The sequence below is a fragment of the Asticcacaulis sp. P2_B1 genome, assembly GCF_056404915.1.
The window spans coordinates 1-57,671 of the sequence record NZ_JBFUDD010000015.1 but is presented as its reverse complement, the minus strand read 5'-3'; the positions used below and the strand labels follow the sequence as shown (position 1 = coordinate 57,671).

General features: G+C 61.4%; 44 protein-coding genes, 1 tRNA gene and 1 pseudogene (1 of these 46 running past the window's edge). 23 read left to right on the top strand and 23 right to left on the bottom strand.

The annotated features are described in order from the left end of the window. The 4 genes and pseudogenes from AC1DX3_RS21565 to AC1DX3_RS21550 all read left to right on the top strand — a co-directional run. Window positions 1-281, top strand: the 3' end of a protein-coding gene (locus AC1DX3_RS21565; RefSeq protein ID WP_476991410.1) for a type IV secretory system conjugative DNA transfer family protein. The gene continues 1,399 nt to the left of window position 1, outside the view; 281 of the gene's 1,680 nt are visible here — the last part of the coding sequence; its start codon lies beyond the left edge, outside the window; the stop codon is at window positions 279-281. 1 nt (window position 282) lies between these two features. Further along, window positions 283-564 carry a hypothetical protein gene (locus AC1DX3_RS21560; RefSeq protein ID WP_476991409.1) on the top strand — a complete coding sequence of 94 codons (282 nt, stop codon included), beginning with the start codon at window positions 283-285 and terminating at the stop codon, window positions 562-564. Window positions 565-1,164: 600 nt separating this feature from the next. Then, complete coding sequence (locus tag AC1DX3_RS21555) at window positions 1,165-1,428, top strand: hypothetical protein (protein WP_476991408.1); 264 nt, start codon at window positions 1,165-1,167, stop codon at window positions 1,426-1,428. Window positions 1,429-1,434: 6 nt separating this feature from the next. Further along, window positions 1,435-2,448, top strand: a pseudogene (locus AC1DX3_RS21550) (recombinase family protein); the annotation flags it as partial. Between the two features lie 493 nt (window positions 2,449-2,941). Here AC1DX3_RS21550 and AC1DX3_RS21545 read toward each other — a convergent pair. The 13 genes from AC1DX3_RS21545 to AC1DX3_RS21485 all read right to left on the bottom strand — a co-directional run bounded on the left by AC1DX3_RS21545 (window position 2,942) and on the right by AC1DX3_RS21485 (window position 23,568). Next, window positions 2,942-3,018 (bottom strand) — tRNA-Arg (locus tag AC1DX3_RS21545). A gap of 230 nt (window positions 3,019-3,248) precedes the next feature. Beyond that, window positions 3,249-5,084: a family 43 glycosylhydrolase gene (locus tag AC1DX3_RS21540; RefSeq protein WP_476991407.1), complete on the bottom strand. Its 1,836-nt coding sequence runs from the start codon at window positions 5,082-5,084 to the stop codon at window positions 3,249-3,251. Between the two features lie 16 nt (window positions 5,085-5,100). Continuing rightward, a complete protein-coding gene (gene bglX / locus AC1DX3_RS21535) occupies window positions 5,101-7,374 on the bottom strand; it encodes a beta-glucosidase BglX (protein WP_476991406.1) in 2,274 nt (757 codons plus the stop codon). Between the two features lie 80 nt (window positions 7,375-7,454). Then, complete coding sequence (locus tag AC1DX3_RS21530; RefSeq protein ID WP_476991405.1) at window positions 7,455-10,439, bottom strand: TonB-dependent receptor; 2,985 nt, start codon at window positions 10,437-10,439, stop codon at window positions 7,455-7,457. A 93-nt stretch (window positions 10,440-10,532) separates the two neighbouring features. Beyond that, window positions 10,533-11,552: a LacI family DNA-binding transcriptional regulator gene (locus AC1DX3_RS21525; RefSeq protein ID WP_476991404.1), complete on the bottom strand. Its 1,020-nt coding sequence runs from the start codon at window positions 11,550-11,552 to the stop codon at window positions 10,533-10,535. A gap of 274 nt (window positions 11,553-11,826) precedes the next feature. Continuing rightward, window positions 11,827-13,338: a tryptophan halogenase family protein gene (locus tag AC1DX3_RS21520; RefSeq protein WP_476991403.1), complete on the bottom strand. Its 1,512-nt coding sequence runs from the start codon at window positions 13,336-13,338 to the stop codon at window positions 11,827-11,829. Between the two features lie 154 nt (window positions 13,339-13,492). Then, on the bottom strand, window positions 13,493-15,931 hold the full coding sequence (locus AC1DX3_RS21515; protein ID WP_476991402.1) for a glycoside hydrolase family 31 protein: 2,439 nt from the start codon (window positions 15,929-15,931) through the stop codon (window positions 13,493-13,495). An 8-nt stretch (window positions 15,932-15,939) separates the two neighbouring features. Next, entirely contained in the window at window positions 15,940-18,216 is a 2,277-nt protein-coding gene (locus tag AC1DX3_RS21510; RefSeq protein ID WP_476991401.1) for a glycoside hydrolase family 3 N-terminal domain-containing protein, read from the bottom strand. A 17-nt stretch (window positions 18,217-18,233) separates the two neighbouring features. After that, a complete protein-coding gene (locus AC1DX3_RS21505; protein ID WP_476991400.1) occupies window positions 18,234-19,046 on the bottom strand; it encodes a carboxylesterase family protein in 813 nt (270 codons plus the stop codon). Window positions 19,047-19,071: 25 nt separating this feature from the next. Further along, window positions 19,072-19,899 (bottom strand): carbohydrate ABC transporter permease, encoded by an 828-nt coding sequence (locus tag AC1DX3_RS21500; RefSeq protein ID WP_476991399.1) that lies wholly within the window; start codon window positions 19,897-19,899, stop codon window positions 19,072-19,074. Next, entirely contained in the window at window positions 19,896-20,789 is an 894-nt protein-coding gene (locus AC1DX3_RS21495; protein WP_476991398.1) for a carbohydrate ABC transporter permease, read from the bottom strand. Before AC1DX3_RS21495 ends, AC1DX3_RS21500 begins: the two co-directional genes overlap by 4 nt. Next, entirely contained in the window at window positions 20,786-22,069 is a 1,284-nt protein-coding gene (locus AC1DX3_RS21490) for a sugar ABC transporter substrate-binding protein (protein ID WP_476991397.1), read from the bottom strand. Before AC1DX3_RS21490 ends, AC1DX3_RS21495 begins: the two co-directional genes overlap by 4 nt. Then, window positions 22,069-23,568, bottom strand: a complete 1,500-nt coding sequence (locus AC1DX3_RS21485; protein WP_476991396.1) for a glucoamylase family protein — start codon at window positions 23,566-23,568, stop codon at window positions 22,069-22,071. The genes AC1DX3_RS21490 and AC1DX3_RS21485 overlap by 1 nt, the downstream gene beginning before the upstream one ends. A gap of 293 nt (window positions 23,569-23,861) precedes the next feature. On the opposite strand from AC1DX3_RS21485, the gene AC1DX3_RS21480 reads away from it, so the two are divergent. Further along, window positions 23,862-25,214, top strand: a complete 1,353-nt coding sequence (locus tag AC1DX3_RS21480) for a GH1 family beta-glucosidase (protein WP_476991395.1) — start codon at window positions 23,862-23,864, stop codon at window positions 25,212-25,214. Between the two features lie 80 nt (window positions 25,215-25,294). On the opposite strand, the gene AC1DX3_RS21475 is transcribed toward AC1DX3_RS21480, so the two are convergent. Together AC1DX3_RS21475 and AC1DX3_RS21470 are read right to left on the bottom strand one after the other, a co-directional pair. Beyond that, complete coding sequence (locus AC1DX3_RS21475; protein ID WP_476991394.1) at window positions 25,295-26,404, bottom strand: ABC transporter ATP-binding protein; 1,110 nt, start codon at window positions 26,402-26,404, stop codon at window positions 25,295-25,297. Window positions 26,405-26,487: 83 nt separating this feature from the next. Next, entirely contained in the window at window positions 26,488-27,897 is a 1,410-nt protein-coding gene (locus tag AC1DX3_RS21470; protein ID WP_476991393.1) for a helix-turn-helix domain-containing protein, read from the bottom strand. Window positions 27,898-28,198: 301 nt separating this feature from the next. Between AC1DX3_RS21470 and aceA the strand changes: the two genes are divergently transcribed. Together aceA and AC1DX3_RS21460 are read left to right on the top strand one after the other, a co-directional pair. Beyond that, window positions 28,199-29,485: an isocitrate lyase gene (aceA, locus tag AC1DX3_RS21465; RefSeq protein ID WP_476991392.1), complete on the top strand. Its 1,287-nt coding sequence runs from the start codon at window positions 28,199-28,201 to the stop codon at window positions 29,483-29,485. Window positions 29,486-29,496: 11 nt separating this feature from the next. After that, a complete protein-coding gene (locus AC1DX3_RS21460; RefSeq protein WP_476991391.1) occupies window positions 29,497-29,706 on the top strand; it encodes a hypothetical protein in 210 nt (69 codons plus the stop codon). Between the two features lie 195 nt (window positions 29,707-29,901). Here the strand turns inward: AC1DX3_RS21460 and AC1DX3_RS21455 are convergent, their stop codons facing one another. Next, window positions 29,902-31,176 (bottom strand): MFS transporter, encoded by a 1,275-nt coding sequence (locus AC1DX3_RS21455; RefSeq protein WP_476991390.1) that lies wholly within the window; start codon window positions 31,174-31,176, stop codon window positions 29,902-29,904. A 90-nt stretch (window positions 31,177-31,266) separates the two neighbouring features. Here AC1DX3_RS21455 and AC1DX3_RS21450 point away from each other — a divergent pair, with 90 nt between their 5' ends. From AC1DX3_RS21450 to AC1DX3_RS21425, 6 genes are all read left to right on the top strand, one after another. Next, entirely contained in the window at window positions 31,267-31,482 is a 216-nt protein-coding gene (locus tag AC1DX3_RS21450) for a zinc-finger domain-containing protein (protein WP_476991389.1), read from the top strand. A 91-nt stretch (window positions 31,483-31,573) separates the two neighbouring features. Further along, entirely contained in the window at window positions 31,574-32,014 is a 441-nt protein-coding gene (locus AC1DX3_RS21445; RefSeq protein ID WP_476991388.1) for a VOC family protein, read from the top strand. 95 nt (window positions 32,015-32,109) lie between these two features. Continuing rightward, on the top strand, window positions 32,110-34,977 hold the full coding sequence (gene polA, locus AC1DX3_RS21440) for a DNA polymerase I (protein ID WP_476991387.1): 2,868 nt from the start codon (window positions 32,110-32,112) through the stop codon (window positions 34,975-34,977). Window positions 34,978-35,139: 162 nt separating this feature from the next. Further along, entirely contained in the window at window positions 35,140-36,822 is a 1,683-nt protein-coding gene (locus AC1DX3_RS21435) for a methyl-accepting chemotaxis protein (protein WP_476991386.1), read from the top strand. Window positions 36,823-36,894: 72 nt separating this feature from the next. Next, on the top strand, window positions 36,895-37,290 hold the full coding sequence (locus AC1DX3_RS21430) for a VOC family protein (protein WP_476991385.1): 396 nt from the start codon (window positions 36,895-36,897) through the stop codon (window positions 37,288-37,290). Window positions 37,291-37,344: 54 nt separating this feature from the next. Further along, entirely contained in the window at window positions 37,345-39,297 is a 1,953-nt protein-coding gene (locus AC1DX3_RS21425; protein WP_476991384.1) for a M1 family metallopeptidase, read from the top strand. A 53-nt stretch (window positions 39,298-39,350) separates the two neighbouring features. Here the strand turns inward: AC1DX3_RS21425 and AC1DX3_RS21420 are convergent, their stop codons facing one another. Continuing rightward, complete coding sequence (locus tag AC1DX3_RS21420) at window positions 39,351-41,072, bottom strand: hypothetical protein (RefSeq protein ID WP_476991383.1); 1,722 nt, start codon at window positions 41,070-41,072, stop codon at window positions 39,351-39,353. A gap of 251 nt (window positions 41,073-41,323) precedes the next feature. Between AC1DX3_RS21420 and AC1DX3_RS21415 the strand changes: the two genes are divergently transcribed. Together AC1DX3_RS21415 and AC1DX3_RS21410 are read left to right on the top strand one after the other, a co-directional pair. After that, window positions 41,324-42,034, top strand: coding sequence for a response regulator transcription factor (locus AC1DX3_RS21415; protein WP_476991382.1), 711 nt, complete (start codon window positions 41,324-41,326; stop codon window positions 42,032-42,034). A 90-nt stretch (window positions 42,035-42,124) separates the two neighbouring features. After that, window positions 42,125-43,708: an ATP-binding protein gene (locus tag AC1DX3_RS21410; protein ID WP_476991381.1), complete on the top strand. Its 1,584-nt coding sequence runs from the start codon at window positions 42,125-42,127 to the stop codon at window positions 43,706-43,708. Between the two features lie 7 nt (window positions 43,709-43,715). On the opposite strand, the gene AC1DX3_RS21405 is transcribed toward AC1DX3_RS21410, so the two are convergent. From AC1DX3_RS21405 to acnA, 3 genes are all read right to left on the bottom strand, one after another. Continuing rightward, complete coding sequence (locus AC1DX3_RS21405; RefSeq protein WP_476991380.1) at window positions 43,716-44,075, bottom strand: VOC family protein; 360 nt, start codon at window positions 44,073-44,075, stop codon at window positions 43,716-43,718. A gap of 8 nt (window positions 44,076-44,083) precedes the next feature. Continuing rightward, window positions 44,084-44,353, bottom strand: coding sequence for a hypothetical protein (locus AC1DX3_RS21400; protein ID WP_476991379.1), 270 nt, complete (start codon window positions 44,351-44,353; stop codon window positions 44,084-44,086). A gap of 250 nt (window positions 44,354-44,603) precedes the next feature. Further along, the gene (gene acnA / locus AC1DX3_RS21395; RefSeq protein ID WP_476991378.1) at window positions 44,604-47,303 is read right to left on the bottom strand and encodes an aconitate hydratase AcnA; all 2,700 of its coding nucleotides are present in this window, start codon (window positions 47,301-47,303) and stop codon (window positions 44,604-44,606) included. A 186-nt stretch (window positions 47,304-47,489) separates the two neighbouring features. Between acnA and ccmA the strand changes: the two genes are divergently transcribed. The 5 genes from ccmA (at window position 47,490) to AC1DX3_RS21370 (ending at window position 50,406) form a co-directional block, all read left to right on the top strand. Continuing rightward, window positions 47,490-48,125, top strand: a complete 636-nt coding sequence (gene ccmA / locus AC1DX3_RS21390) for a heme ABC exporter ATP-binding protein CcmA (RefSeq protein WP_476991377.1) — start codon at window positions 47,490-47,492, stop codon at window positions 48,123-48,125. Window positions 48,126-48,317: 192 nt separating this feature from the next. Next, entirely contained in the window at window positions 48,318-48,995 is a 678-nt protein-coding gene (ccmB, locus tag AC1DX3_RS21385; RefSeq protein WP_476991376.1) for a heme exporter protein CcmB, read from the top strand. A 26-nt stretch (window positions 48,996-49,021) separates the two neighbouring features. Further along, a complete protein-coding gene (gene ccmC / locus AC1DX3_RS21380) occupies window positions 49,022-49,723 on the top strand; it encodes a heme ABC transporter permease CcmC (protein ID WP_476991375.1) in 702 nt (233 codons plus the stop codon). 9 nt (window positions 49,724-49,732) lie between these two features. Beyond that, on the top strand, window positions 49,733-49,888 hold the full coding sequence (gene ccmD, locus AC1DX3_RS21375) for a heme exporter protein CcmD (RefSeq protein ID WP_476991374.1): 156 nt from the start codon (window positions 49,733-49,735) through the stop codon (window positions 49,886-49,888). Then, the gene (locus AC1DX3_RS21370; RefSeq protein WP_476991373.1) at window positions 49,885-50,406 is read left to right on the top strand and encodes a redoxin family protein; all 522 of its coding nucleotides are present in this window, start codon (window positions 49,885-49,887) and stop codon (window positions 50,404-50,406) included. Before ccmD ends, AC1DX3_RS21370 begins: the two co-directional genes overlap by 4 nt. A gap of 284 nt (window positions 50,407-50,690) precedes the next feature. Here the strand turns inward: AC1DX3_RS21370 and AC1DX3_RS21365 are convergent, their stop codons facing one another. Continuing rightward, window positions 50,691-51,554 (bottom strand): prephenate dehydratase, encoded by an 864-nt coding sequence (locus tag AC1DX3_RS21365; protein ID WP_476991372.1) that lies wholly within the window; start codon window positions 51,552-51,554, stop codon window positions 50,691-50,693. A gap of 209 nt (window positions 51,555-51,763) precedes the next feature. Here AC1DX3_RS21365 and AC1DX3_RS21360 point away from each other — a divergent pair, with 209 nt between their 5' ends. Further along, window positions 51,764-52,489 (top strand): c-type cytochrome, encoded by a 726-nt coding sequence (locus AC1DX3_RS21360; RefSeq protein ID WP_476991371.1) that lies wholly within the window; start codon window positions 51,764-51,766, stop codon window positions 52,487-52,489. A 312-nt stretch (window positions 52,490-52,801) separates the two neighbouring features. Here the strand turns inward: AC1DX3_RS21360 and AC1DX3_RS21355 are convergent, their stop codons facing one another. Both AC1DX3_RS21355 and AC1DX3_RS21350 read right to left on the bottom strand, forming a co-directional pair. Continuing rightward, on the bottom strand, window positions 52,802-53,656 hold the full coding sequence (locus AC1DX3_RS21355; RefSeq protein ID WP_476991370.1) for a C40 family peptidase: 855 nt from the start codon (window positions 53,654-53,656) through the stop codon (window positions 52,802-52,804). Between the two features lie 231 nt (window positions 53,657-53,887). After that, window positions 53,888-55,282, bottom strand: coding sequence for a leucyl aminopeptidase family protein (locus AC1DX3_RS21350; protein WP_476991369.1), 1,395 nt, complete (start codon window positions 55,280-55,282; stop codon window positions 53,888-53,890). A 100-nt stretch (window positions 55,283-55,382) separates the two neighbouring features. Between AC1DX3_RS21350 and AC1DX3_RS21345 the strand changes: the two genes are divergently transcribed. Beyond that, window positions 55,383-56,261 (top strand): tetratricopeptide repeat protein, encoded by an 879-nt coding sequence (locus AC1DX3_RS21345; RefSeq protein ID WP_476991368.1) that lies wholly within the window; start codon window positions 55,383-55,385, stop codon window positions 56,259-56,261. A gap of 253 nt (window positions 56,262-56,514) precedes the next feature. Further along, window positions 56,515-57,573 carry a ribonucleotide-diphosphate reductase subunit beta gene (locus AC1DX3_RS21340; RefSeq protein WP_476991367.1) on the top strand — a complete coding sequence of 353 codons (1,059 nt, stop codon included), beginning with the start codon at window positions 56,515-56,517 and terminating at the stop codon, window positions 57,571-57,573. The last annotated feature ends 98 nt before the right edge of the window (window positions 57,574-57,671 follow it).

Here is a 57,671-nt window from a genome sequence, read left to right as displayed (position 1 = left end):
ATGATCAGATGATTGCCTTTATCACTGGCCTGCGGCCCATTCTCCTTCACACGCCGCCGTACTTCACGCGTTCTGAAATGGCCGGCCGGTACGTTTCAACAACGCTGTATCCGCCCCTTGACCGCGTGATGATTACGACCCGCTGGCGCGGGCAACATTGGGCGCGCGTTATCGAAGAGCCGGTTCCGGCCGAATTTTCCCACCTGCCGCAATACCAGACGCCATCAGGGCTGTGGCGTTATGCCGATGGTTTCAGACCCAGGATCGAAAGGAAAAGATGAGATGCAACAATCGAATGACGAAGGTCGCACTGACCCTAAAGAACAAGGCCGTGACACCCCCAATGTCGGTGCGTATCAGGTACGCGAGACCCGTGGCGGCGACCGCTACCTCACGCGCGTTGGTAGCGTATTCCCCAGCCGAGACGGTATTGGATCGGAACTCGTTCTGCACTCGCTCCCGGTTGATGGGCGCGTCAAATTGCTGACAGGCGAAGAGCGGGAAGCCGAAAAGCAGCGTGGAGCTACCCAGAAGAAGGAACGTCCACAGGAGCGCGACAGGTGAAAGAATGCGCTCTCGCGATCAAACCGCAATCTCGCACCCCAATGCTCGTGAGTTCCCACTTCAGGAGGGAACTTGTGTGCGGCCTAATCGATATCTTGGAAGATAAACCTGATTCAGATGACATCGCTGGGGAGGACGACGGATGAGCCGGTGGGAAATGCCTCGCCCGCCAGGGCCCGAGATCGTCACTCAGGAATATCTCGATCAGCTCTTGGATCAGCGCTACCGGCCTCAACCGTCCGCCGTGCCCCGTTGCGGACCGGGCCTTAATGCAGCGCGCGACAACAGTTCAAGTCAGCTTGAACGTGAGATTCTGCGTGTGTCGCGGAAACTCGATAAGGCCGATGCGCTCCTTCAGAAAGATCAGAAGCTGGCACAGGTGCGAGGACGAGCCCGACACGCGTTTGGTCGCGACCGCTAGTCGCCCGAGCAGGCCACTAAATTTGCACAACCCCAATCATGAGTGGTATTATGGTAAGGTATACACGTAATCGACCAAAGGCAGCGGAAGGGGATTTATCCGCGCGGGTAGGCGACGAAGCGGGCCTTTTGAACGAAGGGCTTGCAGAGGTGACGGGGCGTGGGGGCGCTATGTCAAGTATGGAACTGGATGATATTGCTCGGTATCGGCATCGTGCCTTGTCTTTGGGATTGCCGGAAGATCGCGCTGATGAAGCCATCCGCGTTTGCATCAGATTGCTCAAGCCTTTTGTTGACGCTGCGCATCATGACGGCCCTGTGGAACACGCCCTGAATTCAGCAAAAAATCGTACCGGAACGCAAGCAGAACATGCTATCCTTCCGACCGATATGATAGGCACCATGAGTGCCGCTTTACCGGAGCCAAAGGGCGATAAGGAATAGGCGACGATGACCATAGCAGGCAAGGCCGTAATCTACTGTCGAGTATCGGGTGTGAAGCAGACCACGCGCGGCGACGGCCTTTCGAGCCAGGAGACGCGATGCCGAGAATTCGCGGCGTATCGCGGCTATGACGTTGTCAAGGTCTTCAAGGATGACCTTTCCGGCAGCCTAATCAATCGGCCGGGCATGAAGGCAATGCTCACCTTCCTCAGAAATAGCCGTAAACAACAGCATGTAGTCATCATCGACGACATTTCTCGCTTGGCTCGCGGCCTTGAGGCCCATTTGCAATTGCGCGCCGCGATTGGCAGCGCGGGCGGCGTACTAGAATCCCCGTCTATTGAATTCGGCGAAGATAGCGATTCCCAACTGGTAGAGAATTTGCTGGCGTCGGTGTCACAACATCAGCGCCAGAAGAATGGTGAGCAAACCAAAAACCGGATGCGGGCACGCGCCATGAACGGCTACTCGGTTTTCCCGGCCGTCATTGGATATCGCTTCGAGCGTGTCTCGGGTCGCGGCCGCATGCTGGTGCGTGACGAACCTTATGCAAGCATCATTAAGGAAGCTCTGGAAGGCTATGCGAGTGGGCGTCTAGGCAGCCAGGCTGAAGTCAAGCGCTACCTTGAGGCACAACCGGAGTTTCCCAAGTGCCGCCATGGCTATGTGGTGCCGCAAAGGATCGTGAATATTCTGACTCAGCCCTTGTACGCAGGATATCTGGAAGTCCCGCGCTGGGGCGTGTCGCTGCGCCCGGCACAACATGAGGGGTTGATCAGCTACGAGACCTTCTTGGCCATCCAGGAGCGTCTGGCGGGCAAGGTCAGGCTTCCGGTGCGTGCTGACATCAACATAGACTTCCCTCTGCGTGGTTTCGTTCTTTGCAAAGACTGCCAGCGCCCTCTGACCGCCAATTGGTCGAAAGGGAGCCACGGTCGCTATCCCTACTACATATGCCGCTTCAAGGGGTGCTGTAGCGACGGCAAGTCCATCGGGCGCGATAAGGTCGAGAAAGCCTTTGAAACGCTCCTGAGGTCGCTGGTGCCGACGCAAGAACTACACGAACTGGCCAGTCACATATTCCGCGACTTGTGGGAGCAGAAAGAGGCTGCAAGTCAAACGCGGTCCAAGTCCATGAGGGCGGAACTTTCGCAAATTGATCGCAAGATTGAACAACTCATGGATCACATTGTCGAGTCGGACAGCCGGACGCTGATCAAAGCCTATGAAAAGCGCATAGAAGAATGCGATCAACGCAAGCATGTCCTCAACGAGAAGATCGCAAATTGCGGTCGCCCTCAACGAAGCTATGATGAAACTTTTCGAACGGCCATGGACTTCCTCGGAAGCCCTTGGAAACTTTGGGAATCTAGTCGATTGGAGGACAAGCGAGCAGTGCTCAAACTTGCATTTGAAGACAACCTAGTGTTCGACCGTTTTCACGGCTTTCGAACGCCTGATTTATCTATTCCTTTCAAAGCCCTAAGGGACTTTTCGGGCTGTAACATGGCGATGGCGCACCCAAGAGGATTCGAACCTCTGACCTTTGCCTTCGGAGGGCAACGCTCTATCCAGCTGAGCTATGGGTGCCTGGGCCAAGTCGGGCCGAACGGCGCGGAAACTAAGCGAAAGCCGCGCCGCACTCAACTGATAAAATGCGCAAGGCCGATATTAGGCGATAGGCTTGCGGCCACTGAGGTTTGGAAACCCGGCTAAGGAAGGAGATTGTTGGTGTTGTAATGGCTCCCTCCGTCGGCGACTTCGCGCCGACACCTCCCCCGTTTCGCCCTGCGGGCTCACAAGGGAGGAGAAAGACGTCGTTATTTCACCTTGACCGTTTTGCCGAGTTTCGAGACGCCGTTTTCGTTGAAGGCTTCGACGGCGACATAGTAGGCGACGTCGGCATTGAGCGAGCGCAGGTCGAGCGCACCCGCGCGCGGGTCGTCGGCGAAGACCTGATAGGTCAGGGTCAGGCGGTCCGGGCGGATGCCGAAACGGACATTGTAGCCGATGGCGCCCCTGACCGGTTGCCACGAGACGCGGGCATTGCGCGGATCGGAGTCGCGCACGGCGGCTATGTGTTTCGGTGTCGCCGGCATGGCGCCGCCGGCCGAGCCGAAGACGCGCAGGTCGCTGATGGCCAGATTGGCGGCGCCGACATGGCCGTGGACATAACGGACGTAACGCGCCTGGACCGGGGCCGGCAGCTCGAAATAGGCATTGGGGCGGTCGCGGCGCGGGTCGTCCTCGGTTTTGGCGAGCGGCGACCAGGTTTGGCCGTCGAGCGAGGATTGGAGGGTGAATTCGGTATAGACATCGGGGCCGTCGGCGAAGAGGCCGGATTTATAGTCGGCGAAATTGACCTGGACGGCGCGCAAGGTATCGACCTGGCCGAGATCCATGGTCAGGGTCTCGCCAGGCTTGTTTTCCGCAGCTACCCAGAAGGTGCGCGGGTTTTCGTCGTTGAGATTGTTGGCGTCGAAGGTCTGGTCCGGGTGTTTCGGGTCAGGCGTCACCGCCATGGTCGAGGACGCTACGACAGGTTTGCGGTAGGACAGCAGCATCCAGCCGGTGAACAGGCTGTCGAGGTCGTCGATTTTCGTTGTCGGGATGCGTTGCGGGAAATCGCCGAAGCGAGACGACACGGCCATCTGGCCGTCGGGATAGAACTTCGCCGGCAGCAGATCGATGCGGCGCTCGAAGGTCCAGTTATAGCCGATCCACGGCGTGCCGGTATTCCAGAAATTGCCGTGGACGTCCGCGAAGGTCGAGCCGTGGCCGGCGCCCTGGACGAAGCCGCCGGGCTTATAGGCGATCGGGTTATAGTCGGCATAGATGAACGGCCCGAGCGGCTTGTCGCCGACATAGGTGCCGTTGGCATAGGCGTTATATTCGGTGCCCGGCGCGCCGTATTGCAGATAGTATTTGCCGTCGTGCTTGGTCATCCACGCCCCTTCGATAAAGGGGGTGATAGGCGTGCCGTTGGGCAGGGTGCCGCTGTGGTCCTGGCCGAAGCGTTCCCAGCCGTGGCTTTCCGGGTGAAGTTTGAACAAGGTGGTCGGATGGCCGATGTAGTTCAGGCCCTTGTCGGGATCGAGTTCGATGCCGTAGATCGGATAGACGTTGGACGAATCCCAATAGAGGTACCATTTACCGTCGTCGTCCTTGAGCAGGCCGGGATCCCAGGGGCCCGAGGGAATCTGACCGTACTTGGGTTCCTGGCCTTCGAAGGCCGAGTCGGGCAGTTCGGGTGTGCGGCGGGAGAGGAAGGCGAGCTTGCCTGACGCAGGATCGCTGCTTTCGAGCAGGGCCTGCGGGCGCATGGCCGAGGGCATGATGATGATCTTCTTGCCGTCAGAAATCACGGCCGGGGCGACGATGCTCTGCATCGGCCAGCGCGAGGGCGTGATGAAGGTCCAGGTCATCAGGTCGGTCGAGCGCCAGTAACCGTCGGCCAGGGTCTCGAACAGGTAATAGGCGCCGTCGTGCTGCACCACCGCCGGGTCAGCGCCGGTGCGGTAGGAGATACCGTCTTGCATCTGCTCAAAATTGTAGCGGTAGTCGATGTCGATCGGATTGGCGTAGGTGTGCTGTTCGGCATGGGCGCCGGTAGCGATCAGCAGGGCCGCGACGGAGGTGAGGAACAGGTTTTTCATGGCGTGTTCCATGATCTTAAGAAGTCAAGGTGAAGCGCGCCGAAGTGCCGACGCCCGAGGACGGGGCGATCCAGACGTCGAAATCACCCGGCTCGGCCTCGAACTTCAGTGTTTCCTGAATGAAGGCCAAGTCGGCGCGGGTCAGTTCGAAACTGACCGTTTTGGTCTCGCCGGGGGCCAGGTCGAGGTGCATGATGCCCTTCAGCGACTGGATCGGCTGGGTGATGGTGGCGACCCGGTCGCGGACATAGATCTGCGCAACTTCATGCACCGGGCGGGCGCCGGAATTGGTGACGGTCGCCGTGACGGTGATCTTGCCCTTCCACGGCAGAGTCGCGGAGCTGACCGTCGGATCGCTATAGGCGACGGCGCTATAGCCGATGCCGTGGCCGAAGGGATAGAGGGACTCTGTCGTAACGTCGCGATAGCGCGCCTTGTAGGCGGCATCGTCGGGCGAAAGCTGGGGGCGACCGGTCGTGCGGTGATTGTAGTAGAAGGGTTCCTGGCCGGATTTCTGCGGAAAGCTGACCGGCAGGCGGCCGGACGGGCTGTAATCGCCGAAGAGAAGATCGGCAATGCCGTTCCCGGCTTCGGAGCCGAGGAACCAGGTGGCCATGATGGCGTGGGCGTCGCGGACGGCGCCGTCGAGCGCCAGGGCACGACCGCTGCTGAGCAGGATGACCATCGGCTTGCCGGTGGCGGCGACGGCCTCGGCGACGGCCTGCTGGGCAGCGGGGATGGTGATTTCGCTGCGCGACTGGGCCTCACCGGACATGCTCTCGGACTCGCCGATGCACATCACGACGATGTCGGCGGCTTTTGCGGCGGCGACGGCGGCGTCGATGCCGCCCGGGACAGCCGCGTCGATATCGGAGCCTGGCGCCAGGATCAGGCTGTCGGGATCGGCCAACACGGCGCGCATGCCGGCTTCGACGGTGACTGCGTTATTGGTGTCGGGGAAGACAACCCAGGAGCCACTGAGGTTCTTCTTGTCGGAGGCCAGGGGGCCGATCAGGGCGATCTTCTGCCCGGACTTCTTTAGGGGCAAGGCGCCGTCGTTCTTGATCAGCACACAGGAGCGGCGGGCCGCTTCGCGCGCCAGGGCGACGGTCGCCGGCAGGCGCATCTGGGTCTGTTCGCGGACGAGGTCGAGCGAGCGGTAGGGATTGTCGAACAGGCCGAGTTGCTTCTTGACCCACAGGACGCGGCGGACGGCCTGGTCGAGGACGGCCAGCGGCACTTCCTTCGAGCGGACGAGGTCGGGCAGATATTTCATATAGATGCCGGATTCCATCGACATGTCGCAGCCGGCCATGAGGGCCTTCTTGGCGGCGTCGCGGCCGTCGGCGGCGAAACCGTGCAGGATGAGCTCGTTTTCCGAGGTGTAGTCGGAGACGACGAAGCCGCGGAAGCCCCATTCGCCGCGCAGGATATCGGTCAGCAGATGGTGATTGCCGGTCGAAGGGACGCCCGCGATATCATTGAACGACGACATGACGGTGATGGCGCCGGCGTCGATCGCGGCTCTGAACGGCGGCAAATGGACCTGACGCAAGGTCGTTTCTGGGATGTCGGCGGTGTTGTATTCCATGCCGCCCTGGACGGCGCCATAGGCGGCGAAGTGTTTGAGGCAGGCCAGCATCGAGTCGTTGGCCTTAAGGTCCGGGCCCTGGAAGCCCTGGACGCGGGCGCGGGCGAACTGGCAACCCAGCCAGGTGTCTTCGCCAGCCCCTTCGGCGACACGGCCCCAGCGTTCGTCGCGGGCGATGTCGACCATGGGCGAGAAGGTCCAGTGGATGCCGCGGGCCGTGGCTTCTACGGCGGCGGCGCGGGTGGTGCGCTTCGACAGTTCGGGATCGAAGCTGGCGGCCTCGCCCATCGGCACCGGGAAGATGGTCTTCAGGCCGTGAATGACGTCGGCGCCGAAAATGAGCGGGATGCCGTGGGGCGATTGTTCGACGGCGACCTTTTGCAGGTCGCGACCGCCGGCGACACCCATGCCGTTGAACAGGCCGGTGATGCGGCCCTTGCGGATGTCGGCCAGGACGTCGTCCTTGGTCTTTTGCGTGCCGGCCGGATTGACGTCGGCGCCGTCGACGCGGGTGTGATCGTAATAGAGGCTGAGCTGACCTGCCTTTTCCTCGATCGTCATTTTCGCGATCAGGGCTTCGATGAAGGCATCTTTCGCGGCCGCATAGGCCGGGGCGAAAGACGAGGCAGCGCCGATGACAGCGGCCGTGGAGACGGCGCCCTTGAAAAAATTGCGTCGGGAAAGCGGGAAACGAGTCATGAGACAACCAGGAAATGAGGACAAAAAAAGGGGGAAAACCAGAAGCTTTCCCCCCTCGGTCGTTCAAGCGATATGGAAGTTTAGAACTTGTACTTCAGGCCGACCTGGAAGGTACGCGCCACGCCTTGGGTGGAGTTTTCCTTCATGGCCGGGCCGCCGCCCCAGTTCGAGCCCGCGCCCCAGGCCGAGTAGGCGCGGTTGACGTGGTCGAACAGGTTGTAGACCTGGCCGTCGATGGTGATCACATTGCCGTTCGGCAGGGTGAAGTCCTTGGCCACGCGCATGTCGAGCTGCTGGAAGGCGAGCTTGTCTTCCGGGAAGTAGACGCCGCCGAGGTTGGCGATACAGCAGGCGTTGGGCGGGTTCGGACCGCGGCCGTCGATCGTGCCGAAAGGTTGGCCGGACGCCAGGGTCAGGGTCGCGGAGATCGTGGTATCCCACGGACCGTCGACGATGCCGGTACCGACGAAGCGCATCTTGTCGACACCCAGGGAGTGAGTGTAGCCGAAGACGTTCTGGTTAGCGCCGGCGAAGAATTCGTCCGCGCCCAGTTCCGAACCGTTGGAAACGGAATCAGCCAGTGTCAGTGTGCCGGTATAGCCGTAGTGCGAGGCCTTGCTGTAGGGCTTGTCGACCGTGACGAAGATCGCGTTATAGCGCGACTTGCCGTCATTGGCGCCGATGTTCAGCTTGCCATGATAGCCAGGCAGTTGGCCGGCATCCGGGAAGTTGTCGATGACGTAGCCGTCGCCGAGCGGCGAGAAGCTGCCGTCCGGCATACGGTTGCCGCGGACGTATTGGAAGACGTTGTACGACATGTTGTGCTGGAACGAAACCGACAGGTTGAGGGCGCCGAAACGCTTGCGCACGCCGATGTCGAAATTGTCCGAGAACGGCACCTTGGTGTCGTTGTTGAGCAACCAGACATCGCCGCCGGTGCCGGCCAGGGCCGCACGCAGGGCGTTCGGATCCTTGTAAGAGTCCTGCCACTGGATCATCGAGCCGCTACAGGCCGGGAGGCCGGAAGCGCCACAGAAGAGTCGCGTGGTGATGGCGGAGGCGACGTCCTTGACCGATTCGATCTGGCCCGACAGGAAGGTATCGCGGTCGTAGTAACGGCCAAGGCCGGCGAAGAAGACCAGGTCGCGATCGCCGTTGACATCGTAGGAGATACCGAGACGCGGGGCGAAGGCGCCGGTGAAGGCCTTGCGGTTGCTGCCGGTGGAGACGTAGTCGTGATAGTCGATGCCGGCGGCAACCCAGTTGGTGTAGTGCGACAAGGCGTCGACAATGGGCGCCGGCGTGACGAACTTGTTGTTCATCATGTTCGACTCGTAGTCCCAGCGGATGCCGGCATTGATCGTCAGGTGGTCGTCGACGCTCCAATCGTCCTGAATGAACAGGCCGATCTGATTGTTGTCGGCTTCGAAGGTGGTCGGCGGCAGCAAGTTGAGGACGACCTTCCACGGAATGCTGGACGACGGGTCGGTCGAGGTGCCGGTATAGGTCTGGCCAGCATAGTAGTAACTGCCGTTCATCTGGTTGGATTCGAGGCGCGACAGGGTCGTCTTGGCGTATTTGAAGCCCGCCTTGACGACGTGCGAACCGTGCCAGTCGAACGAGGTAAAGGTGATGTTGTCCTTGAAGGTCCAGATCTTCTGGCCGCTGTCCTGCTCGAACTCCTGAGCCCCCATCAGGGCCTGGTCGCCGCCGTCATAGGTGGCGCAATTCGTATCCTCGTCGGGGACGCAGTTCGGATCGACCTGTTGGCCGCTGACACCGTTGGTGAGGACCAGGCGCGGCCCTTCGGTCAGGTCGGGCGTACCGATCGAGGCGTCCTGATAGGCCAGGCTGGCTTCGTTCAGCCAGCCGTCGCCGCGGTGATTCCACTCGACGAGAGCTTCCTTGGTATCAGCACGGACGTTACGGGCTTCCGACTTGGTCTTGTTACCGCCGAAGTCGATATTGTTGTCTTCCTTGCGGTCGAAGGCGCTGAAATTGACCGTGTCGGCGTCGTTGACGTACCAGGTCAGCTTGCCGAACAGCATGGTTTCCTTGAACGGCGTCGCGAAGCTGCCATTTTCAGCCGCAGCGATGGCCGCAGGAATGGCCGGACCGGACAGGTTGACGGCGGTCGACGGACGGGTGGTGTCGTTGAATTCGCCGGCGACGTAGAAGTGCAGCTTGTTCTTGATGATCGGGCCACCGAGATCGAAGCCGTACTGATAACGCTTGTAGTCAGGCTTCGGATTGGTGCCGTTCGGATTATTGGCCTTGCCCGGACGGTCGAAATAGGGGCGGCCGTACATGTCCTTGTTGGTCAGTTCGGCAAAGAGGTCGCCGTGGAACTCGGAGCCGCCGGTCTTGGTGACGGCGGTGATGATGGCGGCGCCGGACTGTTCGAATTCAGCCTTGAAGTTTTGCGACGAGACCTTGAATTCCTGAACGGCCAACTGCGGGAACGGGTTGCCGGGCGTGAAGGATTGACCGGCGACGCCGCCGTGGCTGGACTGGTTCTTGTAGCTTTGACCATCGATGAAGACGTTGACCTGGTCGGGGCCGATACCGCCGGCCTGGAAGGTCTTGTTGCCGGTGGAGACGCTGACGCCGGGCGCGAGGGCGGCGAAGTTGAGGAAGTTGCGGTCGTTCTGCGGCAGGTTTTCCATCTGCTTTTGCGAAACGCTGGTGGCGATTTCCGAAGTACGGACTTCCTTGTTGCGCCGGCCGATAACCGTGACGGTCGTCGTCGTGGCAGAAGCGTCGAGGTCGAGAGTCGAGGTTTCACCGACCGCCAGATTGATGTCTTCGGCGACCGAACCGGAAGTGACATGGTAGTTGGACGGACGCAGCCCGATGATGATGTAGCTGCCCGAAGCGTCGGCAGTCACGGTCACGGCCTGGCCGGTGACGGTGTCGGTTGCGACAACGGTGCTGCCGGGCGCGGCATGGCCTTGCAAGGTGGCGGTATCGCCGGCCGCCATGGCCGGGGCGGCCATGATAAGGGCGCCGGTCAGGGCAAAGAAGGATGCCCCCAAGGCTAAGCGTAATTTCGACGAACTTTTCATTCTATGTGTTCCTCCCACAATTTGTGTGTAGTGCGCGTTTCAGTTGGCCCGCCCGCCCCGTCTTTGACTTGAGGAGGGTGACTTTGTTCTTGGTCAGGTTTTTCTGCGACTGCTTTCCCGAATGACCAATTCCGGTGAAATAACAATACCTTCGGCGCGATCGCCATCCGGGTCCGCCAGCGCATTGGCCAGCAGTTCCAGGCCCTGGCGACCCAGCTCAAAGACCCCGACACGCAGGGTGCTGAGGGCCGGCGAGGCGAAACGGGCGATCGGCACGTCGTCGAAGCCGACGACCGCGACCTCGTCCGGCGCCTTGATGCCGCATTCCTTGAGGGCGAACAGGGCGCCGACAGCCATCATGTCATTGGCGACGAAAATGCCGTCGGGCATGGGGGCGCCAGCCTTGGATGCTTCGACGATCGCCTTCATGGCGCGGAAGCCGGATTCTTCGACGAAATCGCCTTCGAGGGTGGTAACGTGGCTGACCGAAGCGCCCAGTTCGGCGACGGCGGCGTCGAAGCCGCGCTGACGTTCCTGGGCTTCGAAATTGCTGGCCGGGCCGCTGATATGAGCCAGGCGCGTGCAGCCTTGCTCGACCAGATGCTGGACGGCCAGGCGGCCGCCGCCAAAATTATCGACGCTGATGGCGCCGCGATCGACCTGGCCGATACGGCTGGCGATGGTGACCAGAGGCAGGCTGAGCGGCAGGACGGCGCCCAAATCCTGGGAATCGACGAAGGGCGACATGACGAGCAGGCCGTCGACGCGGCCGGACATTGCCATGATGGCGGCAACGGCTTCGCGAACGTCGCCGTGCGAGCCCGAAACCAGCAGGTGCAGGCCGCGATTGCGCGCCGCCACATCGACGCCGCGGATGATTTCGGAGAAGAATTCGCCGTAGATGTCAGGGAGCAGGAGGCCGATGGTATTGGTGCGGCTCATGGCCAGGGAGCGGGCGCCGCCGTGGGGCACATAGCGTAGTTTCGATGCCGCATCGAGGACGCGGGCACGCACCCCTTCGGCGACATTATCGAGACCATTAATGGCGCGCGACGCCGAGGCGATGGAGACCTCGGCAGCTTTCGCAACGTCTTTTAATGTCGCACCACGCATATTGGCTCCCGTAATATTGGCGCCGGCAAACCGTCACAATCACGCCCGCCAAGGCCGGCAGGGATGACGCAAAAGAGACAGAATCCAGTAGATGTTGCGGCGATACGTAAACGCTTACAGTCACCTTGTCAACACAATTGCAAGCGTTTACAGGCGTGACAGCGTTGTCACTTAAGGACTGTGACAGAGCCAAAATATTTCATAATATCAACGGGTTGAAGAAGCCTTGCCGTGAGGTCAGGCTTTTTCCAGCGTGACCATTTTACATCACCGCCTAGATCACCGGCGCGCGACAAAAACGGGTGATGTAATCCGCGTGTGTCGGCAGCGAATTGGCGATGTCTTCGATGACCTCTTCTATGTCGTGCAGGTAGCTGGCAATTTCACTTTCAGGGATCATATCGACATTGGGATCGTAGCTTTCCACCTTCAGCCCCTGGCCGATCAAAACCTGAACCCAGCTCTCCTCGGCGAACAGTTCCGAGGCGCTGCGCTTGAAGAAGCGGGCCGACGAGCGGAACAGATCGAGCTTGCGATCGAGCGATTCGGGCACCGGCATGTATTTGAGATATTTCCAGAACGGCGTGTCTTCGCGGTTGGTCACCTTGTAGTGGGCGATGATGAAGTCGCGAATATCGCGGTATTCGTCGTCGGTATGACGGTTATATTCGTTGATATCGGTCGCCTTGAAACCTCGCCCCGGAAACAGGCCCAACAGACGCAGGATGCCGGTCTGGATCAGGTGGATACTGGTCGATTCCAGCGGTTCGAGGAAACCACCGGACAGGCCGATAGCGACACAGTTCTTCTCCCAGGCCTTGATGCGTTTGCCCGGGCGGAACTTAACCTGGCGCGGTTCGGCCAAAGCCTTGCCGTCAAGATTGGCGAGCAGGGTCGCCGCGGCTTCGTCGTCGCTGATATAGCCGCTGGAATAGACATGGCCGTTGCCGATGCGGTGTTGCAGCGGAATGCGCCATTGCCAGCCGGCGGTGCGCGCCGTCGAACGCGTGTAGGGCGTCAGGGTCGGCGCGCTTTCGCACGGCACGGCATAGGCGCGGTCGCATAACAGCCACTGATTCCAGTCCTCATAACCGATACCGAGTGCATCGCCGATCAGCAGGCCGCGCATGCCGGAGCAATCGATGAACAGATCGCCGCCGATCTCCTGGCCGTTCTGGAGAACGATCTTGTCGATATAGCCGTTGTCGGGTTTGAGATCGACGCGGGTGATACGGCCTTCGATCCTTTTAACGCCGGCCTGTTCGGCCTTCATGCGCAGGAATTTGGCGTAGAGCGAGGCGTCGAATTGAAAAGCATAGTCGAGGTCACTCGACGGCGGACCTTCATTGGGATTGGGCGGCGAGAAGCGGTTCTTGCGCGCGGCCAGGCAGTTGATGGCGTAGTGGTCGAAATCCTTGAAGCCGCCCTTCGGGAACATCTTCAGCCAGAACTGGTGGGTATGCAGCCACAGGCGGTCGACACCGATCTTGCCGAAGCCGTGGATATAGGTGTGGCCAGGCTCCCGCCAGTCGACGAATTCGATGCCGAGCTTGTAGGTGCCCTGGGTCGCCTTCATGAACTCGGCTTCTTCGAGGCCAAGCATCTGGTTGAAGATCTTGATGGCGGGGATGGTCGCCTCGCCGACGCCGATCGTGCCGATCTCCTCGGATTCGACCAGGGTGATGGCGTATTTGCCCATCAGCAGTTTCGACAACAGGGCGGCCGTCATCCAGCCGGCCGTGCCGCCGCCGACGATGGTGATGGAAGTAATGGGCGGATTGGTCATGGGCGGTCCTGGAAGCGATGAAGTGGTTCAGAAGAGGCTTTCAGACTGTGCGGCCGGCCGCGGGGGGCAAGCTATTGACAGCAAGAACCCCTCACCCGGCAGGCCAAAGCCTGCCACCCTCTCCCCTTGAAAAGGGAGAGGGGGTTGTATGACGTTACAAAGCCCTATCGATACGGATCGAGGTGGCCTTGGCCTGGTCGGGCAGGGTAACCGTCAAGGTGCCCGCCGCGGCGTCGACGACACCGTTCACGACCTTGCCCTTGAGTTTGAGTTTGAGTGTGCCGCCGCCGGTCCAGCCGTGGATGACAACCGAATAGCCCGTCCACCAGGGTTTATAGCTGCCCTGGCGGGCGTCGAAGTTGAGGGTAAGACCGTTGGCGTCGCTTTGGCAGGTGACGTTTTGGCGCAGGAAGACGCCGCGCTTATAGGCGAAGCTGTTGCCGTCGTCGAAATAGAGCGCTCCGCGGCAATCGGCGCCGGGATAGACGGCGAGTTCCAGGGCGCCTACCGGAGTTTCCATCGTGCTTTGCACCAAGGGCTGTTTCGGGATGATGGCGCCCGGCCGCACGAAGACCGGGAGGCGGTCGAGTTGCGGCGTTTCGCTCATCACGTCGCTGTCCAGTGTTTTGCCGGTCCAGTAGTCGTACCAGCCCTTACCCGGCAGGTTGATGCTGTAGGCCGCGGAGGATTCGCCGGTGATCGGGGGCGCCACCAGAAGATCGCCGCCCAACATGAACTGATCCTGGGTGTCGCCGGAACGTTCGCCGTTGCTGCGCGCCAGGGAAGCCGGATATTCAAGAAATACCGGGCGCATGATCGGCAAGCCGTTGCGGCTGTTCTCTTCGGCCAGGCCATAGATATAGGGCATCAGGCGATAGCGTTCCTCGATGTAGCGACGACGGATGGCTTCCTGGTCGGGACCGTGGACCCAAACCTCCTGCGGCGCCTTGTCTTTTTGATAGTGGTCGCGGAAGATGGGATTGAAGGCGCCGACCTCGATCCAGCGCGTCAGAAGCTCGGGTGACGGGGCGTCGCCGGCGAAGCCGCCGATATCGTCGCCGGAATAGGAGAAGCCCGACAGGCCGAGATTGACCAGTTGCGGCACCGACAGCTTGAGGTGGTTCCAGCTCGACGAATTGTCGCCGGTCCAGGTGGCGGCGTAGCGCTGGCCGCCGGCGTAGGAGGCGCGCGTCAGGACGAACGGGCGGGCATCGGGATTGAGTTTCAGCACGCCTTCATAGGTGGCGCGCGAATTCAGCATGCCGTAGACATTGTGCATCTCGGCATGGGTGGCGTCGCGCGGGGTAAAGCCCGGTTCTTCGATGCGGTGGATATTGTCGAGCGGCATGGTCTTGGAGCGGACATTGAAAATGGCCGGCTCATTCATGTCGTTCCAGAAGCCGCCGACGCCCATCTTGACGAAGTCGACATATTGCGTGCCCCACCAGTCGCGCGCCTTGGGGCGGCTGAAATCGGGGAAAACGGCAGGGCCCGGCCATACCGTGCCGACGTAGTCGGTGCCGTTAGCCTGTTTCAGGAAGATGCCCGCCGCCTTGCCCGTGGTATAGGGCGCGTAGCTGCCGTCCTCGATATCGGCGATATGGAGGTCGGTGATCAGCACCAGGTGCATGTTCTCGGCCTTCAGATCCTTGACCAGGCCGGGGAGATCCGGGAAAGCCTCCGTATTGACCGTGAAGGGGCGGTTCTTGATCTGGTAATCGATGTCGAGATAGACGACGTCGGCCGGCACCTTGTCGGTGCGCAGGCGGTCGGCGATACCCTTGGCCTCCGTCTGGGTCATATAGCTCCAGTGCGATTGCTGAAAGCCCAGAGCCCACAGGGGTGTCAGGGGCGCCGTACCGGTCAGATAGGCATAGTCCTCGACCACCGACTTGGGATCCGTGCCGGCCATGACGTAATAGTCGACCGCACCGCCTTCGGCGCCGAAGGAGAAGGCGTCGCGCTCGCTTTTGCCGAAGTCGAAAAAGCTGCGGTAGGTGTTGTCCATGAACAGGCCGAAGCTGTGGCCGGTCTCATCGACGCCCATGATGAAGGGGACCGATTTGTAGATGGGATCGCTGGTCGCGGCGAAGCCGAAGGCGTCGGTGTTCCACAGGCTGAAGGCTTCGCCGCGGCGGTCGAGCGGACCGGTCTTGTCGCCGAGGCCGAAGAAGTGTTCGTCCTCGGGCATGGCCTTGCGCAGGCGAAAGCCGTTATTGTCGAAGTCGGCGGCACGGCCGGGGGCGTCGGCCAGGACGACGTGTCCGTTCTTGTCGGTCACGGTGACGGCCAGGGTCTGTTTATCGACGTGGACAACGACGGCCGAGGTCGACAGGTCGGCGCCGGTGGCGCCGTCGCTGACGTCCAGAGGCACCAGATGGCTGCGCACGTCGGATGATACGGCCCACGAGGCGTTTTCCGGCAAGGCACCCTTGCCCATGCGGACGCGGATGATGTCGGCGCGTGGGGCGCTGACTTCCAGCGTGACGCCGTTCTGGGTGGCGGTATAGGTCGGCTGCGTGGCGGCAAAGGCAGCCGGTGCCAGCAGGCCGAGCGCGGCGGCCAGAACCGCGAAGGAGGTTGCGTGTTTCATCGGTTTCCTCAGGCTTTCAATGCGAAGGTCGCGGGCGTACCGCCGGTGGAGGATGGCGCGATCCAGACGTCGAACTGGCCGGCCTCGGCAGACGGTTTAAGATTGGAGTGGATAAAGGTCAAATCCGCAACGCTGATGGTGAAGCTGACCTCGGTGCTTTGACCGGGATCTAGGTCGAGATGCTTGAAGCCTTTCAGGCGGCGGACCGGCTGGGTCAGGCTGGCGACCTTGTCGTGGATGTAGAGCTGGGCGATTTCGTGCAGCTTGCGCGCGCCGGTATTGGTCACCGTCGTTGTCACGGTGATGGTGCCGGTCCAGCCGAGCGTCGCTGAACTAACCGCCGTATCGCCATAGGAGACGGTGGAATAGGTCAGGCCATGGCCGAAGGGATAAAGCGCGTCATTGGTGACTTCGCGGTAGCGCGCCTTGAAGTTCTTGTCGTCGCTGATCTGCGGCCGGCCGGTATTGCGGTGATTGTAGAAGAAGGGTTCCTGGCCCGAGGCCTGCGGGAAGCTGACCGGCAGGCGGCCCTGGGGCGCATAGTCGCCGAAGACCAGATCGGCGACGGCATGGCCGGTTTCGGAGCCGAGGAACCAGGTGGCGAGGATGGCCGGAGCGTCCTTCACAGCGCCCGTCAGAGCCATGGCGCGGCCGTGCTTGAGCAGGACGACGACGGGTTTGCCGGTGGCGGCGATAGCGGCGGCCAGGTCGAGTTGCGGCTGCGGCACGGAGATGTCGACGCGAGACTGGGCTTCGCCGGACATGTTGGCGGCTTCCCCGATGGCGAGGACGACGATGTCGGCGGCTTTGGCTGCGGTGACTGCGGCGGCGATGCCACCGTCGATCGCGGTCTCGACTTCGGAGCCCTTGACGACGGTGAGATTGTCACCGATCACGGCGCGGAAACCTTCTTCCAGGGTGACGCCCGAGGCGACGTCGGGGAAGACCGACCAGGGCCCGGGCAGGTTATCGCGATCGGCGCCGAACGGGCCGATCAGGGCGATCTTCTTCCCGGTCTTCGGCAAGGGCAGCAAGCCGTTGTCGTTCTTGAGCAGGACACAGGACTTGCGGCCGGCTTCGCGCGCCAGGGCGACGGTTTCGGGGCGGCGGATATCGCTTTGTTCGCGGCTGAGGCTGAGCGAGCGATAGGGATTGTCGAACAGGCCCAGTGCCTTCTTGACCGAGAGGACGCGGCGGACGGCGGTGTCGACCACCGCCATCGAGACCTTGCCGCTTTTAACGAGTTCGGGCAGGTATTTCATATACAGGCCCGACTGCATCGAGATATCGCAGCCGGCCGTGACCGATTTGGCGGTGGCGTCGGCGCCATCGGCGGCAAAGCCGTGCAGGATCAACTCTTCTTCGGAGGTGTAGTCGGAGACGACGAGGCCCTTGAAGCCCCACTCCCCGCGCAGGATGTCGGTGAGGAGATAATGGTTGCCGGTGGAGGGCACGCCGGCGATGTCGTTGAAGCTCGACATGGTCGACAGGGCGCCGGCGTCGAAAGCGGCCTTAAACGGCGGCAGGTGGGTTTCGCGCAGGGTGGTTTCCGGGATGTCGGCGGTGTTGTATTCCATGCCGCCGCCGACCGCGCCATAGGCGGCGAAGTGTTTGGGGCAAGCCAGCATCGAGGTATCGTCCTTCAGGCTTGAGCCCTGAAAGCCCTGGACGCGAGCGACGGCCAGTTGGCAACCGAGATAGGTGTCCTCCCCGGCGCCTTCGGAGACACGGCCCCAGCGTTCGTCGCGGGCGATGTCGACCATGGGGGCGAAGGTCCAGTGAATGCCTTTCGCCGTCGCCTCAAAAGCGGCGGCGCGGGCGGTGCGCATGGCGAGATCCGTGTCGAAGCTCGAGGCTTCACCCAGCGGGATCGGGAAGACCGTCTTCAGGCCGTGGATGATGTCGCCGGCGAAGATCAGCGGGATCTTATGCGGTGATTGTTCGATGGCGACCTTTTGCATTTCGCGGCCGCCGGCGACGCCGATGCCGTTGAACAGGCCGGTCAGCTTGCCCTTGGCGATGTCGGCCAGGACCTGTTCCTTGTTTTGGGCGTCGGCGGGCGTCGGGTTGATCTTGGGGCCGTCGAAGCGCGTCGAGTCGCCGTAGATGCTGAGCTGACCGGCCTTTTCCTCGATCGACATCTTCGCGATCAGGTTTTCGATAAACGGATCGCCGGCCAGCGCACGGTGTTTGGTCTTGGCCAGGGTTGGCGACGCCACCGCGACCATGGCCGCGGCCGATGCGCTCTTGAGCAGGAAGCGGCGGGAAGGATTGAAAACGGTCATATCATCACCTGTAAGGACTAGTTTTTGTGAGAGAGGAGCCACGCATAGAGCTCCGGATTGGCATAGGTGGCGTCCCACGCATTGTGGTTACCACCGGGATAAATCGTATATTTGACATCGACGCCGCAGGTCTTGGCAGCGTCGACAATGGCCTGTTCGTCCTTGATCGGCACGACGTCGTCGATCTCGCCGTGGAAGGCCCAGACATGGTCGCCCTTCATCGTGCAGGGCGTCTTGAGGTTCGAGTAGCCTGAGACAGGGGCGATGGCGGCGAAACGTTTCGGCTCGGTCATGGCCCAGTCCCACGAGCCGCCGCCGCCCAGTGACAGGCCGGTGAGATAGACGCGATGTTTATCGACAGGCAGGCGGGTCTCCAGCACGTCGAGCCAGGCTTTCAAGCGTTGGGGATCCCATTCCTCATCGCGCGGTTGTTGCGGCGCTACGATGATGAAAGGAAAGTCTGGGTGGTCCTTGGCATATTGCCACGGCCCGGGCCCCATGACGGCTGCGACATCGCTGCCGGCCTCGCCGGAGCCATGGAGGAAGATCAGCAGGGGCGCCTTGCCGCCGTGGTAGTCTGCGGGGACGTAAGTCTCGTACTGGATGGAGGTGCCGTCGGCCATGGCGACCGTGCCGGGTGTGGCGCCGGGTGTGAGGTTGGCTTGCGGGAGGGAGGCGCAGGCGGAAAGGGCAAGGGCGGCGAATGTTACGGCGCAGGCGGAAACCGACGGCAGGCCCCCACCGTCATCGACTAGCCCTTCGGGCGTCGCGATGCCACCTCCCCCGTTTCGGCGTGAAGAACGCCTCACAAGGGAGGAGAATATTTTCATGGCCGATGTCATTGCTTTCATCATTCTAGCCTTTCACGCTTCCAGCTAACAGCCCGCGTACGTAGTGTCTTTGCAACGCCACGAAGAGGAGGATCACCGGCGCAATGGTGACCGTGGCGCCGGCCATGACCATGCCCTGGTCCTGGATATGTTCCTGGGACAAGGACGCAATCGCCAGTGGCAGGGTGTAATAATTGTCGTCGGACAGCACGATCAACGGCCACAGGAAGTCGTTCCAGGCCGACAGGAAGGTGAAAACGCCTAGCGTCACGACGATCGGTGTCAGGTTGGGCAGCACGATGCGACGGAAGACCTGCCATTCATTGGCGCCGTCGACGCGCGCCGCCTGCAGCATCTCGTCGGGCAGGCTCAAGGCATATTGGCGAACCAGGAAGATGCCGAACAGCGAGGCCATGAACGGCACGACGACGCCAAGATAGGAGTTCAGCAGGTGCAGGTTCTTCAGTAGGAAAAACAGCGGCAACATGGTCAGCTGGCTGGGGATGACCAGGGCCGCCAGCAGGGTTTGGAACAGCTTTTCGCGGCCTTTGAAGCGCAGCTTGGCGAAGGCATAGCCGGCGGTGACGTTGAAGACCAGCGACAGGGCCGTGGCGAGCGCCGAGACCAGCAGGCTGTTCAGCACGATGCGGCCCATGTGCTGATAGGCGAACAACTCGGCGAAATTGGCCAGGGTCGGGTGTTGCGGGAACAGGCGCGCCGGAAAGGCGTTGGCCTCGGCCTCCGGCATGAAGGACATCGACACCATCCACAGGAGCGGAAAGATGGCGAGGCCGGACGCCACGATCAGGAGAGCGCTGATGACGATCCGTTCGGTGCTGAGGCGCGTTCTCATGCAAACGCCTCGTCGGAACGGGGCCGCAGGAAGCTGATGCCGATCAAGACGGCGAACAGAACGAAAGCGGTGGCCGAGGCGTGGCCGAGATTCCAGTATTTGAAGCCGTCCTGATACATGAAATAGAGCAGGGAGACGGTCGATTGCGCCGGCCCACCCTGGGTCATGACATAGGGTTCGGCGAACAGCTGGAAATAGCCGGCGACGGTCAGCAGGGCGACCATCCACAGGCTCGGCGCGACGCCCGGCAGGGTGACATGGACGAAGCGCGACCACGGACCGGCGCCATCGACGCGGGCGGATTCGTAGAGATCCTCGGGGATTTTCTGCAGGGCAGCCAGCAGGATCAGCATGTTGTAGCCGAAGTTCTTCCACACCGAGAACAGGATGATGGCCGGCATGGAAAAATGCGGATCGCCCAGCCAGTCGATCGGCTTGAGGCCTGCCAGCATGAGGGCCTGATTGGCCCAACCATACTGGAAGTCGAGCATGTAGCGGAAGATGACCGCGGCGGCGACCAGGGTGGCGACATAGGGGGCGAACAGGGCCGTGCGGTACAGCGCCTTCAGGCCGATGCCGGGGACGTTGAGGGCCATGGCCATGGCGAGCGAAACCGCAATCGACAGGGGCGCGCCGACCAGGGCAAAATAGCAGGTATTGCCGAAGGCCTTCCAGAACAAGGGGGTGGTGACCAGGTTGATATAGTTGTCGATGCCGATGAAACGAAGGTTCTTGAGGTCGGCCAGGGCATAGATGTCGAAGTCGGTAAAGCTCATCAGCAGGGCGCCGAGCACGGGCGCGAAAAAGAAAACGCCCAGGATCAGCACGGCCGGAGCGGCGAAGACATGGCCGGGCGAGAGATGGCTGATGACGGTGCGAAAGGACCTCATGCGTGCCCTCTCGCCTGCAGCATGGCGCGGCGCTTGGCCAGGGTCGACCAGGCGAATTCGTCAAGTCCCTTCAGCGCGGCGTCGAGACTGGTCAGGTTGCGGACGACGCGTTCCAGGGCCGCCACCATCTCATTGGCGATGCGCTCCCATTCCGGGACCTGGGGTACGGGACGGGTCAGGTTCAGTTGCTCGAAAAAGGCGTGCAGACGGCTGTCCTGCAGCAGACCGGCCATCGGCCAGGCGCTTTGGTCGGACGGCAGGTCTCCGGTAACCGAATAGAAGGCAGCCTGTTGGCGCGACGTCGCCATATATTCGAGGAATTTGAAGGCGCGATCCTTGGCCTTCGACGTCCTGGCCAGGCACATGGAGACGCCGCCGGCAGAGGATACGCCGCGGCCGTTCGGGCCCGGCAATGGCGCCGTCGTCCACTGGTCGTGAAGGTCGGCGGGCAAACGGCGGGCGAACTCGGCCAGGTTCCAGGGGCCGGTGATGTAGAAGCCGTAGTCGCCGCGGGCGAAGGCGGAATAGAGATCGGTGACCTCGCCATGCGTAATTTTCGCGGCGTAACCGCGTTGGTAGAGGGAAGCGGCATAGGCGAAGGAGGCGCGCATGCCTTTTTGCTGGAAGCCACCGCGCGTGCCGTTGTCGAGCAGGATCGGGGTGTCGGCCTGGAGGCAGAGAGCGACCAGCGGCTCGTATTCGTTGATCGGCATCAGCAGCGCGTAGCGGCCCTGGCGCGGGCCCGACGACAAGGCCGCCAATTGCCGGTCCCAATCGCTCCAGGTCGTCGCAACGGCGTCGAAGCCGGCGTCGGCAAGGAGGTCCTTGCGGTAGAAGAGCAGACGCGTGTCGACATACCACGGCACGCCCAGGACTTCGTTGTGACCAGCGGCACCCGGCATGGTCACGGTCTGGCGGGCGCCGGAAAAGAACTGATCGAACTTGACCTGGCTGCCGAGCAGGCGGCTGTCAAGCGGTTCGAGGGCACCGAGTGCCGCGAATTCGGCGACCCAGGTATTGCCGAGCGCGATGATGTCGGGCAGGTCGTCGGCAGCGAAGGCGGTCAGCAGTTTCTCATGCGCCGCGCCCCATGGCAGGGCCTGGACGCGGACGGCATTGCCGGGATTCTTGACTTCGAACTCGCGGGCAAAGGCGCCCAGCGCCTCGCCTTCGATCCCCATGGCCCAGACGCGCAGGGGCTGGTCCGGGCGGGTACAGGCAGCCGGCAGGGCGGCGGCAAGCGACGCGAGGGCCAGACCAAACCTGCGCCGGTCGCTCATCATGTCTTCAGCCAGTTCCCGGACGCGGCGATGGGTGTAAAACCGGCGGCGGTGAAGGCGCGGCGGACGATGGCGCCGGTGGCCGGGCTGCGGTTGAAAGTGTCCCAGACGAGGCTAGACCGGTGGTTTTCCAGCATGGTGAGGATCGGGCCCTGGTCGATGGCGAGATATTCGTAGGCAACCCAGCCGGCCTTTTTCGTAGCATGGCCGGTTCGTGTACCGATGGTGGCCGGGAAACTGGGGTTGAAGGAATCGAAGAAGCCGTACTCGCCATAGACGTCGGAACCGTATTTGGCGACCATGGCCTTGGCCGCCGCCGTGCAGATATCGGGGGCGAACGGCATGGAGCCGATGGCCGCGGTCGGGGCGATCGTGCCGTCGTCGAAGGATTCGCCGTCGCCGGTGGCCGGGCCGCGGGCGCCGTATTCATGGAACTGTATCTGGCGACCGTCGACCGAGACCTGGACATCCTTCGGACCCCGGCAGGCGGTCAGGCCCCAGATATCGGCGCCATAATCGCGGAAGTGGCCGGGATTTTCGATGGCATACTGGCGTTGCGCGCGCGTCGCCTTGGTCGAGTTGGTGAAATAGTCGCTGCTCTTGCCGCGCATATAGGCGTCGGCAATGCCGCGGAAATCGAACCAGATATGGCTGTACTGGTGGCCGAACATGGGGGAGAAGCCGAGATAGGTCTCCCCGTAATTGGTGCCCCACGTGCCGTCTAGCGTCGCCGCCCACGACGTCCAGGCCTTGGCGGGAATGGCATGGGTGGGTGAACCAAGCGCCAGCAGATAGACCATCATGCCTTCGTTATAGCGGTCCCAGCTACGCTCGATCAGGCCTCGGGCATCGTGGTCGGGCAAGCCGCTTTCCGGATGCCAGCCCATGCTGATCAGGCCGTTGTCGCGCGCCATGATGGTCCAATCGACGCGTTCATAGATGTTGATGGCCAGCTGGCGGATCTCGTTCTCGATCGCCGTATTGCCGTCGAAGTAGCCGGCGGCGGTCAGGGCGCCGTTGAGAAACAGGGAGGTGTCGATGCTCGACAATTCGACATTCTTGAAGCGCAGGCCGGTCTTCATGTCGAGGAAGTGGTAGAAGAAGCCCTTGTAACCCATCATGCCGGTCTTGGCGTCGCCCTGGGGACCGTTCCAGAAGGTGCGAAGGGTCGTCACCGTGCGCTGGGCCGCCTGGTCGCGGGTGACGTAGCCGCTCTTGACGCCGATACAGTAGGCGGTCAGGGCGAAGCCGACGGCGGCCACCGAGCAGAAGTCGGGATTGGGCCAGTTGTCGGGCGCCAGACCGCTGGCGGCATCGCTGGTTTCCCAGAAATAATTGAAAGTACGACGGTGCAGGTCGTTCAGCGCGGCATCGAAACCTGCGGCGGCCTGGCCGGCCGGTGCATTGGCTTTCGCGCAAGCCGCCAGGGACGATACCAAGGCCAGCGTGCCGCCCAGGCCAAGCAAAAGGTTCCGCCGTGTGGCAGGCAATCCCGACATGTCGTTTCCTCTTTTTGAGCGGCAGATTAACACCAAACTCAGCCGCCGCATCCTGTCATTTCACGTTGAACAGGTGAGCCCTGAGCCCACCCAAGCTTCATGTTTCCAGGCCTGCCATCCACTATATTTTGGGCACTTTTTAACGCCTCAGATAGCGGCTGTAAACGCTTACAATTTTCTTGTCAACGACCATATAACCGTTTACACAGGATTTGCGCCGACACGGAAAACCTGTCGCGCCGGGGCGTTTCGTCACATCTTCTACATGGCCGGCCTCGGAGGGCGCAGCATCGATGTCAACACAGTTTCCACATGGGTTTTTATGGGGATGTGCGACGTCGGCCTATCAGATCGAAGGCGGCAAGGATGCCGACGGTAAGGGCCCCAGCATCTGGGATCGTTTTGCCCATACACCGGGTCAAATGCGCGATGGCGCCCATGGCGATGTCGCCTGCGATCACTATCATCGTTTCCGCGATGACGTCGCCCTGATGAAGTCATTGGGCATGCAGGCCTACCGTTTCAGCCTGTCGTGGGCGCGGCTGCTGCCCGAAGGCACGGGCCGTGTGAATCCGGGCGGGATCAAGTTTTATTCCGACCTTATCGACGAACTTTTGGCCAACGATATCGAGCCGATCGTGACGCTCTATCACTGGGATCTGCCGGCAGCGCTGGACGACCGCGGCGGATGGCTCAACCGGGACTCGGCGGACTGGTTCGCCGAATATGCCCGGGTGGCATTCGCCGCCTATGACGGGCGGGTCAAGAAATGGACGACCTTGAACGAGCCGTGGGTGGTATCCGACCAGGGCTACCTGCACGGCACGATCGCGCCGGGCCACCGCAATCTCTATGAGGCGCCCATCGCCTCGCACAATATGATGCGGGCCCACGGGGCCGCCGTGAAGGCCTATCGCGAGGTCGGCCGCCATGAGATCGGCATCGCCGTCAATATCGAGCCGAAATACGCCGCCTCGGGCTCCAATGAGGATGCGGCGGCGACGCGGCGGGCTTGCGCTTATATGAATGAGCAATATCTCGATCCGGCGATCCTGGGTGCCTATCCGGTCGAGCTTCGCGAGGTGTTCAATGGTGCCTGGCCGGAATGGCCGCGCGGCGATTTCGAGCTGATCAAGCAACCGATCGATTTCATCGGCGTCAACTACTATACCCGCAGCGTCACGCGGCACGACGAGGCCGATTGGCCGGTCAAGGCGTCGCCGGTCAAACAGAGCCAGGCGACCTATACCGAGACCAATTGGGAGGTCTTCCCGCAGGGCCTGACCGACACTCTGACCTGGGTCAAGTCACGCTATGGCGATGTGCCGCTCTATATCACCGAAAACGGTGCTGCGTTTTTCGATCCGCCCACGGCCGAGGGCGGCCGGGTGCGCGATCCGTTGCGTACCGATTACCTGCAAAAGCATCTTCTGGCGGTCCGCGAAGCCATTGCGCAGGGCGTCAATATCAAGGGCTACATGGTTTGGTCGTTCATGGACAATCTCGAATGGTCGCTGGGCTTTTCCAAGCGCTTCGGCATTGTTCATGTCAATTTCGAGACCCTGGAGCGGACACCCAAGGACAGCGCGCGCTATTACAGCCGGGTCATCGCCTCGCACGGTGGAGTTCTCGCTGAAGCCTTGTAGTTTCAGGTTCGCGCCGGTCTCCCTAACGGCGTCGACCTGTCAAATGAGCCCCGCCTGCCCGAGAAGCCGGCGGGGCTTTTTTATAATGCTTTCTTCACCGCCGTCAGGCGCGGGAAAGCCTGGCCTTCGGCGTTGAAGAGATAGGCGTCGGAGGCGGCAAAAGAAAGCCGTATGACATCGTCGTGGCGAACCGGATCGGCGCCGCCAAGGACGGCGCAAACCGGATGTTCGGCGCCCTTGACCAGACCGTAGATCGAGCGTGCGGCGCCCAGGGTTTCGACGACGTCGACCGTGACCGTCAAGGTGTTGTCATCGGGTTGACGATGCAGGGATTCCGGCCGCACCCCAACCTGAACGGCATCGCCTGGCTTGGCGCCGGCACCGTTGGTGGATACGATAATTTCTTCGCCAGAGATCAGTTGCACCTTGGTCCCGCTTTTGAGCACACGGACGACCTCGCCGGGCAGGAGATTCATGCGCGGCGAGCCGAGAAATGAGGCGACGAACAGGTTGCGCGGGGCGTGATAGATCTCCGTCGGTGTGCCGATCTGTTCGATGCGGCCGGCATTGAGCACGACGATGCGGTCGGCCAGGGTCATAGCCTCGACCTGGTCGTGGGTAACATAGATCATGGTCGTCGCCAGTTCGCGGTGCAGGCGGGCGAATTCGTGGCGCATATGGACGCGCAGCCCGGCATCGAGGTTTGACAGGGGTTCATCGAGCAGGAACAGCTTCGGTTGCCGGACGATGGCCCGGCCGATGGCCACGCGCTGGCGCTGCCCCCCGGACAGGGCCTTGGGGCGGCGTTCGAGCAGGGCTTCGATGCCAAGCAGTCGCGCCGCCTTATGCACAGCAACCTTGATGTCGGCCTCCGACGCCTTGGCCATGCGCAGGCCGAACGCCATATTGTCGTAGACATTGAGGTGCGGATAGAGGGCGTAGGATTGAAACACCATGGCGACGCCGCGTTGCGCCGGCGTGGCCTCGAGGGCGTCGTGGCCTTCGATCAACAGTTCGCCCGACGTCGGTTGCTCCAGGCCGGCGATAATGCGCAGCAGGGTCGACTTGCCGCAGCCGGACGGGCCGACGATCACGACGAATTCGCCATCACGGATGTCGAGGTCGATATCCTTCAGGACGGTTTGCGTCCCGAAAGCTTTTTCGAGCCCCCTGAGTTCGACCTTGGCCATTCTTGCCCTTTGCGTGAGTGGTCAGAATAGCCACGAAAAGAGACTCTCACAAGGGCTTAAGCCGCTGTAACTCCTGTAAATAATTAGAACGGAAACGCAGTGACGCCCTTGATCCATTCGTCGATCTGCAAGGCCTTGACAGCCGGCGGGGCGGCGCGTTCGCGGCAGTTCGGCCGCTCGCACAGCCGGCACATCGGGCCGGTTTCGACCGCATTAGGCTGGATCAGGTCGAGGCCGCGGGCATAGACCAGTTTTTCGGCATATTTCAGCTCGCAACCCAGACCGACCGCCTGCTCGGCATAGGCGCCGCCGTCATAGGCGCGCAGGCCACGATCGAGTGTCCGTGCCAGGGTGAAATAACGCACCTTGTCCGGTGTCTCGATGACTTGGGTAACGATCCTTCCAGGAGTCTGGAAGGCCTGATGGATGTTCCAGCGCGGGCAGGCGCCGCCGTATCGCGAAAACGGGAAATGTCCAGCGGCGAAACGTTTCGAGACATTGCCGGCGGAATCGATGCGCATCAGGAAGAAGGGCACGCCGCGGCTGCCCGGGCGTGACAGGGTGGTCAAGCGCTGTGCCGCCTGCTCGAACGAGACCTCGAACGGCGCCCGCATCAGCTCGATATCGTAGCCATTGGCTTCGGCCGCTTCGAGGAAGCGCGCGTAAGGCAACAGGGTCGCGGCGGCGAGATTGTTGAGCAGGGCGATCTTGTACAGGCGCGCAGTCGCCAGATCCGGAGCATTGGCCTTGTCGACCATGGCATTAATGGCGGCGCCGTGTTCCGACAGGGCCAATTGGTAGATGATGGCGAAACGACGCGATGAGGCACCGAGCGTTTCCGAAATCATCAGCCGGCGGCGATGGGGATCGAAGCGGCGCTGATAGATCATCATGACGCTGGCCGGCATCAGGCGGATATCGATGCCGTATTGGCTTTTCAGGCGTTGTGTCGCGGCGTCTTCAAGCGTGTGGGGATCGCCGCCCAGAACGGCGAACAGAGCTTCACCCAATTCGTCGAGCTCGGGAAAGAAGTTGTGCTGGGTCTGAATCTGGTCGCGCACCCAATCGGTCGGTGATTGATCCAGCATGTCTTCGGTGGCGGCGATCAGGGTGTCGCGTTTCTTGCGCTCGGTATAGGCGCGGTAGAGCCGCGTCACTGCCTCGGCCGCCATCGGCGAGGCGGCGACCAGTTCGGAGATTTCCCGCCGCGGCAGGTGCAGGTCCTTGAACAGGGGATCGGCGAAGATTTCGACCAGGTCGGCCTCGCCCGCCGGTTCGCTGTCGTCGGTAAAGCTGCGCAGGTCGAGATCGTAGGTGGCGGCCAGTTTGAGCAGGACCTGGGCCGTCACCGGCCTTTGGTTGCGTTCGAGGTGGTTAAGATAGGAGGCCGAGACACCGAGGTCCGCCGCCATCTGGGTTTGGGTCCGGCTCAGGTCGTAGCGCAGGCGCTTGAGCCGGCCACCTAGGAAGAGTTTGCGATCGAGATCGGCCATGACTTATTTTGTCACAAATTTACAAACCTTACAATGTCACAATTTGCCAAATGACCGGATTGTGCCGGCCTCGTCTCTATATTTCCCAACCATAAAAGCGTTTCATGGTCTCAACACCAATGCGGACGCCTAGCTAGATACGGAGACATAATATGACACCATTGCCAGACTTTACACCGATCATCCCCCTGGATGTGGCCGCGCTATATGTCCCTGCCTTCGGCCTGTTCACCGCGGGCGCCCTGATGGCCCGCCGGCGCGCCGCGGAGCAACCCATCCCTTCTCCCCAAGGAAAATAAACATGACCAGCTTCCACGACCTCGTTCCGTCCGCCCCCAAGGGCCGCTTCGACGGCATAACCCGCCCCTATTCGCCGCAGGACGTGCTGCGTCTGCGCGGCTCGTTTCCGATCCAGCATACCCTGGCCGAACGCGGCGCCAACAAGCTGTGGGACCTGCTGCACACGGAGCCTTTTATCAATAGCCTTGGCGCCATGACCGGCAACCAGGCCATGCAGATGGTGCGTGCCGGCCTGAAGGCCATCTATCTCTCCGGTTGGCAGGTCGCCGCCGACTCGAATACCGCATCCAGCATGTATCCGGATCAATCGCTCTATCCCGCCAATGCGGCGCCGGAACTGTGCAAGCGCATCAATCGCACCCTGCAACGCGCCGACCAGATCGAACACTCCGAAGGCGGCGCCAAGCGCGACTGGTTCGCCCCGATCGTCGCCGACGCCGAGGCCGGTTTCGGCGGACCACTGAATTGTTTCGAGATCATGAAGGCCTTTATCGAGGCCGGCGCCGCCGGGGTCCATTTCGAGGACCAGCTGGCGTCGGAAAAGAAGTGCGGTCACCTAGGCGGCAAAGTGCTGATCCCGACCCAGGCGCACGAACGCAGCCTGATTTCAGCGCGCCTGGCGGCCGATGTCATGGGCACGCCGACCCTGACCGTGGCGCGCACCGACGCCGAGTCGGCGCAGTTGATCACCTCCGATGTCGATGAGCGCGATCATCCCTTTATCGAGCGCGACAACCGCACGGTCGAGGGCTTCTTCCGCCTGAAGCCTGGCACCGGGCTCGATCACTGCATCGCCCGCGGCCTGGCCTATGCGCAATATGCCGACCTGTTGTGGTGGGAGACGTCGCACCCCGATCTCGACGACGCGCGCAAGTTCGCCGAGGCCGTGCACAAGGTCCATCCCGGCAAGCTGCTGGCCTATAATTGCTCGCCGTCGTTCAACTGGGAAGCCAAGCTCGACAAGGCGACGATCGCCAAATACCAGCGCGAGCTGGGCGCCATGGGCTACAAGTTCCAGTTCGTCACCCTGGCCGGTTTCCACTCGCTCAACAACGCCATGTTTGAGCTCGCCGACGGCTACCGCGACCACGGTATGGCGGCCTATTCGGAGCTGCAGCAGCGCGAATTCGCCAATGAAGCGCGCGGCTATACCGCCACCCGCCATCAGCGCGAGGTCGGCACGGGCTATTTCGACAAGGTCGCCGTGACGATCAGCAATGGTCAGTCGTCAACGACGGCCATGAAGTCATCGACCGAGACCGCTCAGTTCACTGTCGCCGCCGAATAGGAGATATCGCTATGGAAACCATGAACCGCCCTCAAGCCATTATCGAGTTCTGCCTTGCGCCCCTGCGCCTCGATCCGGACGCCGAGACCAGTCGTGAGGTCTATCACCGGCTGGAGCACGTCATCAAGACGTTTCAGGCCAATACACCGCGGCCGGTGGCTGTCGATTTTTCGAAGATGCCGACCCTGGTCATCAATGAAGCCGCGCATGGGTATGAGTAAGGTTTAGGAAGGTTTAGGAAGGTTTGTCCGCAGATTGACGCAGATTTTAAGAGGTGATTTTTCAGTGCCTTGATCGGCTTACTATGCCGAGTCTCGCGAGCGAAGCTCGCATTCTATCGAGCAGCCGAGCCGACGCTTTCAGATCGATGAGCTCTGAAAAATCACCTCTTAAAATCTGCGTTAATCTGCGGATACCTATTCTTCCCGAAACGCCGATGTCTTCTGCGTGTCCGCCGTGAAGACATAGACCAGCAACGATACGAAGATACAGGCCGAGACGTACCAGAAGAACCACGACTCGTGGCCGGCCTTGCGCAGGGCCTGGGCGATCAGCTCCGCCGTGCCGCCGAACACCGACACGGCAATGGCGTAGGGCAAGGCGACGCCGAGCGCGCGGACGTGGGCGGGGAAGAGCTCGGCCTTCACTACCGCATTGATCGAGGTATAGCCGCTGACGATCATCAGGGCCGCCAGAACCAGCAAAAAAGCGCCGGCGAAATTGCCGCTGTGGGCGATGCCGGTCATAATCGGAAAAGTCAAAAGCGTCCCCAATACCCCGAAACCGATCAGCAAGGGCCGGCGGCCAATGCGATCGGACAGCAGTCCGAACAGGGGCTGCATCAGCATGTAGAGGAACAGGGTGCCGGCTGACAGGAGCGTAGCGTCGGGCTTGGTCCAGCCGGCGGACTGGACGAGGAATTTCTGCATATAGGTGGTGTAGGTGTAGAAGGCGACCGTGCCGCCAGCGGTCAGCCCGATGACCTGCAAAGCTTGCAACGGGTGTTGGGTCAGCAGCATCCATGTGCGGTTGCCCTTGACCTTGGCGGATTTTGCGAAGGATTCGGTCTCGGCGATGTGGCGGCGGATGAAGAGCGCCACCAGGGCCAGGGCCGCGCCGATGAAGAAGGGGATGCGCCAGCCCCAGGCGCTCAGTTGCGCTTCGCTGAGGACACATTTTTGCAGCAGGATCAGGACACCGAGCGCGATCAGTTGTCCCATGATCAGGGTGACATATTGGAAGCTCGACCAGAAGCCGCGGCGCTCGTGACCGGCCATTTCCGACAGATAGGTCGCGCTGGCGCCGTATTCGCCGCCGACGCTCAGGCCCTGTAACAGGCGCGCGAACAGCAGCAGGATCGGCGCGGCAATACCGATGCTGGCGAAGGTCGGTGTGCAGGCGATGATCAGCGAGCCGGCGCACATCAGCAGTATTGATGCCGTCAAGGCCGTCTTGCGGCCGTGGCGGTCGGCATACCATCCCAGAAGCCAGCCGCCGATCGGCCGCATCAGGAAGCCGAGCGCAAAGATGCCGGCGGCATTGAGCTGCTGGGTGACCGTGTCGCTCTTGGGGAAGAAGGCGTCGGCGAAATAGAGGGTAAAGGCCGAATAGGCGTACCAGTCATACCATTCCACCAGATTGCCGATCGAGCCGCCGAGAATGGAACCGATTTTGCTGTGCTTTTGGGTCATGCCGGACCGTTTCATAAAATCGGCGAAAGTGCAAATTGACGCGGGCGGGCGTTATGGATTAAGGCTTTATGATCTGCATAAAGGTTCATCATGAGCGACACCATTCCCCCGCCCGAAGTCATCTTTGTCGACACCCACAAGGTCGCCTGTAATGGCGGCGGCGGCGCCCTGGGTCATCCCCTGGTCTATATCGAGCTGGGCGGCGACGGTGAAGGCGAATGCGGCTATTGCGATCGCAAGTTCGTGCATCAGGACCATGCGCACAACTATCACGATCCGGCGCCACGCCCGGAAGGCGAGCACTAAGCGCACCCCGAAAAGTGGTGTGAAATGTCAATCGCACTCGCACCGGCGCTCCGGTTTTCGGGTAAGGTGCGCAAAAAAACGGAGAATGCCCATGCGCTACCTGCACACCATGGTGCGGGTGAAAGATCTCGACGCGTCGTTGCGCTTTTATTGTGACGGTCTGGGCTTAGTTGAGACACGCCGAATGGATAGTGAAAAGGGCCGGTTTACCCTCGTCTATCTGGCGGCGCCTTTGGATGAGGCCGCGTCGAAAGCCGTCTACGCCCCTGAACTGGAACTGACTTATAATTGGGACACCGAGGACTATACCGGCGGGCGCAATTTCGGCCACCTGGCCTATCAAGTCGACGACATTTACGCCCTTTGCCAACATCTGAGCGATATGGGCGTGACCATCAACCGCCCGCCGCGCGATGGTCATATGGCATTCGTACGCTCGCCCGACGGTATCAGTGTCGAGTTCCTGCAAAAAGGCGAGGCCCTGGCGCCGGCGGAACCGTGGGCTTCGATGCCCAATACCGGCGCCTGGTAGCCCATCCTGCCGTTCCCTGTCGCTTTCGTTTGGCAGAGTCGCCATATCGCTTTATGAAGACTCACTCCTGAACACGCCGAGCCGGAAGACCCGACATGGACGATACCGCCACCACCGACGCCAAACAAAAACGCCTCGTCCTGATCGACGGTTCGGGCTATATTTTCCGCGCCTATCACGGCCTGCCGCCGCTGACGCGCAAGTCGGACGGGCTGCCCGTCGGCGCGGTCTCCGGCTTCTGCAACATGTTGTACAAGCTGATCAAGGAGCACCGCGGCGACGACGCGCCGTCGCACCTGGCGGTCATTTTCGACGCCTCGGCGCACACCTTTCGCAACGATATCTACGATCAGTACAAGGCCCATCGCCCACCTCCGCCGGAAGACTTGATCCCACAGTTTCCGCTGATCCGCGACGCCACCCGCGCCTTTGGCGTGCCGGCCGTAGAACTGCTCGGCTTCGAAGCCGACGACCTGATCTGCACCTATTCTCACCTGGCGGTGAAGGCCGGCTTCAAGGTCACCATCATCTCGTCCGATAAGGACCTGATGCAGCTGGTCAATGACGACGTCACCATGTTGGACCCGGTCAAGAACACCGTCGTCGGCCGAGAACAGGTCATCGAGAAGTTTGGCGTGCCGCCGGAACTGGTTGTCGATGCCCAGGCGCTGATCGGCGATTCGGCTGACAATGTCCCGGGCGCCCCCGGCATCGGTGTCAAGACCGCCGCGCAACTGCTGCTCGAATATGGCAATCTCGACGCTCTGCTGGAACGCGCCGGCGAGATCAAGCAGGAGAAGCGGCGCCAAACCCTGATCGATTTCCGCGATCAGATCCTGATGTCGCGCGAACTGGTCACCCTGCGCTGCGATTCGCCCGCCCCGGTCGAGATTGACACTTTCGTCCTGCGTGAACCGGTCGCCGAAGACCTGACCGCCTTTCTGCTCGAGATGGAGTTCTCCACCCTCGCCAAACGCGTCGGCGGCACGCTCAGCCTGCAAGGCTCGACCGCGCTCGACAAGGTGCCGACCGCCCCGATTTTGCGGCCACTGTACGGCGCGCCGAAGCAAACCGCGGCCGAGGCGGCCATCCAGCCCTTCGACCTCGACGCCTATGAATGTGTCCAGACGCTGGAGCAGCTGGAGACCTGGGTTAAACGCGCCATGCAGGCGCAGATCGTCGCCGTCGATACCGAAACGGACGACCTGTCGGCCTCGCATTCCGGCCTGGTCGGCATTTCGTTGGCCACGGCGCCCAATTGCGCCTGCTATATTCCATTGGCCCATACGTCGAATGAAGGTTTCGATTTCGGCGATGGCGCGGGCATCCAGCAGATCCCCATGCCGCTGGCGATCGCGATTCTGAAGCCGCTTCTGGAAAACAAGAACATCCTCAAGGTCGGCCAGAATATCAAATACGACCTGAGCGTCCTGCACCGCCACGGCATCGATGTCGCGCCCTATGACGACACCATGCTGATCAGCTATGTCCTGGAAGGCGGGATGCACAATCACGGCATGGACGAGCTGTCGCAACTGCATCTCGGCCACACGCCGATCCCGTTCAAACAGGTCGCCGGCTCGGGCAAGACGCTGAAGTCGTTCAAATATGTCGGCCTCAAGGAAGCGACGCAATATGCCGCCGAAGACGCCGATGTCACTTTGCGCCTGTGGCATGTACTGAAACCGCGCCTGGTCAGCGAACGCATGACCACGGTCTATGAGACCCTGGAGCGCCAGATGCCGGCCGTGTTGTCTGAGATGGAACTGGCCGGTGTCCGTATCGATCCGCAGGTCCTGCAGGCCCTGTCGCACGACTTCGGCACGCGCATGAACGAGATCGAGAACCAAGCCTATGCCGCATTGGGCCGGCCATTCAATCTCAACAGCCCGCAGCAACTGGGCGCCATCTTCTTCGACGAGATGCAATTGCCCGGTGGCAAGCGCACGGCGTCCGGGCAATGGGCGACCGATGTCAAGGTGTTGGAAGACATTGCAGAGGGGAAGCCGGGCATGGAGCCGGGTCAGGCCCTGGCCAGGATGCTGCTCGACTATCGCCAGATGGCCAAGCTGAAGGGCACCTATACCGACTCGCTGGCCACCTATGCGGACAAGCAAACCCAGCGCATCCATACCTCCTACCACCTGGCCGCCACCCCGACCGGGCGGTTGTCATCGAACGAGCCCAACCTGCAAAACATCCCGATCCGCACCCGGGAAGGCCGCAAGATCCGCGCCGCCTTTATCGCCAAGCCGGGCCACAAGCTGATCAGCGCCGACTATTCGCAAATCGAGCTGCGCATCCTGGCCCATATCGGCGATATCCCGCAACTGAAACAGGCCTTTGCCCGCGGCGACGACATCCACGCCATGACGGCGTCGGAAATGTTCAGCGTGCCGCTGGCCGACATGACCTCGGAAATCCGCCGCCGCGCCAAGGCGATCAATTTCGGCATTATCTACGGCATTTCCGGCTTCGGCCTCGGCAATCAGCTCGGCATCGACCAGGGCGAAGCCGGCCGCTACATCAAGACCTATTTCGAGCGTTTCCCCGGCATCAAGGACTATATGGACTCGACCAAGGCGTTCGTGCGCGAACACGGCTATGTCACGACCCTGATGGGCCGCAAGATCCACATCCCGGAAATCAATGGCAAGGCCGGCGGCCTCAAGGCGTTTGCCGAACGCGCCGCCATCAATGCGCCGATCCAGGGTACTGCCGCCGATGTTATCCGCCGCGCCATGATGCGAATGCCCAAGGCGCTGACGGATGCCGGCTTCACGACGAAAATGCTGCTCCAGGTCCATGACGAATTGATCTTCGAGGCCCCCGATACCGAGGTCGAAGCCGTCATGCCGGTCATCAAGGATGTGATGCGTGACGCCACCCTGCCGGCCTTCCAGATGTCGGTACCTCTCGAGGTTGAAGCTCATGCAGCATTGAACTGGGACGAAGCGCATTAGGGTTGCCAATATACAACCGCAATCGTTTGTTGCTTGATATTGCGCGTTTCGACTCAAGAGAATGTTACTGGAATGTAGGAAATATTTAAGGGGATGTTTACGGCTGGGACAGCATTTTCCAAAGCAACTTCTGCCGTTGCGGCATTGTAGTTGGAGATCCCCATGCTGAGTCGCTTCACTATTCGCTTTCGCGTTATCGCGGCTGTCGCTCTCATGCTGTTGACATCGGTGGGTCTCGGTCTTTTCGCGGCCGGGCGCCTCAATGATGTCGATCACGCAGCCGACGATGTGGCCAATAACTGGCTTCCGTCCAGCCAAGTACTCGGGGATCTGTCGCAGGATGTGGCCCTCTACCGTTCGCGGCAAGGCCAGTCCATGCAGCTTTCCGATACAGCCCGCGCCGATATGTTGAAGAGCCTTGAACAGACGCGCCTGCTGGTGACCAAGGATATGGCTGCCTACAAGCCGTTGGTCAGCGCAGGCGCCGAGGCGGAGCTGGCAGCTACCCTGGAGACAACGATTGGGAACTATTTGGCTTATGACGGCCGGCTGAGGGGGCTTATCGAATCCGACGATATTCCGACAGCCTCGGCCTTGTATTTCGGCGAGATGAGGACATCGATCGATGCGGCACGCGCCGCCATCAAGGCCGATCGCGATTTCCAATTGGCCGAGGGCACAAAAGCGGCCGAGCACGGCAATCAACTCGGCAAATCGGCCATTACGATGATCTATGCCGCACTCGGCTGTGCCACCCTGATCGGCGTGATCATCGGCTGGCTGATGGTCACCACGATCTCGGCGCCCGTGCGCAAGATGGCCGAAGCCATGCGTCACCTCGCCAGCGGCGATGTCGATTCGGCCATTCCCAATCTCGGCGAGAAGAACGAAATCGGTGAAATGGCCACCGCCGTCGAAGTGTTCAAGGACGGCATGATCCGCAGCCGAGAATTGGAGGCCGCGGCGGTAAAGGCGCGTGAAGACGCGGTCGTTCAGCGCAAGCAGACCATGACCGACCTGGCCGACCAGTTTGAAAGCGCCGTCGGTGATGTTGTCGAAATGGTGTCGGCCGCCGCCACCGAAATGCAGGCGACGGCCTCGCAGCTGACGTCGTCGGCCCATGAATCGGCGGCCCAGGCGACCTCGGTGTCAGCCGCCGCAGAAGAAGCCGGCACCAATGTCACCTCGGTCGCCGGTTCAGCAGAGGAATTGGGGGCTTCGGTCAACGAGATCGCCCGGCAAGTCCAGCACTCGCTGCACAAGGCGCGTGAGGCGGTGAGCGAAGCCGATGCCACGGCCATTATCGTCAACGAACTGAGCGAAGCCGCTGGTCGCATCAACGGCATCGTCGACATGATTGCCAGCATTGCCAGCCAGACGAATTTGCTGGCACTCAATGCCACCATCGAGTCGGCCCGCGCTGGTGAAGCCGGCAAGGGCTTTGCCGTCGTCGCTTCCGAGGTCAAACAGCTGGCCGGTCAGACCAGCAGGGCGACCAGCGAAATCAACACGCAGATTTCGGCGATCCAGGCGACAACGAAACGCGCCGTTGACGCCATCGTCAATATTACGGCCACCATCCGTGATATCAACGACTCATCGACGACCATTGCGGCCGCGGTCGATCAACAAGGCGCAGCGACCAATGAAATCGTCCAGGCGGTCAATCAGGCTTCAGTCGGCACCAGCGAAGTGACCCAGAACATCACCGGTGTGGCGCGCATGGCCGAAGAAACCGGCATTGGCGCCCATCAGGTCCTGACGGCGTCGTCGGAACTGGCGAAACAGGCCGAGCAGTTGCGCGGCCAGGTCCAGGATTTCATCGCCCAGGTCCGGGCAGCCTAAGGCCTTTACGCATTATGACGGTCAGCCTATGAAAGGCCGGGGCGCTCGCTCCGGTCTTTTTTGGGTTGTGCCATGATCGTCAAACGCCTCGACCACGTTAATGTCCATACCCGCGACATGGCGGGAACCGTGCAGTTTTACAACGACCTGCTGGGCCTGGAGGCGCGGACGGCGCCGGAACGGTCGCCGGCTGAACGGCAATGGCTGTACGATGTCGGCGGTCGTGCCGTCATCCATCTCAATCTGGCGGGCAGCGACGCGACTATACCGCGCGAGGTCGAACCAGGCGCGCCCACCGGCGCCATCCACCATGTCGCCTTCGAGTGCGACGGCCTGGACGACATGCTGGCGCGACTGGAAGGCCGGGGAATGCCATTTAAGCGCGCCGAAATTCCGTCGATCAATCTGACTCAATTGTTTGTCGTCGACCCGAACAATGTCTTGCTGGAACTGAATTTCAGGCATTGACCGCCAAGCCGCGGCGTGAAAGTTTCATCTGAAAGAAATTCACGGAGACGGCTGATGGTTTGGAAAATGCTGGCCTTGATGGCAGTATTCGTGGCGGGCAGCGCCACCGCCGGGAGCTATAGCCCTGCGGAGACCTTCGCGCCGCGGCCCGGGACCAATCCCGTCAACACCTATCGTTCGGCCAACGGCCTGCCCGGGCCCGACTATTGGCAGAACAAGGCCGATTACCAGATCCACGCCACGCTCGATGACAAGACACCGTCCCTGACCGGCTCCGAGGTCATCACCTATACCAATAACAGCCCGGATCAGCTCGATATCCTGTGGCTGCACCTCGATCAGAACATTTACAAGGCCGACAGCCGCAGCAAACACGCCGGCACCGGCTCGCGCGCCTATGGCGTCCATGCCACCGATGGCTTCGTGCTCGATTCGGTCGAGGTGCTGAACGGCAAGACGTGGGTCAAGGCCGCCACCCTGGTCGACGACACGCGCCTGCGCGTCACCCTGCCGAAAATCCTCGGGCCCAAGGGCCAAAAGGTCCAGGTGCGCATCGCCTGGCATTTTACGATCCCCGGCGAATGGGGCGGACGCATGGCCTGGGGCATGGCCAAGGACGGGCCGATCTACGACCTGGCGCAATGGTATCCGCGTATGGCCGTCTATGACGATATCCGCGGCTGGGATCCCCTGCCTTATCTGGCGCAGGAGTTCTATCTCGAATACGGTACTTTCGACTACGACATCACCGTACCGGCCGACATGCTGGTGGCGGGATCGGGCGAGTTGATGAACCCCCAAGAGGTTCTGACCAAGACGGAGCTGGCGCGGTTTAACCAGGCCAAGACCAGCGACGCAACGGTGATGATCCGCTCGCCGGACGAGATCAAGGACCCGGCCAGCCGCCCGAAACAGGACGGCATGCTGACCTGGCGTTTTCACATGAACGATACCCGCGATGTCGCCTTTTCCGCTTCAAAAGTGTTTGCGTGGGATGCGGCGCGTATCAACTTACCGGGTGGCAAGTCATCCATGGCGATGTCGTTTTACCCGGCAGAAAGTCAAGGCGCAGATCGCTGGGGCCGATCGACGGAATATATGAAGCACGCCGTCGAGGCCTTTTCGGCGCGCTGGTACCCCTATCCGTGGCCGGCGGCCATCAATATAGCCGGACCGGCCACCGGCATGGAATATCCCGGCATCGTCTTCGACGGCATAGACGACGCCGGCAAGACCTTGTTCTGGATTTCGGCGCATGAGATCGGCCACAGCTGGTACCCGATGATCGTCGGTTTCGACGAACGCCGCGATGCCTGGATGGACGAAGGCTTCAACACCTTTATCGATGTCTACGAGTCCGACGACTTCAACCACGGCGAATACGGCCCCAAGCGCGACAGCGAATATGCCTGGGGCGGCGGCAATCCGGTCGATGAAATCCTGCCTATCCTCGAGGACGAGGATGCGCCGCTGATCCTGTCGCGCTCGGACACTGTGATCGAGAAATATCGCCATCCGGTGACCTATTTCAAATCGGCGCTGGGTATGATCCTGTTGCGCGAACAGATTCTCGGACCCGACCGTTTCGATCCGGCCTTCCGGCGCTTTACGGCGGCGTGGGCGTTCAAACATCCGAAGCCGGACGACTTCTTCCGCGCGATGTCGAGCGAAAGCGGCGAGGACCTGAGCTATTGGTGGCGCGGTTGGTACGACAACAATTGGACGCTCGATTATGGGGTGGATTCGATCGTCGCCGACCCGGCCAAGGGTACCGCCATCACGGTCGGCGCCCATGACAAGCTGATCATGCCGGCGACCTTGCGAGTCGATTTTAACGACGGCACGCATCGGGATTATCGCTTGGAAGCCGACAGCTGGATCCGCCAGCCGTTTTCGGTGATCAATGTCGAGGCGGGCAAGACGGTGACTGGTGCCACGGTCGATCCGGACCATGTTATTCCTGATAAGGAACGCGGCAATAATAGCTTGAAGGTCAAGGGCGGGTAAGGGCTACCTTCTCCTCCCTTGTGAGCGCAAAGGGCGAAACGGGGGAGGAGAAGTTAGGCGGCGAGGCCGGCGGCTTTCATCAATGGCGTTAGGGTGGCAAGAGCCTGAGGCTGATCGGTCAGGACCTGGCGCATTTCGGGACCGCGCAGCAGTTTCATCGCTTCGCTCTTGGCCTGGTCGCTGACCGGCCCCAATGGCGCCGATTGGCCGACGGCGAAGGTCAGCAGCAATTGCAGCTTTTGCAGCGGCTGGGTCGGGGCCTTGAGGATATGGGCGATCAGGTGCGCGTCGGCGGCTATCAGGCCGCCGATATGGCCCAGCTTGATGGCCGCGTCCTCGCCGTCCTTGTCGTTGATTTGCGAACGGACGATACGCCTCTGCATATGGGCCAGGACCGCCAGTCTTTGGCTGGCGGGGCGTTCGACATCACGCATGTCGCGTTCGAATTTCAAGGCGCCGACAGCGGCGAGCAACCAGCGCGAGGCCTGACGTTTGTTGACGCCGCCGGCGACGTTTTCGCACAGCCAGATCAGCTTTTCGATCTCTTCGGACGGCGTCGTTGCGGTCTTGGTCAGRCTATCGACAAAGTCGGTCGAAACCAGCGTCTTGGAGCGTTCGAGAAAGGCTTCCTTGATGTCGTCGCGCTGATGCTCCTCCTTGCCCGCCGCCATCATGCATAGGGCCAATGAACGCAGGATTTCGATCTCGGCCTCGGGATCGCCAGGTTTCAGGCGCCGCGGTCCCTTTAGTTCCTGCATCAGGCGCCGCGAAATGCTGAAGCCGAGGTGCGGGAAACAGCCCTGTACGATCAGGTCGTGATAGCCCAGCAGTACGCCGGTGAGCGGCGGGATCAGCTTGGCGACCTTGGCGTCGTACTTGGCGACCATATCGACTTCGACACCGGCCGCCATGCGCGTCAGGACCGCCATGGAGGTGCCAAGATCGGCGTCATGGCCCAGGACATCGTTGAGACTGGCGCGGATGGCGAAGATTTCCACGATCGGCACTTCGAGCACCTGCAAGGCCCATTCGCGGCCACCCAGGTCTTCACTGAGGAGTTGGCCATAGACCAGCAGCCGGTCGAGCTTGGCCGCCGGGCGCTTGTCGCCGACCAGCAATTTGGCGATGGCGCCGCCCAGGACATAGGCGCGTTCGGAATGGTCATTCAGCTTATCGATCGTGGCGAGCCAGTTGGCCGGATCGATGTCGGGGAACAGCTTGCGCCGCCCGTCATTGATCAGGCGGGCCGTCGAGCGGTCGATCAAGGCCCGCCAGCGCCGCATCAGTTCGTGCAGGTCCTGGCCGGTTTCGTGGCTTTCCGGAATGGCCAGTTTTTGCGTGACGTGCAGCAGCTCGCCATCGGCGGCATCGAGCTTTTCGGCGAGGTCCGGGCGGTGGAGAAGTTCGAAGGGTGTGACGTGGTTGCGCTTCAGCCAATCTTCGAGCAGGCGCGATATCTTTTCGCGGGCGTGCAGGCTGTAGAGGTCCTGGGGACTGGTGCAGACGCTGTCGGTTTCCGCGGCCAATTTGAGCTTTTTGGTGACTTCCGGCACGCCTTTGGTCATCAGGTTGACGCTACTGAACTCACCGGTTTCGGCGTCGAGCATTTCCTTGGTGACACGGACCGCGGCGAAGCGGCGCTCGGCCAGCATGTCCTCGGCGTTTTGCATGGCAAGGGCGCGGTCTTCCGTGGCGATCTGAAGCACCCACGACGACTGCACGGTCTTGCGTGCGAAGACTTCGTAATGCACCTGACTGTGGCCGCGACCGCTCATGATTCATCCCTGGAAAGGGACACTAGACACTTGATAGTTTTACAAACCGTACACAAATCAGTGGAAATTTCGCAATTTGTCGTAGTGTTGCCAGAATAAGACCGATATTAGGGCACCATCACGCCTTTATAAAAACTTGTATAGGATGATAAAGCATAGAGTGCTTCCGATCCGTGTCGGATCAGGGCTAGTTCCCTTCCGAGCTGATGCGAGGAGGCGCGCGCCGCTTGAGCGAATTAGATGGAGACCCCATGGCCAGAATCACTTTGGTTGACGACGACGAAAACATTGTCACCAGCGTCTCGTTGGCGCTGGAAAGCGGCGGCCACACGGTCGAAGCCTATTATGACGGCGCCGCCGGTTTGGCCGCGCTGGAAAAGGATCCGCCCGACCTCGCCATTCTCGACGTCAAGATGCCGCGCATGGACGGCATGGAAGTGCTGCGCCGGCTGCGCAATACGTCGAACCTGCCGGTCATTATCCTGACCTCGAAGGACGACGAAATCGACGAGGTGCTGGGCTTCAATCTTGGCGCCGACGACTATATGCACAAGCCGTTCTCGCAGCGCTTGCTGCTGGAGCGCGTCAAGGCTGTGCTGCGGCGCGCCGGCATCGTCGAGCAGGGTGAAGCCCCGGAAGTCGCCGAAGCGCTCAATGCGAAGTCGCTGAAGCGCGGCAAGCTGGTCATGGACGCCGCCCGCCACGAATGCACCTGGGACGGCAAGCCCGTCCGTTTGACGGTCACCGAGTTCCTGCTTCTGCACGCCCTGGCCCAGCGCCCGGGCTTCGTCAAGAGCCGCGACAACCTGATGGATGCCGCCTATGACGACCAGGTATATGTCGACGACCGCACCATCGACAGCCACGTCAAGCGCATGCGCAAGAAGTTCCGCGTCGTCGATCCGACCTTCGATTCAATCGAAACGCTCTATGGCGTGGGTTACCGGTACCGGGAAATCTGAGCCGGTTTCGCTGACGGCAAGAACCCCTCACCCTAACCCTCTCCCCTTGAAAGGGGAGAGGGGATAAAAGAACAGGCCTCATTCACGCATATGCCGAGCCCCCACCGCCCCTGGTACAAGAGACTGCCGTTCGGACAGTCACGCCTCGGGCGGCTGATTTTCGGGCTGAATCTGTTCGGACTGATCATCCTGATCACCGGCGCCATGGTGCTCAACGAGCTGAGCCAGGGCCTGATCAAGGACCAGAAGATTTCGCTCACCGCCCAGGCCCATTTGATGGCCGAGGTTATCGACCGTGTCGCCACGGGCGACGGTCCCGAAGCGCAGCTCGACGCCTATTACGCGGCGCGCCTGTTGGGCGAGTTCATTCCGGCCGGCCAAAGGGCGCGGCTGTTCGATGCTCAGGGCAAGCTGGTGTCGGACGGTGTGTGGGCGGCGGATTCCTATATCGGATCGGACCGCATCGACGTCACCGACCTGCCGCCGGCGCGCAAATCCGACGAGCCGGCTTCAGCCAGCAAGAACGGCCCGACGCCGGCTACCCTCGCCGAAGCCCAGCGCGAACTGCATATCGAAGTGATGGAAGCGCTGAGCGGCTCGATCGTGCCGACGGTCCGGCGCAACGAAAACGGCGTGCGCGTCGTGTCGGTGTCGATCCCGATCCGCCGGGTCAGCACCATATTGGGCGTCCTGACCATCGAAGGCGGCGACGTCGACGAAACCGTGCGGGCGCAACGCATGGCGATGGTGCCGTTTATCCTGGTCGCCCTTGGTGTCACCCTGTTGTCGTCGGTCCTGCTCAACTGGTTGGTCAGCCGGCCGATCCAGCGCCTTTCCGACGCCGCTGACAATGTGCGCAACGCCCAGACGCGCGCCATCTCCCTGCCCGATCTCGAAGAGCGCAAGGACGAGATCGGGACCCTGGCGCGATCGCTGGAATCGATGACCGATACCTTGTGGCGGCGCATGGAGGAAATCGACCGTTTCGCCGCCGATGTGTCGCACGAGATCAAGAACCCGCTGACCTCGATCCGCAGCGCTTTGGAGACGCTCAACCTGGTGAAGGACGAGAACGCCAAGACGCGGTTGATGAATGTGATCAACCAGGATGTGCGGCGGCTGGACCGGTTGATTACCGATATTTCCAACGCGTCACGTCTGGATGCCGAACTGTCGCGCGACACGCCTAAAAAGGTCGAGGTCGGGGCGTTACTGGAAGACATTATTTCGCTTTATCAGCAAAGCCATATGGACGGTCAGGTGGCTGTGGCGTTCACGCGTTCGCTGGCGCCGGCGGCGTCGCGGGTCAATGGCCGCGAAGGGCCTCTGGGCCAGGTGTTCCGCAATATCATCGATAATGGCCGTTCGTTCTCGCCCGAGGGCGGCGAGGTCCGGGTAGTGGTCGGCCCCAGCCATGACCCGGCCCTGCCGATCCTGATCACGTTCGAGGACGACGGTCCGGGGATACCCGAAGAGAACCTGGAGACCATCTTCCAGCGGTTTTACACGTCGCGGCCGAAGGGGACGACGTTCGGCAAGAATTCAGGGCTGGGGCTGTCGATCTCGCGCCAGATCGTCGAGGCGCACCATGGCCGAATCTGGGCGGAAAACCGTATGGACGCGGACGGCAAATGTATCGGCGCTCGGTTCAGCATATTGCTGCCGGCGGGTTGAGACCCGGTCAAATTACGCGTTGCGTCAATTCGATCTTGTGGCCCTCGGAATCTTCGAGGACGGCTTGGTAACCCCAGGAGGTGAGTGCCGGCGAGCGAAGGATTTTAGCCCCCGTTGCCGTTGCCAGAACCGCATCGAGATCGGCAACGATGAAGCCCAGACGCAGGGACGACGTACCGGGATCGGTGTCTTTTCGCGGGTAGATTTCGAGCACGAGGCCACCCAGGTCTGCGGAAAAATGTTCGGGGCCATTCCCGTGTCGTTCTCGCTCAAATTTACAGCCAAGGCTTTCATAGAACTGGGCGAGCGTTTTTGGTGAGCCGGCCTTTAAGACAATGAGATTGATGGATGGCGGGTGGTCGTTCAAGTTCAACCCTATTTGTGCAGCAGAAAATAGGCCAGGCGGAAGCCTGAGTCCGCCAGGGTGAAGACCGCCGGGCCGATCATGGCGATGGCGAGGAAGCGCGAGGTGCTGCCACGGCGGAAGGTCCAGGCGCCGCAAGCACCGGCAATCAAGGCGGCGATAACGGCCTCGGCGGCGAGGGTTTGGGCTGTCGACGGGGTGTCGGGCACCAGGTTCAGGATGACGGCAAAGAAGGCCATCACCAGACCGGTGATAGTGATAATCAGGGGCAGGTTTTTCATGAGCGTGTGATTAGCATGAAGTCGGCAAGCTGGCGAGATTCGGAGTAGTTCTGGCCTTATTTAAGGAAAACCCGCACTCCGAATAGAAATATAAGGTATCAAAATACCGTTCAACAGCGATATTGTTGAAAGACATGCACTGGCGTGGCCGAGCGTCGGTTATGGGTGCAGGGGCTGTGCCCCTGCAAAAGAAAAGGCCCTCTGGTCGCTAAACCAGAGGGCCTTTTCTTTTGTACGGTTACAGCCGAGCCTATTCGGCCGCTTCGACCACGCCGCGCGCCAGGTTGCGCAGGACGTAGGGCATGACGCCACCGTTCTTGTAGTATTCGAGTTCTGTCGGGGTATCGATACGGCAGCGGACCGGGAAGCGGGCGACCTTGCCATCGGAAGCGCGGAACAGTTCGACGATCAGTTCCTGGCGCGGCTGGACGTTTTCGAGGCCGCGGATAGTGACAATTTCCTCACCGGTCAGGCCGAGCTTGGCCCAGCCGTCGACCTTGAACTGCAGGGGGAGAACGCCCATGCCGACCAGGTTCGAGCGGTGGATGCGTTCGAAGGATTCGGCGATGACGGCGCGGACGCCCAGCAGCTTGGTACCCTTGGCCGCCCAGTCGCGCGACGAGCCGGTGCCGTATTCCTTGCCGGCGAAGATGACCATGGAGCGGCCTTCGGATTGATAGCGCATCGAGGCGTCGTAGATCGACATGACGTCGTTCGACGGGAAGTGCTTGGTGACGCCGCCTTCGATTTCCGGGGTGATCTTGTTGCGGATGCGGATATTGGCGAAGGTGCCGCGCATCATGACGTCGTGGTTGCCGCGGCGGGCGCCGTAGGAGTTGAACTCGGTGACCGGGACATTGTGCTCGGAGAGGTATTTGCCGGCGGGGCCCGACGCCTTGATGTTACCGGCCGGCGAGATGTGGTCGGTGGTGATCGAGTCGCCGAAGACGCCGAGGACGCGGGCTTCGACGATGTCGGTGACCTTGTCCGGGGTCATGGTCATGCCGTCGAAATAGGGCGGGTTGGCGACATAGGTCGAGGTGGCGTCCCAGATATAGGTCTGGCCGCCGGCGACCGGGATGGCCTGCCAGTGCTTGTCGCCTTCGAAGACGTTGGAGTAGCGCTTGGTGAACAGGGCGTTGGTGACGTTCTTGGCCTGGATGGCGGCGATTTCCGCCTTGGTCGGCCAGATGTCCTTCAGGAAGACCGGTTCGCCATCGGAGCCGATGCCGAGGGGTTCTTCGCGCAGGTTGAGCTTGGTCGAGCCGGCCAGGGCGTAGGCGACGACGAGCGGCGGCGAGGCCAGGTAGTTGGCGCGGACGTCGGGGGAGACGCGGCCTTCGAAGTTGCGGTTGCCGGAGAGGACGGCCGAGGCGACCAGGTCGCCGCTGTTGATGGCGGCCGAGATGGCGTCGGGCAGAGGACCGGAATTGCCGATACAGGTGGTGCAACCGTAACCGACCAGGTTGAAGCCGAGAGCATCGAGGTCGGGGGTCAGGCCGGCTGAGTTGAGGTAGTCGGTGACGACTTGCGAGCCCGGCGCCAGCGAGGTCTTGACCCACGGCTTGACCTTCAGGCCCTTGGCATGCGCCTTGCGGGCCAGCAGGCCGGCGGCGATCAGAACCGAGGGGTTGGACGTATTGGTGCAGGAGGTGATGGCGGCGATGACGACGTCGCCGTGGCCGACGGTGAAGTCAGAGCCTTCGACCTGGACGCGTTCGTCTTCCTTGCCGGCCTTGCCGAAGTCACCCGACAGGGCGGCGGCGAATTCGGTCGAGACGCTGGACAGCGCGACGCGGTCTTGGGGACGCTTGGGGCCGGCGAGCGACGGTTCGACGGTCGACAGGTCGAGTTCCAGGGTGTCGGTGAAGACGGGTTCGTGTTCGGGGTCGAGCCACAGGCCTTGCGCCTTAGCATAGGCTTCGACGAGGGCGACGCGGTCCTTGGCGCGGCCGGACTTGGCGAGATAGTCGATCGTGGCTTGCGAGACCGGGAAGAAGCCGCAGGTGGCGCCGTATTCCGGGGCCATGTTGGCGAGCGTCGCCTGGTCTTCGAGGGTGAGGTAGGTCAGGCCGTTGCCGAAATATTCGACGAACTTGCCGACGACACCCTTTTTACGCAGCATTTGCGTGACGGTCAGGACCAGGTCGGTGGCGGTGACGTCTTCGGGCAGCTGGCCGGTCAGCTTGAAGCCGATGACTTCGGGGATCAGCATGGGGATGGGTTGGCCGAGCATGGCGGCTTCGGCTTCGATACCGCCGACACCCCAGCCCAGAACGGACAGGCCGTTGATCATGGTGGTGTGCGAGTCGGTGCCGACGACGGTGTCGGGATAGGCGACTTCGCCGCCGTCTGCGACATTGGTCCACACGGTTTGGGCCAGGTATTCGAGATTGACCTGGTGGCAGATGCCGGTGCCGGGGGGGACGACGCGGAAATTGTTGAAGGCGGACGAACCCCAGCGCAGGAAGTTGTAACGCTCCATATTGCGTTCGTATTCGCGGTCGACGTTTTTACCGGCGGAATCGGCGTGGCCGAAATAGTCGACCATGACGCTGTGGTCGATGACCAGGTCGACGGGGTTGAGCGGGTTGATCTTGGCCGGGTCGGCACCCAGCTTGACCATGGCATCGCGCATGGCGGCCAGGTCGACGACGGCCGGAACGCCGGTGAAGTCCTGCATCAGGACGCGGGCGGGACGGAAGGAGATTTCGTGTTCGACGCTGCCCTTGTTCTTGGCCCAGGCGGCGATGGCGGCGATGTCGTCTTTCGACACCGACACGCCGTCTTCGTTACGCAGCAGGTTTTCGAGGAGAACTTTGAGCGAAGCCGGGAGTTGCGAGGCGCCTTCGAGGCCATTGGCTTCGGCGGCTTTCAGATCGTAGTAGGTGTAGGTTTTTTTGCCGACCTTCAGTTCGGCCTTGGACTTGTAGCTGTCAACAGACGACATGTACGCGTATCCTTCTCAGATGCCGCCCATCCGACACGATGACGGATTTATGTCCAAGGATGCGCGCAGATCGGGGACGCACAGGGTTTCCCGGTTGCGCTGCAAAGCCTTGAAGGCGGGCACATGCCTTCTAAACTTCTTATTCGTTTTCGTCTATGTAACCGTGGCGCGCGAAGGGTTATTTTTATGGCGGTGATTCTGCGGGTCGAGGGGCTGAGCCTGAAAAAGGGCTATAACCTTTTGATTCATAATTTGAATTTTGAATTAAGCGGCGGTGAAATTATCTCCCTGACGGGGGAAAATGGCGTTGGCAAGACGACATTATTGCGCACCCTGGCGGGGTTTATGACGCCTGAGTCCGGTACAATCGCCTTTATTGAGAACGGGTCGCAGGTTGAGTCCGATGTGGCACCTGCGAAATTGGTGCATTTCCTTGGGCATCACGATGCGTTGTCGCCGTCGCGGACGGTGGCGCAGGAGTTGGATTTTCAGGCGGCGTATCTGGGCGGGGTCGTGGCCGGGATCGAAGTGTTGAATTTGACGGCCTTGCTGGATCTGGAGACGCGGTATTTGTCGGCGGGTCAGAAGCGGCGGTTGTCGCTGGCGCGGTTGTTGATGGCGAAGCGGCCTGTGTGGTTGCTGGATGAGCCGATGGCGCCTTTGGATGTCGGGCATCGGGCGTTATTGGCCGGGTTGATGGAGGCGCATGTGAGCGACGGCGGGATGATTATCGCTGCCGTGCATGATCCCCTGCCCTTTGATACGCGCGCCCTGCACCTGCAACGACCGACCATGACAGAACGGGAGGCGGCGTTTGGGTAATTTATCTGAGGCGTCCGTGTGGGTGGAAAACTCTGTCCACCCCACCACCATTCCGCTTCGCTTCATGGTCCCCCTCCCCGGCAAGCGAGGAGGATCAAGCATTTCTGAACCTCCCCGCTTGCCGGGGAGGGGAACCGCGAGCCTTCTTCAGGCTCGTGGTGGTGGGGTATTTTGTTTTGGGGGGAAAAGGCTGTGAGCCCCCTCGTTCGCGCTTCCTTTGCCCTGATCAAACGCGACCTGGGCCTGTCGCTGACCCGCGGAGGCGGGCCGCTGCTGGCTGTCGGGTTTTATCTCACCCTGATGGCGATGATCCCGCTGTCGCTAGGGCCGGATTCGGTGATCCTGACGCGCATCGCCGCCGGGTTGACGTGGTTGTGCCTCGCCTTGTCGAGCCTGCTATCGCTGGAAAAGCTGTTCGAGCGCGATTACGAGGACGCCGTGTTCGACACCTTGCGGTTGGGGCCTTTGCCGCTGGAGCTGATCGCCTTGTTGAAGTGCTTGAGCCAATGGCTGGGGACGGGCCTGGTGCTATCGCTGCTGACACCGTTTGTGATGATCATTCTCGGTGCGCCGGCGACGCTTGGATTGATGGGACTTATTGCCGCATTCCTCGGCTCGTTAAGCTTCGCCCTGATCGGTGGAGTCGGCGCGTCTCTGGCGCTGGGGTCGCGCAAGGGCGGGGTGCTGATGGCGCTCTTGGTCCTGCCATTTTACGTGCCGCCGGTCATATTCGGCGCCGGCTTGATGCAGGCAACGCAAGGCGGGACATCGCCGCTGCAGGCCCTCGCCTTCCTCGCTGCCTACGCGTTATTTGCCCTTGCGTTAGGACCGATCGCTATGGGTGCCGCCCTGCGCAGCGCCTTGTCATGAGACACTGAAACCCTTATGTCGGCTGCATGATCAATTTCCTCGCCAATCCCGAGCGTTTCACCCGCGTCACCCAGCCGTTGCGGCCGTGGCTGGCCGGGTTCGCGGGTGTATTCCTAGTGTGGGGGCTCTATCTCTGCTTCGCCTCGCCGGAAGATTACCAGCAGGGCGACACGGTGCGGATCATGTATATCCACGTGCCGGCGGCGATATTGAGCCTCGCCATCTATGCCGCCATCGGTATTGCCAGCTTCTTCGGCCTGATCTTCCGCCATGCCCTTGCCGATGCCGCGGCCAAGGCCCTGGCGCCGATCGGCGCGGTGTTCACGGGGCTGGCCCTGGCGACAGGGTCGTTGTGGGGCAAGCCGATGTGGGGCACGTGGTGGCAATGGGACGGCCGCATGACGTCGGAACTGGTGCTGTTCCTGCTCTATGTCAGCTATATCGCCCTGCATGCCTCGATCGAGGACGAGATTCGCGCCGCCAAGTCGACGGCGATCCTGGCCATGGTCGGTTTGGTCAATTTGCCGATCATCCATTATTCCGTCGTGTGGTGGAGCGGACTGCATCAGCAGAACGCCATCATCACCGTGCCCGATATCCTGTGGCCGCTCGGGATCATGTTCGCCGGCTATGCTTGCCTGGCGGCGTGGCTGTTCCTGATCCGGCTCGACAGCGAGATATTGGGCCGCAAATACCGGGCGCTGCGGGCACGCCTGACCTTGAATTAGGAGACGATCATGGACCTGGATATGGGAAAATACGGCCTGTTCGTCTGGGGCTCGTTCGGGCTCAGCTTTGTCGCCCTGGGTGGGCTGACGTGGTTGTCGCTTTACGTTCACGCACAACGCCGCAAGGTGCTGGAAGCCCTGCAACAGGCGACCGAAGCGAAATGAAGCGCGCCTTGTATTTTACACCGCTGGTGATCTTCGCCCTGCTGCTGGGGGTGATGGCCTGGTACAATTTCCACAAAAAACCGCAGTACGACATGCGCGAAATGGTCGGTAAGTCGGTGTCGACCCTGGCCCTGACCGACCTGCATGACGGGACCCAAGCCGATTTGAAGTCCCTGGTCGCCGGATCGAAAAAGCCAGTCCTGGTCAATGTCTTCGCGTCGTGGTGCGCGCCATGTATCAGCGAGAATTCCGAACTGATGGCTTTGAAGGCCAAGGGCGTGACAATTATCGGGATCGCCTGGAAGGACAAGCCCCAGGACACGCTGGGGTTCCTGGCGCAATACGATGATCCTTACGTGAAGGTGCTGAGCGATCCGGACGGCAAGATGGCTTTGGATCTGGGCATTTCCGGGGTGCCGGAGACCTATATCGTTCGGCCGGACGGGACGATCAGCGACAAGATCGGCGGGCCGATTTTGCCGGATACGTTCGATCAGGTGTATGCGGAAGTTAAGTAGTGTCCGCAGATTGACGCAGATTAAAGCGGGTGATTTTTCAGAGATTGATCGGCTGATTGATGCCTTCGCTGAGGCACAAGAAGGGTGATCCACAGATTACGCAGATTTTTTTGAAGAGATTGATCGGCCCGCGGCAGTCCGAAATTTCGGCGCGAAGCGCGCCCTTAATCTGCGCAATCTGCGTAATCTGTGGATCGACTTTGAGGACTATCGGCGCGCTACGAACCACGCCGGTGGTCTCTGAAAAATCACCCGCTTAAATCTGCGCTAATCTGCGGACAACCCTACCTTTGACCTTCGGAGTTGCGGAACGGATCCAGCGGATAGGTCCCCAACAACTCGACATCGACAGCGAAGAAGTTGAGCTCCTCCAGGGCCTGGGCCAGGTGCTTGTCGCTGGGACGGCCTTCGACATCGCAATAGAAGAGGGTCGAGGCGAAGACGCCGTTTTCGATATAGCTTTCCAGTTTCGTCATATTGACGCCGTTGGTCGCAAACCCGCCCAAAGCCTTGTACAGCGAGGCCGGGATGTTGCGGACGCGGAAGATGAAACTGGTCATGCAATCGACGTCCGGCGCCGGCTCACGGGCGCGGTCCTCGGTCGTCAGGATAAGAAACCGCGTCGTGTTGTGGCGCGCATCTTCCATATTACGCTTTAGGATTTTCAGGCCGTAGAGCTCAGCAGCCGGTTCCGGCGCGATGACGCCGCGGTCCATTTCGCGCGTCTGCGACAGGGCGCGCGCCGCGCCGGCGGTGTCGTGAAAGACCTCGGCGGTGATGCCCAGTTCGGACAGGGCCTTGCGGCATTGCAGCAGGGCCATGGTGTGCGACGCCGCGACCTTGATGTTTTCGAGTTTCGTTTCCGGAATACCCATCAGCATCATCTCGATCGGCAGGAAGCGCTCGCCGACGATCTTCAAGCCTGACCGCGGCAACAGGTGGTGGACGTCGGTAACGCGGCCCGCGACCGAGTTTTCGACCGGAATCATGCCGAGTTCGCATTCGCCGGCCGTCACCGCGGCAAAGGCGGCTTCGAAGGTCGGAAACGGCACGGCGGTAAAGTCGCCAAACCAACGCTTGATGGCCTGATGGCTGAAAGCCCCGGGCTCGCCCTGATAGGCGATCTTGCGTGTGGTCTGTTGGTCCATATTTCTTGCCTCTTTAGCAACTGCGACGATTTGACACGTGCAGATGACTTTTGCGCCCTCCGGGCCAAAAGTGATCTTGCGTCTTTGCCGGTAGCGTGTCAGAGAGCCAAACGCAAGGAAATGAATGTCTAAGCGAACGGCCGCCGGTTGACACGCTTGTTACAGGGCCTAAGCTTGAGCACACAACGATTCACAGGTATCTCGGCAAGATGAGCGGCGATCTTACAGTCAATAAAATTCTCGGTGCGGCCCTGGCGACCGGTCTGGTCATTATGGGCGTGAAGATCGGCTCCGGCATGATCTACGACACCCACGCACCGGCCAAGCCCGGCTATGCCATCGAAGTGGCCGAAGCCGCCGAAGGCGGTGCTGCTGCCGTCGTCGACACGCCGCCGGATTGGGGCACGGTCCTGCCGGCCGCCGACGTCGCTGCCGGTGAAGCCACCTTCAAGAAGTGCGAAAGCTGCCACAACAACGTCCAGGGCGGCCCGAACATGACCGGTCCGAACCTGTTCGGCGTCGTCGACCGCCCGGTCGCCTCGCACCCAGGTATGAGCTATTCCGACGCCATGATGGCCCACGCCAAGGATACGCCGAACTGGACCTATGACGCGCTCTATATGTTCCTGGCCGCGCCGGCCAAGGTCGTCAAAGGCACCAAGATGACCTTCGCCGGTATCAAGAAGCCGGAAGAACGCATCAACCTGATCGCCTATCTGCGCAGCCAGGGCTCGACCGGTTACGCCATCCCGGCGCCTGATCCGTCACGCGCACCCGGCGCTGCCGCCGGTGCGGCTGCTCCCGCCGCTGGCGAAGCGGCTCCGGCTGCAGGGACCGCGCCTGCCGCTGCAACACCGGCCGCTGCCGGCGCCGCCAAGGCCCCGGCCGCCCCAACCCCGGCGCCTGCCGCAGCTTCGGCCAGCGCGTCAAAGTAGGTTCCTGGATTATAACAACAAAAAAGCCTCGCCGAATTTTTCGGCGGGGCTTTTTTGTTGTTTCAAGCGAAGGGCCTCCGGCGGGCAGGGGCACAGCCCCTGCACCCATAACCGACGCGCGGTCGGGTCTGTCGAAGCCTTCCGCGGGCTTTAGCTTCGGGTGGCCATAAGAGCTACTGACGCAAAGGACAAATCCTCTTAACCCCAATATTGAAAAACCCCGCCAGCTTTGCTGGCAGGGTCTTTTTCAATATTATTGGGTCAAGGGGGCTTGCCCCCTTGCCGCCGGAGGCCCTTACAGCCGCCCGAAACCTACAACCGCCGGAATGCCGTCGGCAAACCCGAGCCGCACGCATCGATCCGGTTCACGGCGTCGCTCAGCGGTTCGATCGCCACCTTCATGTGGTGGGCATTGGCGTGGATGATGTTGACGTCGTCGACCATTATGGCAACATGGCCTTTCCAGAAGACGAGGTCGCCGCGTTCCAGGCCGGTCAGGTCGGCGCCGATGTTCAGCGGCACGCCCAGCTTGGCCTGCATGTCGGAATCCCGCGGGCAGCCATAGCCGCTGGCATAAAGGGCTTGTTGCAGCAAGCCCGAGCAATCGAGCCCGATGCTTTCGCGGCCGCCCCATTGGTAGGGCGCATTGATATAGCTTTCGGCGACGCTGACGAAATCGCCGGCAAAGGCTTCGAAATCGCTCAGATGCTTGGCGAACACCCAGCCCATGTCGTTGATATAGGCGAAACCGTTGTCGAAGCGCGAAACATTGACCAGGGCGTTAAGGCTGATCGAGGTCAGGATCGACGATTTCAGGTTCGGCGCGGCGAAAACATAGGTGCGCAGGGTCGCGACATAGTGGGTCGGCAGGTACCAGTCGCGGCGGAAGGCGGACACCGGGACATAGCCGACATAGCCGTCGCGCAGGGCCTGGCCCCAATAGAAGTCGTGCTTGCGCTCGATGACCTTGAAACGTTCGCCCAGCAGCAGTTGATCCCACTGTTCGGCGCCGTGTTCCGGCGACGACAGGATCGGCGCGATGGCGTCGTAGCAGCTCAGGACTTCACCGGCCACATAGGAGCGCGCGCGGATCAGCCCTTCGTGGGCATCGTCGGTTACACCGTTGTGAAACGGGGTAACGCGCTTGTCAAAAGGTTCGTCGCTCATCTGCGTCAGTGCCTCAGTTCTTGATACAGCCACACTACGACAGTTATGCAAAGGTCACGTTAACAGCCAGGGTCAACAGGAGATTTATGAAAGCTGAAGCGGGTCTTAACGGCGATGGCTCGCCGTTAAGCTTTGTTTACAGCTCAAGCGCCGCATGGCTCGCCGCACGAGCGGCGGCGGGCGGTCGCCCTTGCCTGATGCCGAGCTGGCATCAGGAAATGGGCATCAGCATTAGTAGGCTTTCAGCAACTGATACACCGCGCGCAGGGTCTGGGCCTCGGCGCCGACGGGGAAGCCGGTACGGCCGCGCGGGTTCCAGGCATAGATGTCGAAGTGGACCCAGGCACCGGATTTCGGGGCGAATCTTTGCAGGAACAGAGCCGCGGTGACCGAGCCTGCCTGGGCCCAGCCGGCCGGATCGTTACGGATGTCGCCGATATCGGAATCGAGCGCGTCGCGATAACCGGCCCACAGCGGCATGCGCCACAACGGGTCGTGCTGGGCGATGGCGGCGACCTCGAGTTGGCGGACGACGTCTTCGTCATCGCAATAGAAGGGGATGACTTCGGGGCCCAAAGCGACACGCGCGGCGCCGGTCAGGGTGGCGAAGTCGAGCGTCAGGGTCGGTTCCAGCTCACCGGCACGCGTCAGAGCGTCGGCCAGGATCAGGCGGCCTTCGGCGTCGGTATTGCCAATCTCGATCGACAGGCCGGCGCGCGAGGCGATGACGTCGCCTGGGCGGAAGGCGCTGCCCGAGATCGAGTTTTCGACGGCGGGGATCAGGACGTGCAGCTTCACCGGCAAGTCCGACGCCATGACCCAGTCGGCCAGGGCCAGGGCGTGGGCTGCGCCGCCCATATCCTTCTTCATCAGCCCCATGCCGGAGCTGGGTTTGATATCGAGGCCGCCGGTATCGAAGGCGACGCCCTTGCCGATCAGGACGATGACGGGCAGCGGGCCACGAACAGACGATTGCCAGGTCATTTCGATAAAGCGCGGTTGGTGGTCGGCGGCGGCGGCGCGGCCGACGGCGTGGACAGCCGGATAGGCCTTCAACAGTTCGTTACCCGCGGTCACGGTCATGTTAGCGCCGTGGGCCGTGGCGATGCTGCGGGCGGCCGCCTCGATCTGTTCAGGCCCCATATCGTTGGCGGGGGTATTGATCAGATCGCGCGCCAGGTTGTGCGCGGCCACTTCCAGGGCGATGTCGCTGAGCTCGGATTCGGACAGGTCGCTGGCGTCGAGGACGGCGTCGATGGTTTTCGCGGTCTGTTTGTAGCGGCGGAAGCTGTAGGCGCCGAGTTCCCACGCGACGTGGATGGCGTGCATGTCGAGCGCATGGCCGAGGTTGAGCTTCCAGGCGCCTTTCGGCAGTTGCGGCGGCAGGGCGCGGAAGGTCAACGGCGAATAGGCTTTGCGCGCGCCGAGACCGAACCAGGCCGAAAACGCACCGGCGCCGTTGGGCAGCAGGACCAGGGCGCCCGCCTTGCCGGTAAAGCTGCGGGCGTTGAGGAAGCCTCCTTGCGCCGGCGCCAGGTCCGCGATCAGGGCCGCGGCATCCTCTTCGAAGACGGCGAATATCTGGTTTTCAGTCTTGGGTTTCGGCGTTTTCAGCGGTGCGGGCATGGGGCGCTCAAATTATGGTTAACCAAACGTTTCCTACCTTAACTGTATCTTCATTCCTCTCACTGAATCCTTAACTGGGGCCAGAATAAAGAGTCGTGTCATGACAAATCCATTGAAATTCGCCTTCATTCCGTTGTTTGCCTTGGCTTGTGTGCAGGTTGCCGCCTCCCCGGCCGCCGCAGGTGACACGACGGCACCAGCTGTGCAGGCGCCGCTGGCCAGCGCTACGACCGCGGTCGCCGCACCCGAACAGGACGATTTCCGGCCGGCGACACCGGCCGAAATTCAGCAGGCGCTGCGCGCCGATCCGCTGACGCAATCGGCCTTTTTCAACGATCAGTTCAATCATAATCCGACCAATGTGCAGTTGGGGCTCTATCTGTCCAACTCGCTGCGCGCCATCGGCCGCAATGCCGAAGCGGCCGACGCCGCCGAGCGCGCGCTTTTGGTCGCGCCGGACAATATCGATATCCTGATCGCGGCGGCACGCGCGCGTATCGCCGGCGACAGCGCGTTTTATGCCATCCAGCCTTTGCAGCACGCCATCTCGCTGAAGGGCAATGACTGGCGGCTCTATTCGCTGCTGGGGGTCGCCTATGACCAGGTCAAGCGCCCCGACGACGCGCAAGGCGCGTGGGCGACGGCTTTGAAGATGTCGCCGAACAATCCGGCCGTTTTGACCAATATCGCCATGGCCAAGGTCAGCAGCGGCGATCTGGCCGGGGCCGAACCCTTGTTGCGGACGGCTGTGGCGCAGACCGGCGCGACCTTGCAGATCCGCCAGAACCTGGCCCTGGTGCTGGGATTGGAAGGCAAGATGCCGGAAGCCGAGAGACTGCTGCGTCAGGATCTGCCGCCCGATCAGGCTGACGCCAATCTGGCCTGGCTGCAGGCGAACCTGGTCAACCGCGGCGCTGCGCCGGCGACAACGGATGCGCCGACGCGGACATGGGACGCGGTGAAGACCAGCGGGGGTTAAGGTTTAAGGACCTCCGGTGGCCAGGGTCGTAACGACCCTGGACCCGTAATCCAATCAACTTTCAGAAACATTTCACGCGCCCTCTCGACACCTCGAGAGCGGCGCGTTAACCATTTGCCGTGTCCAGCGAGTCGCGGCGGAAAAATTTCCGGACATATCCACCACTATATCTAGTCGTTAACCTAGCATTAACCACAAGGGATAGTGAATAGTACACCGGCCGCAAGGCGTCAGTATCGATTCGGGATTATCCATGACCTCTTCCATTTTGCTCGCCAAGTCTTCCGCCGGCCTTTTGACCCCCAGCCATTCCTACAAGCCCTTCCGCTATCCGTGGGCCTTCGAATTCTGGCGCAAGCAGCAGCAGGTTCACTGGATCCCGGAAGAAGTGCCGCTGGGCGAGGACTGCAAGGACTGGGCGACCAAGCTGTCGGACTCGGAACGCAACCTGCTGACGCAGATTTTCCGCTTCTTCACGCAATCGGACATCGAGGTCCAGGACAACTATCTGGAACGCTATTCGCGCGTGTTCAAGCCGACCGAAATCAAGATGATGCTGTCGTCGTTCGCCAATATGGAAACGATCCACATCGCCGCCTATGCGCTGCTGCTGGAAACGATCGGCATGCCGGAATCGGAGTTCGGCGCGTTCATGGATTACCAGGCCATGCGCGACAAGCACGACTTCATGCAGACCTTCGGCGTCGATACCGAAGCCGATGTCTGCCGGACGCTCGCCATGTTCGGCGGCTTTACCGAAGGCTTGCAGCTGTTCGCCTCGTTCGCCATGCTGATGAACTTCCCGCGCTTCAACAAGATGAAGGGCATGGGTCAGATCGTGTCGTGGTCGGTGCGCGACGAAAGCTTACACTGCGAAGGCATTATCAAGCTGTACCACGCGTTTAACCGCGAAACGAAGGCCGTCACCAAGAGCGTTGCCGACGACATCATCGACTGCTGCAAGACGGTCGTCTCGATGGAAGACAAGTTCATCGACCTGGCGTTCGAAATGGGCCCGGTCCAGGGCATGACGCCGGAAGATATCAAGGCCTATATCCGTTACATCGCCGACTGGCGCCTGCGGCAACTGGAGCTGCCGGAAGTGTTCGGCGGCCAGAAGGAAAACCCGCTGCCGTGGTTGCAGGTCCTGCTCTCAGGCGTCGAGCACGCCAACTTCTTCGAAGCCCGCGCCACGGAATATTCCAAGGCGGCGACCAAGGGACAGTGGACCGGCGACGAAGGCGTGTGGACGGCGTTCGATACCCTGTTGAAGAAACGATCCGAAGCGACCAAGGGCACGGTTGGGGTTTAAGGTTTACAGAAAGGCTCCGGAAACGGGGCCTTTTTTTTAATTCTCCTCCCTTGTAAGCACGCAGTGCGAAACGGGGGAGGTGGCGCGGCGCTCGCCGC

What these genes read in the sequence shown, in the direction of transcription:
- AC1DX3_RS21460 (WP_476991391.1), top strand. Translation starts at nt 29,497, where the DNA reads ATGGAAACCATGAACCGCCCTCAAGCCATTATCGAGTTCTGCCTTGCG.
- bglX (WP_476991406.1), bottom strand. Translation starts at nt 7,374, where the DNA reads ATGACTCGTTTCCCGCTTTCCCGACGCAATTTTTTCAAGGGCGCCGTC.
- AC1DX3_RS21445 (WP_476991388.1), top strand. Translation starts at nt 31,574, where the DNA reads ATGCGCTACCTGCACACCATGGTGCGGGTGAAAGATCTCGACGCGTCG.
- AC1DX3_RS21345 (WP_476991368.1), top strand. Translation starts at nt 55,383, where the DNA reads ATGACAAATCCATTGAAATTCGCCTTCATTCCGTTGTTTGCCTTGGCT.
- AC1DX3_RS21430 (WP_476991385.1), top strand. Translation starts at nt 36,895, where the DNA reads ATGATCGTCAAACGCCTCGACCACGTTAATGTCCATACCCGCGACATG.
- AC1DX3_RS21450 (WP_476991389.1), top strand. Translation starts at nt 31,267, where the DNA reads ATGAGCGACACCATTCCCCCGCCCGAAGTCATCTTTGTCGACACCCAC.
- AC1DX3_RS21495 (WP_476991398.1), bottom strand. Translation starts at nt 20,789, where the DNA reads ATGAGGTCCTTTCGCACCGTCATCAGCCATCTCTCGCCCGGCCATGTC.
- AC1DX3_RS21485 (WP_476991396.1), bottom strand. Translation starts at nt 23,568, where the DNA reads ATGTCGGGATTGCCTGCCACACGGCGGAACCTTTTGCTTGGCCTGGGC.
- AC1DX3_RS21500 (WP_476991399.1), bottom strand. Translation starts at nt 19,899, where the DNA reads ATGAGAACGCGCCTCAGCACCGAACGGATCGTCATCAGCGCTCTCCTG.
- AC1DX3_RS21340 (WP_476991367.1), top strand. Translation starts at nt 56,515, where the DNA reads ATGACCTCTTCCATTTTGCTCGCCAAGTCTTCCGCCGGCCTTTTGACC.
- AC1DX3_RS21490 (WP_476991397.1), bottom strand. Translation starts at nt 22,069, where the DNA reads ATGAGCGACCGGCGCAGGTTTGGTCTGGCCCTCGCGTCGCTTGCCGCC.
- AC1DX3_RS21560 (WP_476991409.1), top strand. Translation starts at nt 283, where the DNA reads ATGCAACAATCGAATGACGAAGGTCGCACTGACCCTAAAGAACAAGGC.
- ccmD (WP_476991374.1), top strand. Translation starts at nt 49,733, where the DNA reads ATGGACCTGGATATGGGAAAATACGGCCTGTTCGTCTGGGGCTCGTTC.
- AC1DX3_RS21455 (WP_476991390.1), bottom strand. Translation starts at nt 31,176, where the DNA reads ATGACCCAAAAGCACAGCAAAATCGGTTCCATTCTCGGCGGCTCGATC.
- AC1DX3_RS21360 (WP_476991371.1), top strand. Translation starts at nt 51,764, where the DNA reads ATGAGCGGCGATCTTACAGTCAATAAAATTCTCGGTGCGGCCCTGGCG.
- AC1DX3_RS21365 (WP_476991372.1), bottom strand. Translation starts at nt 51,554, where the DNA reads ATGGACCAACAGACCACACGCAAGATCGCCTATCAGGGCGAGCCCGGG.
- AC1DX3_RS21510 (WP_476991401.1), bottom strand. Translation starts at nt 18,216, where the DNA reads ATGACCGTTTTCAATCCTTCCCGCCGCTTCCTGCTCAAGAGCGCATCG.
- AC1DX3_RS21415 (WP_476991382.1), top strand. Translation starts at nt 41,324, where the DNA reads ATGGCCAGAATCACTTTGGTTGACGACGACGAAAACATTGTCACCAGC.
- AC1DX3_RS21470 (WP_476991393.1), bottom strand. Translation starts at nt 27,897, where the DNA reads ATGGCCGATCTCGATCGCAAACTCTTCCTAGGTGGCCGGCTCAAGCGC.
- ccmC (WP_476991375.1), top strand. Translation starts at nt 49,022, where the DNA reads ATGATCAATTTCCTCGCCAATCCCGAGCGTTTCACCCGCGTCACCCAG.
- AC1DX3_RS21355 (WP_476991370.1), bottom strand. Translation starts at nt 53,656, where the DNA reads ATGAGCGACGAACCTTTTGACAAGCGCGTTACCCCGTTTCACAACGGT.
- aceA (WP_476991392.1), top strand. Translation starts at nt 28,199, where the DNA reads ATGACCAGCTTCCACGACCTCGTTCCGTCCGCCCCCAAGGGCCGCTTC.
- polA (WP_476991387.1), top strand. Translation starts at nt 32,110, where the DNA reads ATGGACGATACCGCCACCACCGACGCCAAACAAAAACGCCTCGTCCTG.
- AC1DX3_RS21350 (WP_476991369.1), bottom strand. Translation starts at nt 55,282, where the DNA reads ATGCCCGCACCGCTGAAAACGCCGAAACCCAAGACTGAAAACCAGATA.
- acnA (WP_476991378.1), bottom strand. Translation starts at nt 47,303, where the DNA reads ATGTCGTCTGTTGACAGCTACAAGTCCAAGGCCGAACTGAAGGTCGGC.
- AC1DX3_RS21520 (WP_476991403.1), bottom strand. Translation starts at nt 13,338, where the DNA reads ATGACCAATCCGCCCATTACTTCCATCACCATCGTCGGCGGCGGCACG.
- AC1DX3_RS21475 (WP_476991394.1), bottom strand. Translation starts at nt 26,404, where the DNA reads ATGGCCAAGGTCGAACTCAGGGGGCTCGAAAAAGCTTTCGGGACGCAA.
- AC1DX3_RS21480 (WP_476991395.1), top strand. Translation starts at nt 23,862, where the DNA reads ATGTCAACACAGTTTCCACATGGGTTTTTATGGGGATGTGCGACGTCG.
- AC1DX3_RS21435 (WP_476991386.1), top strand. Translation starts at nt 35,140, where the DNA reads ATGCTGAGTCGCTTCACTATTCGCTTTCGCGTTATCGCGGCTGTCGCT.
- AC1DX3_RS21515 (WP_476991402.1), bottom strand. Translation starts at nt 15,931, where the DNA reads ATGAAACACGCAACCTCCTTCGCGGTTCTGGCCGCCGCGCTCGGCCTG.
- AC1DX3_RS21530 (WP_476991405.1), bottom strand. Translation starts at nt 10,439, where the DNA reads ATGAAAAGTTCGTCGAAATTACGCTTAGCCTTGGGGGCATCCTTCTTT.
- AC1DX3_RS21425 (WP_476991384.1), top strand. Translation starts at nt 37,345, where the DNA reads ATGGTTTGGAAAATGCTGGCCTTGATGGCAGTATTCGTGGCGGGCAGC.
- AC1DX3_RS21555 (WP_476991408.1), top strand. Translation starts at nt 1,165, where the DNA reads ATGGAACTGGATGATATTGCTCGGTATCGGCATCGTGCCTTGTCTTTG.
- AC1DX3_RS21540 (WP_476991407.1), bottom strand. Translation starts at nt 5,084, where the DNA reads ATGAAAAACCTGTTCCTCACCTCCGTCGCGGCCCTGCTGATCGCTACC.
- ccmA (WP_476991377.1), top strand. Translation starts at nt 47,490, where the DNA reads ATGGCGGTGATTCTGCGGGTCGAGGGGCTGAGCCTGAAAAAGGGCTAT.
- AC1DX3_RS21370 (WP_476991373.1), top strand. Translation starts at nt 49,885, where the DNA reads ATGAAGCGCGCCTTGTATTTTACACCGCTGGTGATCTTCGCCCTGCTG.
- AC1DX3_RS21505 (WP_476991400.1), bottom strand. Translation starts at nt 19,046, where the DNA reads ATGAAAATATTCTCCTCCCTTGTGAGGCGTTCTTCACGCCGAAACGGG.
- AC1DX3_RS21410 (WP_476991381.1), top strand. Translation starts at nt 42,125, where the DNA reads ATGCCGAGCCCCCACCGCCCCTGGTACAAGAGACTGCCGTTCGGACAG.
- AC1DX3_RS21400 (WP_476991379.1), bottom strand. Translation starts at nt 44,353, where the DNA reads ATGAAAAACCTGCCCCTGATTATCACTATCACCGGTCTGGTGATGGCC.
- AC1DX3_RS21525 (WP_476991404.1), bottom strand. Translation starts at nt 11,552, where the DNA reads ATGCGTGGTGCGACATTAAAAGACGTTGCGAAAGCTGCCGAGGTCTCC.